We start from the raw sequence: 54700 nt of genomic DNA, 5'->3' as shown, positions 1-54700 counted from the left end.
GCCCGGCGACGGCGCGGATATGCTGTTCGAACTGGTCCACGGCGCAGCCCGCCTGCGTCCAATGGCCTGAATTATGAACGCGCGGGGCGATCTCGTTCACGACCAGCCCTGCGGGCGTCACGAACAGCTCGACCCCCATCACCCCCACATAGTCAAGCGCGCCGACGATCCGCCCGGCCAGCAGCACCGCATCCGTGACCAGCCTTGAGGGAAGCCCGCAGGGCACGGACGTCGTGCGCAGGATGCCGTTTTCGTGCCGGTTCAGCCCCGGATCATAGGCCGCGACCGCCCCGTCCGCGCCGCGCGCCACGATGACGCTGATTTCCGCCGAAAAATCGACGAAGCCTTCCAGCACCGCCGGGGCATTCACCTGCGCCCATGCGGCCGCGGCGTCATCGCCCGCCGACAGGCGCAGCTGTCCCTTGCCGTCATAGCCCAGCCGCCGCGTCTTGAGGATCGCGCGTTCATGGCCCGCCATGGCCGCCGCCAGCCCCGCCGCGTCATCGACGGCGGCATAGGGCGCGGTCGCAAGGCCAAGCCCGGACAGGAAATCCTTTTCCGTCAGTCGGTCCTGGCTGATCGCCAGCGCCTTGCGCCCCGGCCTGATGGGGACGATGCTTTCGATCAGGTCCAGCGAGGCGGCCGGGACATTCTCGAATTCATAGGTGACGACATCGACCGATGCGGCAAAGGCGCGGATCGCCGCCGCATCCTCGTAAGGGGCGGTCGTCAGGGCATGGGCCACATCCGCCGCAGGGGCTGCGCCCGGCTCGAAGATATGGGTGCGATAGCCCAGACGGCTGGCCGCCACCGACAGCATCCGGCCAAGCTGGCCGCCGCCCAGGATGCCGATGGTCGCGCCGGGCGGCAGCGGGGCGGTCATGGCGCCGCCCCCTCCTGCCCGGCCATATCCAGGGGCGTCTGGGGGATCGACGCCGACAGCGCCGCGCGCCAGTCCTCCAGCCGCCCGGCCAAGGCGGGGTCATCCAGCGCCAGGATGGCGGCGGCCATCAGCCCGGCATTGGCCGCACCCGCCGCCCCGATCGCCATGGTGGCGACAGGAAAGCCGCGCGGCATCTGCACGATGGAATAAAGCGAATCGACGCCCCCCAGCGCCCGCGTCTGCACCGGCACGCCGATCACCGGCACCCGCGTCTTGGACGCCATCATCCCCGGCAGATGCGCCGCCCCGCCCGCCCCGGCGATGATGACGCGCAGCCCGCGCGACACGGCCGCGCGCCCGTAATCCCACAGCCGGTCGGGGGTGCGATGGGCGCTGACGATCCGCGCCTCATAGGGGATGGCCAGCTCGTCCAGGATCTGCGCGGCCTCGCGCATCGTCGTCCAGTCGGACTGGCTGCCCATGATGATGCCGACCGGAACGTCCATGCGCTGTCCCCTGCTGATCGGCCCATCATAGACGGGACCGGGGCGGGTGCAACGCCCGCTCAGGCGATGATGTCGGGGGTGATCGCGTCCTCGATCCGCGCGATGCGGTCCTTGAGCGCGAGCTTTTCCCGCTTCATCCGGCCGAGGGTCAGGCTGCACACCACCCCGCCCGCGGTGATCGCGCCGATTTCCTGGTCAAGTTCGCGGTGAAGCCGCCGCAGCACGTCCAGCTGTGTGCGGCCGATTTCGGCCGGGGTCATCTCGGGGGGAAGGTTCATCGCAAGTCGGACCGGCTGGCTGATGAGAAGGGGGCGAGGGGCGGCGGAATCGGACTGGCATCATCATACAGCCGCAGGGTGCGGTTTGATAAGCGAAACTTCGCCTCTCTTGCGCAGGGGGACGGGCGCGCCCATATCGCTGGGGCACGGGCCGCCGCCAGCGGGGCCCTGCAACGCAGTCGCTTGTGGACCGAGGACGCCGATGACCAAGATCACGCTGGGGACCAATCCCTATCTGCTGGGCTTTGACCAGCTGGAACGGCTGGCCGAGCGCGCGGCCAAGGGCGCGGACGGCTATCCCCCCTACAACATCGAACAATGCGGCGCGGACGGGTTCCGCATCACCCTGGCCGTCGCCGGCTTTGCCGAGGGCGATCTGTCGCTGACCGTCGAGGATCGCCAGCTTGTCATCCGGGGCCGCCAGTCGGGCGAACAGGATGGGCGCGTGTTCCTGCACCGGGGGATCGGCGCGCGCGCCTTCCAGCGCAGCTTCGTTCTGGCCGAGGGGATCGAGGTCGAACGCGCCGGTCTGGAGAACGGGCTGCTGCATATCGACCTGCGCCGCATCGCGCCGCAGACCGTCGTCAAGACCATACCGATCAGCCGCAACTAAAAGGGGATCGCCATGAACATGAAACATGATTTCCAGAACATGGGCGAGGGAAACATCGTCTATGTCCGGCGCGTGCCTATGGACAGCCTGCCGGCCGAGGTGCGCGAGCAGGCGCCGGAACTGGACGCGCTTTATGCCGTCCATGGGATCGACGGGGCGCGCCTGGCGCTGGTCGCCGATCGCGGGCTGGCCTTTCGCCTGGCCCGGCAGAACGAACTGACGCCGGTCAGCGTCCACTGACGCCGGGGCCGCGCGCGTGATCGGCAGGGCCGCCCTGGCCCTGCCACCGCGCCAGATAGGCGTCGGCCATCCGTTCGGCGATGCGCGCCACGTCGCGCCGGACGCGGTATTTGCGCCGCCCCAGCATCAGCCCCATGGCCGTGCGCCGGGCGCGGTTCGCCCGCCGCAGCCGCGCCCTGAGCGTTGCGGGCGTCGCGGGGGGCAGCAGGTCGGCGATGCGGCCCGCATGAAACCACCACAAGCGGCCCAGCGGCATCGGCCCGTTCCAGGGCTTGTTGTTGACCACGTAATGCACCACCCGCATATCGCCCGGCGGCGTGCCGCTTGCCGCATAGGCGGCAGGGTCGGAATAGACATTCATCCCGGCGGGCAACAGCGTCACCCGCCCGCGCCCCAGCAGGTTCAGCGCCGCCTCATCCCCGCTCAGGACCGGCTGCTCCTCGCCGGCCAGGCGGGCGAGGCAGCGTTCGGCGGTGCCTTCCGCCCGCCATACCGGCAGGTTCATCAGCAGCAGCCCGGCATTGACATAATGCCCCGCCGCCACCCCCGTCGCGTCTAGCGCGCTCTGCGTCGGGCTGGGGCAGGGCACCGCCGCAAACAGATCGGTGCCCAGCGGCAGATCGGCCAGCCACGACAGATCGCCCAGCACCACCATGTCGCAATCCATGTACAGCACCCGGTCGGCATCCGGCATCAGCTGCGGGATCAGCAGGCGCAGGAACGTGCCCCGCGTCAGATGCGCCCGGCGCACCGGCACGTGATCGAAGGCATCCGCCGGCACCTCGATCCGCCGCACCGCGCAGCCGATCCGCGCCCCCAGCGCATCCAGCCGCGCCCGGTTGGCCGGCGATATGCCCAGATCCAGCACCGTGAACCGGGTGCCCGGATTGTGGAAGGCGGCCGAGGCGATCAGCACCAGAACGCCTGCCACATAGTTGTCGTCCGATCCGGTGACGATATGCAGCGTCATCCCCTGTTGCCCCCTTCGATGCCATCCCATGCCGCGCGCAGCCAGCCCACGTCGCCAATCCGGCGATACCAGCGCCCGCCCCGGCCCGCCATGACCTCGGCCATCTTGGGGCTGCCGGCGAACAGCACGATCCGGGCGCTGTCCGGAAAGGCCGGGTCAGACAGATAGCTCGACAACCCCCGGCCGACGCAGTGGTTCTTGAAGCTGACGCACCAGCCGCGCGGCCAATAGGTCAACCGGCCCTGCGTATTCAGGATGTCGCTGACCATCTGCTGTTCATGTTCATAGCGGGCCTGCGCGGCGGCCGGATCGGCGAGATAGGTTTCCACGACCTCGGGATGGGCGCCGATGCCATGGCGGAACACCGAGGTATTGCCGACCATGTGCAGGAAGCGGTCGCGGCCCGGCCTCAGCCGGCGCAGCGGCTTGGCGCGGAACAGATCGTCGTCGCGCAGGATGCAGAACCGGCCCGGCAGGTCGAAGAAGGCATCCAGCCCCCCCGTCACCACCAGGTCGAGATCCAGAAACAGCGCCGGTGTCCCCGCCGCAGCATCCAGCCGCTCCGGCAGGTCGCGGTTGAACAGCGCCAGCTTGCGCCAGCGCGTGTCGCCCGACCCCGGCGGCAGGTCGAGCCGGGGCAGCGGGCGCGATTCAATCCCTTCGTCCAGCCCGGCCGGGTCATCGGTCAGGCAGATAAAGCGGTGCGGCCGAAACAGGTGCCGGCGCACGCCGCGCGCCAGCGCATTGACATCGCGCGCGCCATACAGCGTGCCCCATTTCATGCACAGGATCAGGACGGGGTCGGTCATCGTCACGGGCGCCTCCGTTCGTATCCTTGCGGGAAAAGACAGCCAGCCCGCGCCGCCTCAGCCCCGCACAAAGCCGGCGGCCTTGCAGCCCCCCGCCGGTTCGACCTGCATCGAGGATGCGGCCAGCCCATCCGGCACCGCCGGCGACACATCGCCAGCACAGGCCGAGCGTTCCAGACGCGCCGCCCTGGCCTTGGCCTGCATCTCGGGCCTGGCCATGGCCAAGCCATGGTGCCGCATCCGGGCCGCGCCGCCGCGATGATCGACGACGCCCGGCGCCCTGCCCGCGCCTGCGTTGACGAAACGGCGGCAGCAGATGATGCCCGGCTCGCCCTCGCCCCGCAGGCGCCGGGCCAAGGCGGCGGCACGGAAGGCATCGGCGCCCGCGCATCTCGCATGGTGGTTCAGCATGGTGAAGGCTGGCATCTGCATGAGGGGCAGAGTGCCACGCCAGCCCCGGAATGGAAACGGCCCCCTGCGGGGGCCGACGCGCCCTAAGGATCAGGACAGGCCGATCAGGCCCATCTGCTCCAGCTTCAGCAGGACCTGCTGGGCGGCATAGTCCACGTCCACGCCCTCGGTCTGCACGCGCAGTTCGGGGCTCTGCGGCTCCTCATAGGGGTCCGAGATGCCCGTGAACTCCTTGATCTTGCCCTCGCGCGCCAGCTTGTAGAGGCCCTTGCGGTCGCGGCGCTCGCATTCCTCGATGCTGGTCGCGACATGGACCTCGACGAAGGCGCCGAACTGCTCGACCATCTCGCGCACGGCGCGGCGGGTCGCGGTATAGGGCGCGATGGGGGCGCAGATGGCGATGCCGCCATTCTTGGTGATCTCGGACGCGACATAGCCGATGCGCTTGATGTTGATGTCGCGGTGTTCCTTGCTGAACCCCAGTTCCGACGACAGATGCTTGCGCACCACGTCCCCGTCCAGCAGCGTGACGGGGCGCCCGCCCATCTCCATCAGCTTGACCATCAGCGCGTTGGCGATGGTGGACTTGCCCGACCCCGAAAGGCCCGTGAAGAACACCGTGAAGCCCTGCTTGTCACGGGGCGGCGAGGTGCGGCGCAGCTGCTTGACGACCTCGGGGAAGCTGAACCATTCGGGGATGTCCAGTCCCTCGCGCAGGCGGCGGCGCAGTTCGGTCCCCGAGATGTCGAGGATGGTCGCGCCCTCCTCGACCTCGTCGCGCGGCTCATACTGCGCGCGCTCCTGGACATAGACCATCTGCTTGAAATCGACCATTTCCACGCCGATGTCGGCCTGGTGCTGGCGGAACAGCTCTTGCGCGGCATAGGGATCATAGAAATCCTGGCCCTGGCTGTTCTTGCCCGGGCCGGCATGGTCACGGCCGACGATCATATGCGTCAGGCCGTGGTTGCGGCGGATGATGCCGTGCCACACCGCCTCGCGCGGGCCGGCCATGCGCATGGCGAGGTTCAGCAGCGACAGATGCGTCGTCGCCTGCGGATACTTGTCCAGCACCGCCTCATAGCAGCGGACGCGGGTGAAATGGTCCACGTCGCCCGGCTTGGTCATGCCCACGACCGGGTGGATCAGCAGGTTCGCCTGCGCCTCTTTCGCGGCGCGGAAGGTCAGTTCCTGATGCGCGCGGTGCAGCGGGTTGCGCGTCTGGAAGGCCACGATCCGGCGCCAGCCCATCTTGCGGAAAAAGGCGCGCAGCTCGTTCGGGGTGTCGCGGCGGGCGCGGAAATCGTAATGCGTCGGGGCCTGAATGCCCGTGATCGGGCCGCCCAGATAGACGGGGCCGGCGACATTGTGCAGATAGTTCACCGCCGGGTGCGCCACGTCATCGGCGCCAAAGACCTTTTCGGCCTCGCGCTTCTTGTCCGGGATCCACTTGTCGGTCACCGACATGATGGCGAGGATCACGCCCTCGGCATCGCGCAGGGCGATGTCCTGGCCCGGTTCGACCTTGTCGGCAAAATCCTGACCGACATCCAGCGTGACCGGAATGGGCCACAGATCGCCCGTGGACAGGCGCATGCTGTCCACCACGCCGTCATAATCGGCCTGCGACAGGAAGCCCTTGAGCGGATGGAACCCCCCGTTCATCAGCAGCTCCAGATCGCAGAGCTGCCGCGCAGTCAGATCCCAGGACGGCATGTTGCCGGCATCGGCCTTGAGCTTGTTGGCCGAATCGGCGTTCACATACAGTTCCGGGATGGGAACTAGGTTGGGCTGCTGACTCATCTGGACCCTCGGGTTCATGGCAAAAGGCACAACCTGCGGCCACGCCGGGCTGGCGCCGCCCCCTTATCGGGCCGGCCTGGCTTGCGCAACAGAATGCAGGGGAAAACCGGGGTTTCGGCCGCCGCATGGCAGATGCGCCCGTCACGCGCCCCGCCTCCCCCCTGTTCCGCCCCGGCCGGGCCGGGGCCGTCAGCCGGCCTGCGCCGCCCCTGCCGGGGTCGCGGCCCCCTCGGCCTGGCCCTGCGCGGCCAGCCAGTGTTCGGCGTCAAGCGCCGCCATGCAGCCCATGCCCGCGCTGGTGATCGCCTGGCGATAACGATCATCGGTCAGATCGCCCGCCGCAAAGACCCCGGGCACCGAGGTGCGGGTCGAGCCGGGCTCGACCTGGACATATCCCCCGGACTTGAGCGCGAGCTGATCGCCCACCAGCCCCGAGGCAGGCGAATGGCCGATCGCGATGAACACCCCGTCTGCCGCCAGTTTCCAGGTGCGGCCGTCCTCGGTCGAACGCAGCACCGCGCCGGTCACGCCCAGCGGGTTGTCCGTCCCGGTGATCTCGGCGATCTCGGCATGCCAGACCACCTCGATCTTGGGGTGGCGCAGCAGGCGATCCTGCATGATCCGTTCGGCGCGCAGGCTGCCGCGGCGATGGACCAGCGTGACCTTGCTGGCAAAGTTGGTCAGGAACAGCGCCTCCTCGACCGCGGTGTTGCCCCCGCCGACGACAATCACCTCGCGCCCGCGATAGAAAAAGCCGTCGCAGGTGGCGCAGGCGCTGACCCCGAAGCCCTTGAACCGCTCCTCGCTTTCAAGGCCCAGCCAGCGCGCCTGCGCGCCGGTGGCCAGGATCACCGCATCGGCCGTCAGCGCCAGGCCGCTGTCGCAGGTGATGGCAAAGGGGCGGCGCGACAGGTCAAGCCCCGTCACCGTGTCGCCGACGATCCGCGCGCCCATCTCGCGCGCATGGTTTTCCATCCGCGCCATCAGGTCCGGGCCCATCACCGAGGCGTCGCCCGGCCAGTTCTCGACATCGGTGGTGATGGTCAGCTGGCCGCCGGGCTGGATGCCCTGGATCAGCACCGGCGTCAGCATCGCCCGGGCGGCATAGATGGCGGCGGTATAGCCGGCCGGACCCGACCCGATGATGACCAGCCTCTGATGCGGCTGGATCGGGCCTGCGGCGTCAGGCGGGGCGGTATGGGTCATTGCAGGGTCTTTCCAGAAGCAGGGTCGGTGGACAGCTAAGCCCTGCCCCGCCGTCCTGCAACCAGACCGCCCATTTGCGGCGGGCGGGGAAACATTCTTGCCCATCGGAAGGCGCAAAGATAATGAACCTGCGATTTTCATCCCGCTGGAGGATACATGGCTGGCACCCGGCTGGACGACATCGACCGTCACATTCTCGCCGAGCTTCAGGCCGACGGGCGGATGACGAATGTCGAGCTGGCGCGGCGGGTCGGCATCTCGGCCCCGCCCTGCCTGAGGCGCGTGCGCACGCTTGAGGAGGCGGGCTATATCCGCGGCTATCATGCCGATGTCGATCCGCGCGAGCTGGGCTTCGAGGTGCAGGTGTTCGCGATGGTGCGCCTGCACAGCCAGTCCGAACGCGACCTGTCGGCCTTCGAGGATCGCGCCCGCGGCTGGTCCCTGGTGCGCGAATGTCACATGCTGAACGGCGAGATCGATTTCATCCTGAAATGCATCACCCCCGACCTGCCGACCTTTCAGCGTTTCCTGACGCAGGAACTGACGGCGGCCGACAATGTCGCCTCGGTCAAGACCAGCCTGGTGATCCGCTGCGCCAAGGACGAACCGGGCGTTCCCTTCGAACTGGTCGGCCCGGTCAGAGCCTGATGGCCGAGATCAGCCGCCCGTAATCGGCCGCGCCCTCATGCGTGGCCCGGCGATAGCTGAAGAAGCGGGCCGGGTCCGAATAGGTGCAGTGCCCCGTCCATTCCGCCTCGACCCCCATGTCGCGCAGGCGCGACAGCCCGAACCCCGGCAGGTCGAACATCGGCCGCCCGTTCGGCCCGCCCGAAAAGAATCGCTGGTTCTGCGGCTCGTCCAGAAAGCGGTCCATGAACTCTTCGCTGACCTCATAGGCGCGCTGGCTGATGCAGGGGCCGATGACCGCGCGGATGCGCGCTGCCCCGGCCGCGCGCATGGCCGCGACGGTGTTTTCCAGAACGCCGTCCAGCGCGCCCTTCCACCCCGCATGGGCCGCGCCGATCACCCCGGCATCGGGATCGGCCAGCAGCACCGGCTGACAGTCGGCGGTCAGCACGGCGATGGCGATGCCGGGTTCGGCCGTCACGATGGCGTCAGCGGCACAGGCCGCCAGCGCCGCCTGATCGTCCCCCGGCCCCAGCGTGACCACATCGGGCGAATGGATCTGGTTCACCGTCGCCAGCCGGTCTGGCGCGACCCCCATGGCGGCCGCGACACGGGCGCGGTTGACGGCGACGATCCCCTGCTGGTCGGACGAGCCGCGCCCGCAGTTCAGCCCGGCGAACAGGCCCGAGGAGGCGCCCCCCCGCCGGGTGAAAAAGCCGTGGCGCAAGGGCAGCAGCGCCGGGTGGGTCAGGATCTCAAGGCTCATCGGTCACAGGCCCACCGGGGATGCGTCAGGGAAGGGCCCGGTTTCTCGCGGCGAGAGCGGCACGAATCCGGGCGGCGGCACGGCATGGCGGGGAAAGATCGCCATCGCCTTGAACAACTGACCCATCGCGGCAGGCCCGGTCAAGCGTTCGAGCGCGTCCGGCGCGCCCCCATCCCCCGCATCGGCCAGCCGCCGCGCCCGCTGCGCGATGCCCAGCGACAGCAGCCATTCGCCCTGCGGCACGGGGGCCGAGACGGCAGCACCCGCCGCCAGCGCGGCTGCGGCAAGGGGGGCGAAATCGACATGCGCCGTCAGGTCCGCCTCTCCTGGGTGGTCGAGCACGCCCTCGAAGGCATGGGCGCGCAGCGCCTGCAGGCTGTCGCCGCGCCCGTCCCAGTTGCCATAGTCGATGATGAGGGCCGCCCCCCCATGCCGGGCGATGCGCCCGGCGATCTCTGCCATGACCGGGGGGCCTTCGGGGCAGGTTTCCCATATCTCGCCCTCGGCCCCCGCGCGGGGCAGCGGCGCGGGTTGCGCCAGCGCCAGCGCAAGGGCGCCATCGCGCAGGCTGACCACCCGCTCGGCCCAGCCGCCGGCCATGCGCTGGAACTGGCGGATCGGCAGCGCGTCGAAGAATTCGTTGGCGACCAGGAACAGCGGCATCTCGGGCAACTGTCCGGCGTGATCGAGATGCGCGACCTGCCCCAGCCGCTGGCGCTGAAGGGCGCGCAGATGGGGGGATGCCTCGACCAGCGCGACCTGCGCGGCGGCGCAAAAGCCGGGCACCTGCCGGGCGGCGCGCAGGATGTCGGCCATCAGCGTGCCGCGGCCGGGGCCAAGCTCGGCCAGAGCAAAGGGCGCGGGCGATCCCTGATCCAGCCAGGCCTGCGCCAGCGCCAGGCCGACCATCTCTCCGAACATCTGGCTGATTTCGGGGGCGGTGACGAAATCGCCCCCCGCCCCGAAGGGATCGCGGGTGGGATAATAGCCGTGCTGCGGGTGCATCAGGCAAAGCCGCATGTAGTCGTCCAGCCGCATCGGCCCATCCTGGGCGATGCGCCCGGCGATGATGCGCCCCAGCGGGGTCATCGCCGGGCCAGCGCCCAGCACGCAAAGCCCAGACCCGCCAGGATCATCGGCAGCGACAGAAGCTGCCCCATGGTGATGCCCCAGACCGGCCCGCCCAGCACATGCCCCCATGGGTTGTCGGGCGTGACGAACTGCGCATCGGCCTGCCGGAAGAACTCGACGACAAAGCGGGCAAGGCCATAGCCGCCCAGAAAGACGCCCAGGCACAGGCCGGGGCGACGCAGCCCGCCCGCCCGCACCAGCATCAGCATCACAAGCCCGAGAACCAGCCCTTCAAGCCCCGCCTCGTACAGCTGGCTGGGATGGCGCGCGCAGGGACCGGCGGCGCTCGCGCAGGCCTGCGCGGCATCGCCCGGAAAGATCACCCCCCAAGGGGCCGAGGTCGGCCGCCCCCACAGCTCGGCATTGATGAAATTGGCGATGCGCCCCAGCAGCAGCCCCGCCGGCGCGGCAACCGCCAGCGCATCGGCAAGCCGCAGCGCCTGCGTGCCGGTGCGGCGCGCATAAAGCCAGGCGGCGATCACGACCCCCAGAAAGCCGCCGTGAAAGGACATGCCGCCCTGCCAGACCTTCACGATCTCGGCCGGATGGGACAAATAATAGGCAGGCTCGTAGAACAGCACGAATCCCAGCCGCCCGCCCAGGATCACCCCCGCCACGATCCAGGTCAGCAGCTCTTCGACCTGCGCGGGCCGCAGGGGCGGCTCGCCCCCCCACAGGGCCGGGCGGCGCGCCAGCGCCACGATGATCCGCCAGCCCAGCAGCAGGCCGACCAGATAGGCCATCGCATACCAGCGCAGCGAAAAGTCGCGCCCGGCGATGGTGATCGTGACGATGTCGGGCGAGATGTCGGGAAACGGGATCATAGGCCTTGCCGTGGACACGGGGCGTGCGGGTTCGCCCCGCTGCTTGGCCGGGCAAGGGGGGGCTGTCAACCGCGGCGCATTGAACCGCCGCCCGGCAATGCCATATGAATCGCTGCAAAGCCCGCGATCTTGCGGGCGATTGCCGGCAAAGGGGCCGGCACGGGGGATTGTCAGGATGAACAGCACGAAACCGGGTTCGGGCCGCTTTTTCGACGATGTGTCGCGGCTGATGACCAACGCGATGGGCGTGGCCCAGGGCGCCAAGAACGAGGCCGAGACGGCGATGAAGGGCTGGGTGGACCGCTGGCTGGCCGATCGCAACCTCGTCACCCGTGACGAGTTCGAGGCGGTGCGCGAGATGGCGATCAAGGCGCGCAGCGAGAATGCCGAATTGCGGGCGCTGATCGCGGCCATGGGGGGACGAAGGCACAGACCGTCACCACGCCCCCGGGCGGGACGGCCGGGCCTGCGGGCTTCGCCCCCGCAGCGGCGCAGGCGCCTCATGTCTCGGCCGTGGATGCGCCCGCCTCAAGCAGCATGACGGCGCCGGCCGGAACCGGCGCGGCTGGTCAGCATGAGGCACCCCATGTCACCGAGGCGGACGCACCGGCCTCGGGAGCCATGCCCGATCACAGGGGATAAGCGCGGCTGCGCGCCGCCGCGGGGCCGGGCCTGCGCCGAAGGCTGCCCGGCCCCGCTTCCGATGCGGGCGGGCTTTTGGGGGCGCGACGGCCGCCGGGGCGGATTGCGGCCGTCCGGGCGAATGACCCTTCGGATGCGATGGTCCTTCGGTGGCCCCCAGGCGCGGATACCGACCGGGCCGATCGTTCCCCGCCTTGGCGCTTGTCCTCTTGTCGCCGAGGTTGGGGCCAAGGCCAGCGTCGTCAAAGGCTCTCGACGGTCAGCCGACCAAAACGCAGCTCATGGCAAGGGTTGCCTTTGCCCTGCAAGGCAGCCCTGCGCATCGACACGGCCGCCGACGGCCCTTGCCATGCCAACCTTCGGCTAAGCCTTGGTAGGGGTAGACGGCAGCCTCGCCGGCGCTGCCTTGCGCCTTACAGCCTTTATCTGAACGACAGCCAAGCGCCTGGCGGTTGCAAGCGCGCCGTCGCGGCACCGGATATGGTGTCAAGCGGCGGACAGATCAGACGGGGCGCAAGGATTTCTGCTTCAGTAAGCCGACGAGCCGACGAGCCGACGAGCCGACGAGCCGACGAGCCGACGAGCCGACGAGCCGACCTGGCCCCTCGACAGGGATCGGTCAACCGTCTTCGCCGATCTCGAGCCCGCGGGCGCCGGCCAGTGCGCGCATCCGGTTCTGCAGCTTTTCAAAGGCGCGCACCTCGATCTGGCGGATGCGCTCGCGGCTGACGCCATAGCGGGTGGACAGATCCTCCAGCGTCACCGGATCGTCCCGCAGCCGCCGCTCGGTCAGGATGTCACGCTCACGCTCGTTCAGCACATCCATGGCCGCGGCCAGCATCGTGCGGCGGGTGTCCAGCTCGTCCGCCTCGGCATAGGCCTCGGCCTGATTGGCGTCGGTATCCTCCAGCCAGTCCTGCCACTGGGCGGTGGAATCGCCGTCGCCGCTGCCAACGGTCGCGTTCAGCGAAGCATCGCCCCCGGACAGGCGGCGGTTCATGTCGATGACTTCCTGCTCGCTCACGCTCAGGTCATGGGCGATGCGGGCGACGTTCTCGGGGCGCAGATCGCCTTCTTCGAGCGCGCCCAGCTTGGACTTGGCCTTGCGCAGGTTGAAGAACAGCTTTTTCTGCGCGCTGGTGGTCCCCATTTTCACCAGGCTCCACGAGCGCAGGATGTATTCCTGGATCGAGGCGCGGATCCACCACATCGCATAGGTGGCCAAGCGGAAGCCCTTTTCGGGATCGAACCGCTTGACGGCCTGCATCAGGCCCACATTCGCCTCGGATATGACCTCGGCCTGCGGCAGGCCATAGCCGCGATAGCCCATGGCGATCTTGGCGGCCAGCCGAAGATGCGATGTCACCAGCTTATGGGCCGCCTCGGTATCCTGATGATCCACCCACGCCTTGGCCAGCATGTATTCCTCCTCTGGCTGAAGCAGGGGGAACTTGCGTATTTCCTGAAGATAACGGTTCAGCCCCTGTTCGGGGCTGGGGGCGGGAAGATTGGTATAGCTGGCCATCAGGGTCCAAAGATCGCGGCGGGCGCCGCGTCGTTTCCATGTCACGGATCAATGCGGGTTCAACGCGGGTCTGGTGCGGCGGTTCCCCGCAGCATCGCCAGCAGCCCGGCCATGTCGGCAGGCAGCGGGCTGTCAAAGGCCAGCCAGCGCCCGTCGCCGGGATGGGCAAAGCCCAGATGGGCGGCATGCAGCGCCTGGCGGGGAAAGGCCTGCACGGCTGCGGCCGCATGCCCCAATGCGCGCGCCGAGGCGCGCCGCGCCCCCCCATAGACCGGATCGCCGATCAGCCCCAGGCCGCAATGGGCCAGATGGACGCGGATCTGGTGGGTCCGGCCCGTTTCCAGCCGGCATTCGACCAGCATCGCGGCCGGGGGCGCGCCGAAGGATTCGCGCATCGTCGCGCGGGTGACCGCATGGCGGCCGCGCCCGAGGCTGACCGCCTGGCGCTGGCGGTCGGTCGGGTGGCGGCCCAGCAGCGTGGCCAGCTTCAGCACCCCGCCGGGTTCGAAGCTGACGCCCGGCACCCCGCGCAGGCGGGGATCGGCCGGGTCGATCACCCCATGCGCCAGCGCCAGATAGCGGCGCGCCGCGCTGTGATCGGCAAACTGGCGGGCCAGCGCCTGATGGGCGCGGTCCGTCTTGGCCACGACCAGCAGCCCCGAAGTGTCCTTGTCGATGCGGTGGACGATGCCGGGCCGCGCCGCGCCGCCGATCCCCGACAGGCTGCCCGCCGCATGGGCCAGCAGCGCGTTCACCAGCGTTCCGTCGGGCGTTCCGGGCGCCGGATGGACGACCATGCCCGCGGGCTTGTCCACGACGATCAGATCCTCGTCCTCATAGGGAATGGCCAGGGCGATCGCCTGCGGCCGGGCGTCGATCGGCTGGGGCGCGCCAAGGGTGATGCGGTATTCGCCGGGCACGGCCCGCGTATTCGCGTCCGTCAGCACCCCCGCCGGGCCGGCGACGAGGCCCTGCGCGATCAGCCGGCCAAGGCGCGAGCGGGACAGCGATGCCTCGGCTGGCGCGGCCGCGGCAAGTGCCTTATCGACGCGCTCAGGGCCGGCCTGATCGGCGGAGAGTGTGATGACGAGGTCGGGCATGGCGCGCGATGATAGCCCCTCGGGCGCCGAGGCGAAAGTGCCCGAACTGGCATGGCTGCGCCGGCTGGTGACGGGGCTGGCCCTGGCCATGGGGCTGGGGATCGCGGTGATTGCCGCGGTGCTGTGGATGCGCCTGTCGGCGCCCCCCCTGCCGCGGCTGCCCGCCGCCATCACCCTGCCCGCAGGGGCGGTGCCGGCCGCGGTCACCTTTGCGCGCGACTGGACGGTGGTCGTGACCGAAGGGGGGGCGGTGCTGGTCTATGACGCGGCGGGCGGCCTGCGCCAGCAGGTGACGCCGGGCGCCCCCGCACCAGGGCCGGCATCCCCGCCGGGCCTCGGACAGGCCCCGGATGCGCCGTCCTGATGCCAGATCAGGCCGCAGGGTGCATGGGCGGCCTGCAATCCCCCCGCCGTGCGCCGGCGGCCGCACCCGATGCACGGGGGCAGGATGGCGCAGCCCCTTCGGCCCGGATGCGACGCGATCCGGGCCGCTGCGCAGGGCCGATGCGGGGGCGGGTGGCGGCCGGATTTCGCCCGGCAGACGCGAGGACATGCGGAGGGTCAGGCGGCGGCAGGACCAAGGCCGCCCGCCTTGAAATCCAAGGGTGAGCGCGGCTGCACAGCGGCCGCAGACATGCCGATTCCCGCGCCCCTGACCGCTTCCATGCCCTGACCGCGCCTGCGCCGGCGGCCCTCGGCTTTGCGCATACAGGCAGGGCGGCGCGGCAGGGTTCCACCAGCGGCACTGCCCGGCGCGGGGCTTTGCTGCTGCGGCCCTTGGGGACTGCCGGGCACGGGCCCGCGGCAGAGCGGGCCGAGGCTCTGGACGCCAGCCTTGCCTTTGCGGCAATCTGAAGCGGCAACGACGGGGAAAGGCGCGGCGGATCGTGACGGCTCTGACGCAGTTCCAGCGGCTTGAGGCCGCCGGCGTCTGGCGCCCCGCGCCCGGCGAGCGGCTGCGCGATGTCATCGTCTCCTTCGGCGATGCATCGCTGATCCTGCGCGATCCCCGTTCGGAAGAGCCGCTGTCCCACTGGTCGTTGCCGGCCGTCACGCGGCTCAACCCCGGACAGATGCCCGCCATCTTCGCGCCGGGCGATGCCGACCAGGACGAGGTGCTGGAAATCGACGAGGCCCTGATGGTCGAGGCGGTCGAGCGCATCCATACCGCCATCGCGGCCAGCCGTCCCCGCCCGCGGCACCTGCGCGGGGTTCTGCTGTGGTCCTCGGTGGCTGCGGGGGCGCTGGCGGCGGCGGTCTGGCTGCCGGGCGCGATCATGGCCCATGCGGCGCGGATCGCGCCGCCGGCCCAGCGCACCAGCATCGGCATGGCCATCCTCGTTGACATGCAGCAGACCGCCGGGGCGCCCTGCGCCCGCGCCTCGGCCGCGGCGGTGCTGGACAGGCTGTCGGCGCGGCTGCTGGGCGCGCCGGGGCGCATCATGGTCTTGCCGGCGACGACGCGCGGGGCGCGCGCCCTGCCCGGCCGCATCGTGGTGATCGGCGATGACTTGATCGCGGGCGAGCCGGGGCCGGCCGTCGCCGCAGGCCATATCCTTGCCGCAGACGTGGCGGCGGCCGAACACGACCCTTTGGCAGAAGTCGTCAGGGCCGCGGGCATGACCGCGGCCCTGCACATGCTGGTGTCGGGCGCCATGCCGGCGCAGGCGCTGGCCGGACAGGGCACCGCGCGGCTGCTTGCCCCCGCCGAACGGCCGCCGGACGGTGCGCTTCTGGCGCGCATGCAGTCTGCCGGGGTATCAAGCCAGCCCTATGCCCGCTCGATCGACCCCAGCGGAAAGACGGTCCTGGCGCTGATCGAGGCTGATCCCTATCGCGCGGCGCCCCCGACCGCGCCGCTGATGCGCGATGAGGAATGGCTGCAGTTGCAGCAGATCTGTTCGGGCTGATCGCGGGCGCAGCCGCCCGCTAGCGCGCATGGGCATTCCGATAGCCGGCGCGGCGCAGGCGGTCGATCATGCGCACGATCGCCTCGCGCCCCGGCAGCGGGCCGATCATGAGGACATGGCTGCCGCCCTGCCGGGCGCGCAGGACGGGCAGACCCATCCCGGCCAGCCGTTGCGCCGTCCGTCCGGCATCGCCCGCATCCTTGAAGGCGCCGACCTGGACATAGCGCGCCCCCGGCGGGATCAGCGCCGCCGCATCCCCCGCCTTGCGAGCGGTGCCCTGCGTGCCGGCAGCGCCGCGGGGGGCCGCGGCGGCTGCGGCACGGCGGGGCGCCGCGCCTGTGCTGCGGCCCTGGGCCTGGGCCGCGGCGGCGCCTGCCCCCCCGCGTCTGGAACCGGAAGCCGCCGCAGCCTTGGCCGACTTGCGCGGCGCGCCGGGATGGGCCGCCGCCCCCATGCGCGCCGGCAGGCCGCCTGCCTCGGCGCTTGCCAGGCGGGGGCGCAGGTCAGGCCCCGCCGCGCCGCAAAAGCCCAGCGCGCTGCTGCCCCCTATGCCGGGGCGCGGCTGCGCCTGCGCGCCGATCAGCCGGCACAGGCGGCCGCTGCGGTCAACGGGGGGCTGTGCCGGAACAGGCGCCTGCGCCCGGACCGCCGCAAAGCCCAGCGGATCGCCCGCCGGTTGCGCAGGCCCCTGCAAGGGCGGGCGGGGCGGATCGACCGCATCCGACGCCATGAGGCGATCGCCCCCCCCATGGCCCATTGCCTGGCCCCCTGCCCGGCCCGCCGCATGCGCCCCATCCGCCAGTTCGCCGGTCTGCAGGCTGGGCATGATGGTTTCGCTCAGCACCCGTTCGATCATCCGGGCGCGCGGCTCCTGCCGGTCGGGGAACAGCGGCTGCACCCTGTCGGGCGCCGAGCGGCGCGCCGACAGGGTGGGGGGATAGCCGCAGATCGCCGATCCGTCCCGCGCAATACGCGCGAGCCATCCTTCGGGCGTGCGGACAAAGACGCAGCCGGCCGCATCAATGAATTGTGCGCCCGCGAAATCGGCGGGCGGCGGCTCGGCCGGCGGGCGGGCGGCAAGCTCCTCCGCCGGCACATCAAGCGTCCGTTCGGGCGCCGGGGGAACCAGCGCGGGGGGCGGCGGGGCGGCTTCCTCTGCCTTCGTCGCTGCCGCTGCCGCTGCCGCGCCCGAGGCATGGGCGGGCAGCACCAGCGCGGCCAGCAGGGCCGCGCCGACGACCCCCGGCAGGATCGCCGTCAATCCCGTGATCCTCATGACGCCCCTTTTGCCGCTGATTCGTTCCACGCGATCCCGGATACGCGCCGGCGGCTAAGGCGGGGTTAACGGCCTAGCGGGTGCCGAACATCCGATCCCCCGCATCGCCGAGGCCGGGGACGATATAGCCATGCGCGTCGAGCCGTTCGTCCAGCGCCGCCGTCACGATCGGCACGTCGGGATGGGCCTCGCGCATGCGCGCGACCCCCTCGGGCGCGGCCAGCAGGCACAGAAAGCGGATATTCCGCGCCCCCTTGTCCTTGAGGAGCTGCACCGCTGCCGCCGACGAATTGCCGGTGGCCAGCATCGGATCGACCACGATCACCATGCGGGCATCCAGCTCGCTGGGCACCTTGGCGTAATACTGCACCGGCTGAAGCGTTTCGGGATCGCGGTAAAGGCCCAGAAAGCCGACCCGCGCCGCCGGGATCAGCTCCAGTATCCCGTCAAGCAGGCCATTCCCCGCCCGCAGGATCGAGATCAGCGCCAGCTTCTTGCCCTCGAGCACCGGGGCCTGCATTTCGCAGATCGGGGTCTGGATGGTAATGCGCGTCAGCTCGAGCTCGCGCGTGACCTCATAGGCCAGAAGAACGCTGATCTCGCGCAGCAGCTGGCGGAACACGGCCGTCGAGGTGTCGCGCTCGCGCATCAGGGTCAGCTTGTGCTGGACCAGGGGGTGATCGACGATGGTCAGGTGCGGCGGCGTGAACGGGGCCGTCTGTTGGGGCGGGCTGGATGGGGCGGGGGTCATGGGGTCCTCAAGCTGCGGGGTCACGCCGGTTTAGCGTCAGTCCGCCCGGCCCGACAACGGCGGCAAGCCGGCGCGCAGGCGCGCGGCGCTGGCGCGGTCGCAGAAAGCGCCATCCAGCGCCCAGTGGCTCATGCGCGCGAATTCCGCCTCGCCCCAGCCGAAGGCATCGGCGAGGCGGTCATATTCCCCGTCCGGCGCGGTGCCCAGAAAGGCGGGCGCCTCGGCCGAAACGGTCACGCGGCATCCCCCATCCGCCAGCCGCGCGATGGGATGCGCGGCCCAGCCGGGACAAAGCCCCTGGGCGATGTCCGCTCCCGGACACAGCTCAAGCGTCACCCCCGCCTCGGCCAGCGCGCGCACCAGCGCGCCGTCCTCTGTGGCGCGAAGGCCGGGGCCGATGCGGCGGATGCCAAGCGCGAGCGCATCGCGGACGGCTTGCGCCCCGCTTTCCTCGGCGGCGCGGCATGTCAGGCCCAGCCCCGCCTCGCAGGCGCAGTCAAAGGCCCAGGCGAAATCGCGCGCCCCGCTTGTGATCCCGCGCCCTGCCCCGCCCCCTACCCCGGCAAGGCCGAAGCCCGCGATCCAGCCCGCGCCTCCGGCACCCGCGGTTTCGGCGGCGCAGCGCGCGGCGGCGCGGGCGCGGGCCTGCCCGTGATGGGCAAGGGCGGTGACGATGCCGCGGCTGTCGATGCCCTGCGCCCTCATCGCGGCGGCGGTTTCGGTCCAGGCGGCGACATGTTCGCGCCATGCGGCCAGATCGCCGGCCCCGCACAATTCGGGGCTGACCGACAGCTCGGCATACAGCACCCCCTGCTCGGCGCAGGTTTCCAGCACGATCCGCAGCAGCCGGGCATGATCCTCGGGGCCGCCCATGATCGCGGCGACAGCATCATGCAGGGCCGGAAGGCCGCCGGCGCCGGGGCGGCGGTAATGCCCCGTCTTGTCAAAAATGGCCGCGCCATCCGCGCGCCGGCGCGCGGCAAGATCGCGCAGGAAGGCTGGCGGGGCCGCGCCTTCGAGGCTCAGGCGCAGCTCGATCCGGGGGGCGGGGTCATGGCCGCGGGCCTGGGCCGCGCGGGCCGATCACGCCCCGCCCATATGGGCGGCGGCAAAGCGGCCGGGCAGCAGCGCGCCCACCGTCGTCTGCAGCCGCGCGCCCCCCACTGAGGCCAGCAGGACGGGCGTTTCGGGCGCGGCGAACTCGGCCAGTTTCTGCCGGCAGCCGCCGCAGGGCGGGGTCGGCGCGCCGTCGCCGGCGATCACGCAGACCTCGGTGATTTCGGTATCGCCCCCCGCGATCATCGCGGCGATGGCGCCTGCCTCGGCGCAGGTGCCTTCGGGGTAGGCGACATTCTCGACATTGCAGCCGGCATAGATGCGCCCCGAACGCCCGCGCAGCGCCGCCCCGACCTTGAAGCCCGAATAAGGCGCATGGGCGTTCTGCCGCACGGCGCGCGCGGCATCGATCAGGGACAATGCGTCCGGAGAGGCGGAGGATGGTTCGGATGGTGCGGGGGGCATGGCAGGCTCCTTCATCATGAGGGATCATTCCCCTGCGGCGGGCCATGTGCAAGCCATGCGCGCGGCGGGGGCGGCTTTCATCAGGCGATAACCCCGCCCCGCATGCTTGTGACACTGCGGAACGCCGGATAGGACAGGAGAAAGCGAGGGGGAGAGCAGCATGGAAGAGCGGCGGCAGGACACGACACGGCAGGACGCGACCCGGCATCCTGCCCTGAACTATCACGAATTTCCGCGCCCCGGTAAGCTGGAGATCCGCGCCACCAAGCCCCTGGCCAATGGCCGCGACCTGAGCCTTGCCTATTCGCCCGGCGTTGCCGAGGCCTGCCTGGAAATCAAGGCCGATCCGGTCAATGCCGCGCGCTATACCGCCCGCGGCAATCTTGTCGCGGTCGTCTCCAACGGCACCGCGGTGCTGGGCCTGGGCAATATCGGCGCCGCCGCATCCAAGCCGGTGATGGAAGGCAAGGCGGTCCTGTTCAAGAAATTCGCCAATATCGACTGCTTCGACATCGAGGTGAACGAACCCGATCCCGAGCGCCTGGCCGACATCGTCTGCGCGCTCGAGCCGACCTTCGGCGCCATCAACCTTGAAGACATCAAGGCGCCCGACTGCTTCGTCGTGGAAAAGCTGTGCCGCGAGCGCATGAACATCCCCGTCTTTCACGACGATCAGCACGGCACCGCGATCGTCGTGGGGGCGGCCGCGACCAACGCCCTGCGCGTCACCGGCCGGCGCTTCGAGGATATCCGGGTCGTCTCGACCGGCGGGGGCGCGGCGGGGATCGCCTGTCTCAACATGCTGCTGAAACTGGGCGTGCGGCGCGAGAATGTCTGGCTGTGCGATATCCACGGCCTTGTCTATCAAGGCCGGACCGAGGACATGACCCCGCAGAAGGCCGCCTATGCGCAGGCGAGCGATCTGCGCACTCTGGATGACGTGATCGACGGCGCCGACCTGTTTTTGGGCCTGTCGGGACCGGGCGTGCTGAAGGCGGCGATGGTGGCCCGCATGGCGCCGCGCCCGATCGTGTTCGCGCTGGCCAACCCGACGCCCGAGATCCTGCCCGAGGAGGTGCGCACCGTCGCGCCCGATGCCATCATCGCCACGGGCCGCAGCGATTACCCCAACCAGGTCAACAACGTCCTGTGCTTTCCCTTCATCTTTCGCGGCGCGCTGGACGTGGGCGCGACGGAGATCAACGACGCCATGCAGATCGCCTGCATCGAGGGGATCGCGGCGCTGGCCCGCGCCACCACCTCGGCCGAGGCGGCGGCGGCCTATCAGGGCGAGCGGCTGACCTTCGGCCCGGACTATCTGATCCCCAAGCCCTTCGATCCGCGCCTGATCGGCGTTGTGGCCAGCGCCGTCGCCCGCGCCGCGACGGAATCGGGGGTCGCGACGCGGCCGCTCGAGGATATCAACGCCTACAAGGCCCATCTGGACGGGTCGGTGTTCCGCTCGGCGCTCATCATGCGGCCGGTCTTCGAGGCGGCCGCCACCGTCAGCCGCCGCATCGTCTTTGCCGAGGGCGAGGACGAGCGGGTGCTGCGCGCGGCCAATGCCATACTCGAGGAAACGACGGATGTGCCGATCCTCATCGGCCGCCCCGACGTGATCGCCCGCCGGGCCGAACGCGCCGGCCTGCCCATCCGGCCCGAGGTCGATTTCGAGATCGTCAACCCGCAGCGCGACGAACGCTATCGCGATTACTGGGAAACCTATCACGGGCTGATGGCGCGCCGGGGCGTGACCCCCGACATCGCCCGCGCCATCATGCGCACCAACACCACCGCCATCGGCGGCATCATGGTTCACCGCGACGAGGCCGACAGCCTGATCTGCGGCACCTTCGGGCAGTATTCCTGGCACCTGAACTATGTGCGCGAGATCCTGGGCCGGGGCGGGCTGCATCCGGTCGGGGCGCTGTCGATGATGATCCAGGACGAGGGCGCGCTGTTCGTGGCCGATACCCAGGTCCACCATGACCCCAGCCCCGAACAGCTTTACGAAACCGTGGTGGGCTGCGCGCGCCATGTGCGCCGTTTCGGCCTTGCCCCGCGCATCGCCCTGTGCAGCCATTCGCAGTTCGGCAATCTCGACACGCCGTCGGGCCGCAAGATGCGCGAGGCGATGGACCTTCTGACCGAACGCGAAGTGGATTTCATCTTCGACGGCGAGATGCATGTCGACGCGGCGCTCGACCCCGACGTGCGGGCGCGGCTGCTGCCATCGTCGCGGCTGGGGGACGAGCCGGCGAACGTGCTGGTCTTTGCCAATACCGACGCGGCATCGGCGGTGCGGAACGTGCTCAAGACACGCGGGGGCGCGCTCGAGGTCGGGCCGATCCTGATGGGGATGGGCAACAAGGCCCATATCGTCACGCCCTCGATCACCGCGCGGGGGCTGCTGAACATCAGCGCGCTGGCGGGAACGCCGGTCGCGCAATATGGCTGAAGGAGGCGGGGGCCGCAGGAAGCCGGCCTGACGCGGCTGGGCGCCTCCCCGCCCTTGCCGTTCTGCCCGGCCCTTCCGCTCTGCCTTGCCTTGCACGGGCCGGCACCGATTTTCTTGATTGCCCCATCCCTGCGGCCTACGATTCGCCATCGGAAAGCCTTGGGAGGGGCCAATGACCTATCAGGATATCTATGCCGCGTGGAAAAGCGATCCCGAGGCTTTCTGGATGCAGGCCGCAGGCGAGATCGACTGGTTTCGCGCGCCCACCAAGGCGCTGTTCGACGACAGGGCGCCCTTTTACGAATGGTTTTCCGACGGGCTGGTGAATGCCTGCTGGAACGCGGTCGATCGCCATGTCGAGGCCGGCCGGGGCGAGCAGCTGGCGATCATCCATGACAGCCCCATCACCCATTCCTATCGCGGCATCACCTATCGCGAGTTGCAGGCACGGGTAGCCTCGCTGGCGGGGGCGCTGCGGGCGAGGGGCGTCGAAAAGGGCGACCGCGTCATCATCTACATGCCGATGGTGCCCGAGGCGCTTGAGGCGATGCTGGCCTGTTCGCGGCTGGGTGCCATCCACTCGGTCGTGTTCGGCGGCTTTGCCGCGCCCGAGCTTGCCGTGCGCATCGACGACTGCGCGCCCAGGGCGATCATCGCCGCCTCCTGCGGGCTCGAACCCGGGCGCGTGGTGCATTACAAGCCGCTGCTGGACGCGGCGATCGACGCCGCCGCCCACAAGCCCGATTTCTGCGTGATCTTCCAGCGCGAGCAGGAGGTCGCCAAGCTGATCGAGGGGCGCGACTTTGCCTGGCACACCTTCCAGTATGGGGTCGAGCCGGCCGAATGCGTCCCGGTCGAGGGCAACCACCCCCATTACGTCCTTTACACATCCGGCACGACCGGCCAGCCCAAGGGCGTGGTGCGCCACACCGGCGGCCATCTGGTGGCGCTGAACTGGTCGATGAAGAACATCTACGGCATCGACGCGGGCGAGGTGTTCTGGGCCGCATCCGACGTGGGCTGGGTCGTGGGGCACAGCTACATCTGCTATGGCCCGCTGCTGCGCGGCGCGACGACGATCGTGTTCGAGGGCAAGCCCGTGGGCACCCCCGACCCCGGCATCTTCGGCCGCATCATCCAGAACCACAGGGTCAAGACCTTCTTTACCGCCCCCACCGCCATCCGCGCCGTCAAGCGCGAGGACCCGGACTGCGAATACATCAGGGATTACAGCCTCAAATCGCTCAAGGCCGTGTTCCTGGCGGGCGAGCGGGCCGATCCAGACACGGTGCAATGGGTCGAAGGGCACCTGAAGGTGCCGGTGATCGACCACTGGTGGCAGACGGAAACCGGCTGGCCCATAGCCGCCAACCCCTTCGGGATCGAGACGCTGCCGGTCAAGCACGGCAGCCCCTCGGTGCCGATGCCGGGCTATGACGTGCAGGTGCTGGACGAGGCCGGCCACCCCCTGCCCCGCGGCACGCTGGGCGCGGTTGCGATCCGCCTGCCCCTGCCGCCCGGCACGCTGCCGACGCTGTGGAATGCGGATGAGCGGTTCCGCAGGGCCTATCTGACCACCTTCCCCGGCTATTACGAAACGGGCGATGCGGGGATGCTGGACGAGGACGGCTATCTCTACATCATGGCGCGCACCGATGACGTGATCAATGTCGCGGGCCACCGCCTGTCCACCGGCGCGATGGAGGAGGTTCTGTCCGCCCATCCGGCGGTGGCTGAATGCGCGGTGATCGGCGTTGCCGACAGCCTCAAGGGCCAGACGCCGCTGGGGCTGCTGGTTCTCAAGAAGGGGATGGAGGATCAGGCCGGGCAGGTCCGCAAGGACGTGGTGCGCCTGGTGCGCGAGCGGATCGGCCCGGTCGCTGCCTTCAAGGAGGCCATCGTGGTGGACCGCCTGCCCAAGACGCGCTCGGGCAAGATCCTGCGCGCGACGATGGTCAGGATCGCGGGGGGCGAGGATTTCAAGATGCCGGCCACCATCGAGGATCCGGCCGTCCTTGACGAGATCCGCCAGGCGCTGCAGGCCGTGGGCCATCCGCAACCCTGAGGGGGGGCAAGGCCGCCCTGCCCGTCGATCCACGGCGCATGCTGTGCCCAGCGCGCAGCATGCGCCCCTGCCCTGGGCCCTGCGGTTTGCACTTTGTCCCCTGTCTGCAACCAGCATCCTGCATTGCACCATGCGCCGCACCATGCCCCGCGCAGCAATGTGCCCTTGGGCCTGACGGGTTGCAGCCTGCGCCCGTCAGACCTCGGAAAGTGGCATGGCCTCTGCCGCCTCAGGCTGACGTGCCCCCGCGTCCCGTGCCCCCGCGTCCGGTGCCCCCGTGTCCCGTGTCTTGTGCCCCCTGTCCGGTGCCGCCGCGCCCCTGCCCGGCGCCACTGTCGCGGTGCCCATCCGGCGCGCCGATGTCCAAGGCGCACTTGTCCAGCGCACCCGGTCCAGCGCACCCGTCTCAAGCTGTTTCACCCGAGCCGGCACCATCCCGCCGCCGGTTCGGGCAAGGTGATCGGGCGGTCGGTCGGCTGCGCGTTCCGGTCAGGCGCGGGCGCTGTGGCGCCTGACTTCGGCTTGCACCCGGCTTGAAGCCATCGGCTTGCGCGCGGCTGGAAGGCAAGGGAAGCCCCCCTTCCCTGTCGCTGACCCTTGCGGGCGCGGCCGCGGCCTGCCGGTGCGCTAGCTGATCGCCGCCCCCAGCCCGCGCATCAGCGGCAGGAAATCGGGAAACGAGGTCGCGATCGGCCCCGCGTCATCGACGCTGATCGGCGCCTCTGCTACCAGACCCAGCACCAGAAAGCTCATCGCGATGCGGTGGTCGAGATGCGTTTGCACCCGCGCGCCGCCCGGCACGGGCCCGCCGCACACGGTCATGCTGTCGGGGGTATCGCTGACCTCGACACCGTTGGCGCGCAGCCCCGCCACCATCGCGGCGATCCGGTCGCTTTCCTTGACGCGCAGTTCGGCGATGCCGTTCATCACCGTCTCGCCCTGCGCCAGGGCAGCGGCGACCGACAGGATCGGGAACTCGTCGATCATGCTGGCGGCGCGTTCGGCCGGCACGCTGACGCCCCGCAAGGTGGAATGGCGCACGGTCAGGTCGGCAACCGGCTCGCCGCCCTCGATGCGCGCATTGCTCCAGGCCAGATCGGCGCCCATCTCGGCCAGGGTGACATACAGCCCGTCCCGCGTCGGGTTGCGGCTGACGCCCGGCACGGTGATCTGCGATCCGGGAACGATCAGGGCCGCGACCACCGGAAAGGCCGCCGAGGACGGATCGCGCGGCACCGCGACGGCCTGCGCCCGCAGCTCGGGACGGCCCTTGAGGGTGATGACGCTGCCCTCGGGGGTGTCGGCGGTCGTGATCTCGGCCCCGAACCCGGCCAGCATCCGTTCGGTGTGATCGCGGGTGGGCCGCGGCTCGATCACCACGGTTTCGCCCGGCGCGTTCAGCCCGGCCAGGAGCACGGCGGACTTGACCTGGGCACTGGCGACAGGCGTGCGATAGTGCAGCGGGACCGCATCCTCGGCCCCTTCGATGGTGACGGGCAGCAGCCCGCCCGCCCGGCTGGTGATCCGCGCGCCGAATTCCGCCAGCGGGTCCGTCACCCGGCCCATGGGGCGGCGCGAGAGGCTGGCATCCCCGGTGAAGGTGGCGGTGATCGGCGTCGTGGCCATCGCCCCCATGATGAGCCGCACGCCGGTGCCCGAATTGCCGCAGTCGATCACCCCCTGGGGTTCGGCAAAGCCGCCGACGCCCACGCCATGCACGGCCCATTCCCCCGCGCCCAGGCGCCGGACCTCGGCCCCGAAGGCCTGCATGGCCTTGGCCGTGTCCAGCACATCCTGGCCTTCCAGAAGGCCCGTGATCCGAGTCTCGCCCACCGCCAGCGCGCCAAGGATCAGCGCGCGGTGGCTGACAGACTTGTCGCCCGGCACCTGCGCCTCGCCGGTCAGGGGGCCGCAGCGGCGGGCGGTCAGCGGGCTGGGATCGGCGGGGTGGGACATCGGCAGGCTCCTGTTTGCGGCAAGGCTTAGCGCGGGCGGGGGCGCAAGGCCACGCCCCATCTTGGGCATCCCGGCGCCCTTGCCCAGGGCACGGGGGCGCGCCGGCAAGGCCCCGCCCCCGCTCAGGCGCCTGCGGGCAGGGGCGCTATCGGCGAAAGGTCGCGTAATGGGGCACCCTGCCCGCCCGCAGCGCCTTTTGTTCATAGCGGGTGGAATGCCAGTCGTCCCAAGGCTCCGGCCCCTCGGCCAGCAGGGCAAAGCCGGCGCGCGGCACCTCCTCGAGCGTTTGGCGCATGTAATCGGGGATGTCGGTGGCAACGCGGAACTCGGCCCCCGGCGCCATGACGCGGTGCAGCGGTAGCAGGTGTTCGGGCGTGACAAAGCGGCGGCGATGGTGGCGCGCCTTGGGCCAGGGATCGGGATAGTTCAGGAAGGCCCGCGCGATCGCGCCGTCCGGCAGCACGTCCATCAGGTCGCGCGCATCGCCCGGATGGACGCTGACATTGGTGACACCCGCCGCCCTGATCTTTCCCAGCAGCATGGCGACGCCGTTGATGAACGGCTCGCAACCGATGATGCCGGCCTGGGGATAACGGGCGGCCATCGCCACCATGTGCTCGCCCCCGCCGAAACCGATTTCCAGCCACAAGGGCCGGTCGTCGCCAAAGATCGCGGCCGGGTCGATCGGGCTGCGGCCGGGATTGTCCTGAACGGTGATGCCGCGCGGGCGCAGGGTGCCCAGATCCTCGGCCAGATAACCCTTCTGGCTTTGACGCAGGGTCTTGCCATGGCGGCGGCCGTAGAAGTTGCGGTGCGCGGGGGTGGGGTCGAAATCGCTCATGCCGGGCGGATGCCGCGCGCAGTCGGCAAGGTCAAGCGCCCGGAGGGCGTGGGCGCGCCCGGCTGCCCTGCCGGACCGGGGGTTTTCCACCCCCGGACCCCCGGAGGATATTTGCGTGCAGAAGAAGATCAGCCCGCGTGACGGCTGTGCCCGGCGTGGTCGTGGTCGTGATCGTGCTCGTCATGGCCATGATCCTCGCCGTCATGGCTGCCGCGGGGGTCGGCGCAGCCCTCGGCCATGGTTTCCGTCTCGATGGTGGAATGGGTGATGCCGTGCCGGGCCAGCACCGCGCGCACCGCGAGGCGGACGGCGCGGGGGCTTGCGCCATCTGCCAGGACGACATGCATTTCGGCAGAAATGCGGCGCTCGTCGATCTGCCACAGATGCAGGTGGTGAATGCCGGCGACGCCGCTGGCGCCGGCCAGGGCGGCGCGCAGGCCCGGTATGTCAAAGCCGGGCGGCGCGCCCAGCATCATCGTGCGCCAGACAGGGCCGATGTCGCGGATCACGTGCCAGACGATCACCGCCGAGATCAGCAGCGTCAGCGCAGGGTCGATCCAGCGCCAGCCCAGCCACAGGATCAGCAGCCCGCCGATGACCACAGCCACCGACACCAGCGCATCGGTCGCGGCATGCAGGAAGGCCGCGCGGACATTGGCGCTGCCTTGCGCCATGCGCCAGGTCAGCAGCGTGGTGACGCCGTTGACGACGATCGCCAGCGCCGCCAGCGCCACAACGGTGCGCCCCGCGACCGGGGGCGGGTCGATCAGGCGCAGCACCGCCTCGACCGCCAGCCACAGGGAAATGCCGATCAGCGCCAGGTAGTTCAGGAAGGCGGCGATGATCTCGGCCCGGCCCCAGCCGAAGGTCATGCGTTCGTCCGCAGGCCGCCGCGCCATGCGCCGCGCGACATAGGCCAGCACCAGCGCCAGCGCATCCGACAGGTTATGCACCCCGTCCGCGACCAGCGCGACCGAGCCTGCCGCCAGCCCGCCGACGATCTGCGCAGCCGTCAGCGCCAGGTTGACCAGGACCGCCCACAGCAGCGAACGATCGCCCAGCCCTGCCCCTTGGTCATGCCCATGCGCATGGCCGCGGCCATGCGCATGGGCGGCGGGGCCATGATCATGGGGCATCAGGGCCTCCTCAATGGGCCTCGGCCCAGGTGGCGCCGGCACCCGCATCCACGACCAGCGGCACGGAGAGGTGAACGGCGGGCGCGGCGGCATGTTCCATCACGGCGCGGGCGGCCGCAATCAGCCCATCCACCGCGTCCTCCTCCACCTCGAACACCAGCTCGTCATGGACCTGCAGCAGCATCCGGGTCGGCAGATGGGCGATGGCCGCGTCCATGCGGATCATCGCCCGGCGGATGATGTCGGCCGCCGTCCCCTGGATCGGCGCGTTGATCGCCGCGCGCCGCGCGCCCCCCGCGGCCGGGCCGGAGGAGGCTATGCCGGGCGTATGGATGCGCCGGCCGAACAGGGTGCGCACAAAGCCCTGCGCCCTCGCCTCTTGCACGGTGCGGTCCATATAGGCGCGGATTTCCGGGAAGCGTTCGAAGTAGGTGTCGATGAAGGCCTGCGCCTCGGCGCGGGGGATGCGCAGGTTGCGGGCAAGGCCGAAGCCAGAGATGCCGTAGATCACGCCGAAATTGATCGCCTTGGCCTGGCGGCGGATCATCGGGTCCATCCCCTCGACAGGAACGCCGAACATCTGGCTGGCGGTCATGGCGTGGATGTCGATGCCCTCGGCAAAGGCCTGTTTCAGCGCCGGGATATCGGCGACATGGGCGAGGATGCGCAGCTCGATCTGGCTGTAGTCGAGCGAGACGAGCCGCTTGCCCGGCGGGGCGACGAAGGCCTCGCGGATGCGGCGGCCTTCCTCGGTCCGCACGGGGATGTTCTGCAGGTTCGGATCGGTCGAGGCCAGCCGCCCGGTCGAGGCGCCAGCGATGGAATAGCTGGTGTGGACCCGCCCCGTGTCGGGGTTCACATAGGTCGGCAGCGCGTCGGTATAAGTCGATTTCAGCTTGGAAATCGCCCGCCAGTCCAAGATGCGGGCGGGCAGCTCATGCCCTTCGGCGGCCATGTCCTCGAGCACGTCGGCGCTGGTGGACAGCGCACCCGACTTGCCCGCCTTGGTCCCCGCAAGGCCCATCTGGCCGAACAGGATCTCGCCCAGCTGCTTGGGCGAGCCGAGATTGAACTTGCCCCCTGCCAGCCGATAGGCCTCATCCTCAAGCCCCGCCATCTTCTGCGCGAAGGCGCCCGACATGCGGCGCAGGTGGTCGGCGTCGATCTGCACGCCCGCCATCTCCATGCCGGCCAGCACCTCGATCATCGGGCGTTCCAGCGTTTCATAGACGGTCGTGACCTGCGCGGCGGGCAGTTGCGGGCGGAAATGCTGCCACAGGCGCCAGGTGATCTCGGCATCCTCGGCGGCATAGCGGGTGGCGGCGTCGATGGGCACCTGCGCAAAGGTGATCTGGTTCTTTCCCGAGCCGATCAGCTCCTTGATCGGCTGGCAGCGGTGGCCGATGTATCGGTCGGCCAGTTCGTCCATGCCGTGATTGTGCAGCGCGGCGTTCAGCGCATAGCTCATCAGCATGGTGTCATCGACCGGGGCCATGCGGATGCCGTGCCGGGCCAGTATCTTCCAGTCATACTTGGCATTGTGCAGGATCTTGAGGATCGCCGGATCCTCGAGCATCGGCTTGAGCATCGCCAGCGCCCGGTCCATCGGGATCTGGCCAGGGGCAAGGCTGCCGCCGCCGAACAGGTCCGATGCGCCCTCGGCATGGCCAAGGGGGATATAGGCGGCCAGGCCCGCATCCGGGCACAGGGAAAGGCCCACCAGTTCGGCGCGCATCTCGTCAAGGCTGGTGGTTTCGGTGTCGACGGCGACCGCCCCTTTTTCCGTGATCGCGGCGATCCACTGCGCCAGCGTCGCCTCGTCGCGGATGGTGACGTAATCGGCGCAATTGACCGGCGGAAACACGGGCGCGGCGGGGGCCGCCGTTTCGGGCGGCGGCGGGGCGGGCTGGGGGGGCGCGGCCTTGAAGCGTTCGGCGACGCGGTTCGTCAGGCTGCGGAACTCCATCCGGTTGAGGAATTCCATCAGCACCGAGGGGTCGGGGTCGCGCACCTCTAGCGTGGCCATCGCAAAGTCGATCGGCGTCTTGCAATCAAGCTGCACCAGCCGCTTGGACACCCGGATCTGGTCGGCGTAATTGATCAGCGTCTCGCGCCGCTTGGGCTGCTTGATCTCTTGCGCGCGGTCCAGCAGGGTTTCCAGATCGCCATATTCGCCGATCAGCTGGGCGGCGGTCTTGATGCCGATGCCGGGCGCGCCGGGCACGTTGTCGATGGAATCGCCCGCCAGCGCCTGCACGTCCACCACCCGTTCGGGCCAGACGCCGAACTTGGCGAAGACCTCGTCGCGGCCGATGCGCTGGTTCTTGATCGGGTCCAGCATCTCGACCCCGTCGCCGACCAGCTGCATCAGATCCTTGTCGGAGCTGATGATCGTCACGCGCCCGCCCAGTTCGCGCGCCTGGCAGGCGAGCGTGGCGATGATGTCGTCGGCCTCGAAATCCCTGATCTCGATGCAGGCGACGTTGAAGGCGCGCGTCGCCTCGCGCGTCAGGGGGAATTGCGGCTTCAGCTCTTCGGGCGGCTCGGGGCGATTGGCCTTGTAATCGCTGTAGATCTCGTTGCGGAACGTCTTGGATGAATGGTCAAAGATCACTGCCGCATGGGTCGGGGCATCATGGCCGCGCGCTTCTTCGATATAGCGCCACAGCATGTTGGAAAACCCCGCGACCGCGCCGATCGGCACGCCGTCCGACTTGCGCGTCAGCGGCGGCAGCGCGTGGAAGGCGCGGAAGATGAAGGCCGATCCGTCGATCAGATGCAGGTGACTGCCCTTGCCGAAGCCTTCGTCGTTCATGGTGGGGATTCCTTGCCGGTTCGCGGGGCGTTCTGCCACGCAGCGCAGCCGGGCGCAAATCCGCGGCCGTTCAGGCCAGCGCCTCGGCCAGCCAGGCCTGCACCATGGCATGGGCATCCTCGGGCGTGGGGCCGCGCCGATCGAGGACCGCGCGCAGGTAAACCCCGTCGATCAGCGCGCCCAGCGTTGCGGCCAGGGCCGGGGCGCGGTCCTGGGCCAGCGGCCGCAAGGCGTGCACGAGATTGGAACGCAGGCGCCGGTGATAGATCGACAGCAGCCGCGCGGCATCCGCATCGGTCAGCGCCAGCGCATAGAAATTGACCCAGGCCGCCATCGTGGCCGCATCGAAATGCGCCCCGTCCAGGCTGGCCGTGACAATGGCGCGGGCGCGGGCATCGGGCGGCGCCTCGGCCAGCGCGGCCCTGACCCCTGCCCCATAGCCCGACAGGATATGCCGCATGGCCGCCGTCAGCATCTGCGACTTTGACCCGAAATAGTGATGGGCCAGCGCCGGCGACATCCCGGCGGCGCGCGCAATCTTGGCGACGGTGACATCCTGCGTGCCGGCGCGGCCCACCGCCGCAATGGCTGCATCAACAAGCGCCGCCTTTCGGCTGGCCTCGGCCCCGGTTTTGGGCATAACTGGCCCCTCGGCAGAATCACTCTGCGCCACGCCAAATAGCCTGCCTTGATTGATCCGTCAATCAACATCACCGGGCAGGCCCATCTGGAAAGGACGACGGCCATGATCCTTCGCAGCATCCTTATCGCGCTGGCGGCCCTGGGCGCGCCCGCCGCCGCCATCGCGGCCGAGCCTGCGGCCTGCCGGACGGTGCGCCTGTCCGATGTCGGCTGGACCGACATCACCGCCACCACGGCGCTGACCGCGACGGTGCTCAAGGCACTGGGCTATCAGCCGAACATCACGGTGCTGTCGCTGCCGGTGACGTTCTCGGCCCTGTCCACGGATGATCTGGACGTGTTCCTGGGCCTGTGGATGCCGACCATGACCGCCGACATCAAGCCCTATGCCGACAGCGGGGCCGTTGCGGTGCTGGGGGCTAACCTGACGGGGGCGAAATACACCCTGGCCACCAACAAGGCCGGCGCCGATCTGGGCATCCGGGATTTCGCCGGCATCGCCGCGCACAAGAAGGAACTGGACGGCAAGATCTATGGGATCGAACCGGGCAATGACGGCAACCGCCTGCTGCTGGACATGGTGGCCCGTGACAAGTTCGGGCTGGGCACCTTCGAGATCGTCGAATCCTCGGAACAGGGCATGCTGGCGCAGGTCGCGCGCGCCGACGCGGCCGGCAAGCCCGTGGTCTTCCTGGGGTGGGAGCCGCACCCGATGAACAGCCGCTTTCAGATGACCTACCTGCCCGGCGGGGATGAGGTGTTCGGCCCCAATCTGGGCGGGGCCGAGGTCCATACCGTCACGCGCGCGGGCTATTCGGCCGAATGCCCCAACATGGGCAGGCTGCTGTCCAATCTCGTCTTCACCCTGCCGATGGAAAACGAGGTGATGGGCGCGATCCTGAACGACGGGCAGGACCCGGCCAAGGCGGCGCAGGCATGGCTGAAGGCCCATCCCGAGGCTGCGGCCCCGTGGCTGGCGGGCGTGACCACCTTTGACGGCCAGGATGCCGGGGCCGCGCTGGCGGGCGCGCTGGGCGACTGAGGATGGACCGGCTGACCGCCCTGCTGACCGATCACAAGCTGCCTGTCGGGCAGACGGCGCGGCTTGGCTTTGACTGGCTCAAGGCGCATGCAGGCCCGCTGTTCGACGCGGCCGCGGCCATGCTGGACAGGCTGATCGCGGCCATCCAGACGGCGCTTGAGCTTCCCCATCCGCTGCTGTTCACCGCGCTGGCGGTCGGGCTGGCCTGGGTTCTGCGGCGCAGCTGGCGCACCTGCCTGTGGGTTGCGGTCGGGTTCCTGTTCATCCTCAACCAGGGCTATTGGGACGAGACGATGCAGTCGCTGACCCTTGTGCTCTCGGCCTGCATCATGTGCATGGCGCTGGGGGTGCCGGCAGGCATCGCGCTGGCCCACCGGCCGCGGCTTTACCGCTATGTCCAGCCGCTGCTGGACCTGATGCAGACGCTGCCCACCTTCGTCTATCTGATCCCGGCGATCGTCTTTTTCGGGATCGGAACGGTGCCGGGCCTGATCGCCACGGTGATCTTCGTGCTGCCCGCGCCGATCCGGCTGACATGGCTGGGCATATCCTCGACCCCCGCGCCCCTGACCGAAGCGGCCCGCGCCTTTGGCGCGACCCCCCGGCAGCTTCTGTGGAAGGTGGAGCTGCCCAGCGCCCTGCCGCAGATCATGGCGGGGCTGAACCAGACGATCATGCTGTCGCTGTCGATGGTCGTGATCGCGGCGCTGGTCGGGGCTGCGGGGCTGGGCGTGCCGGTGGTGCGCGCGCTCAACAGCGTCAACACGGCGCTTGGGTTTGAATCGGGCTTTGTCATCGTGGTCGTCGCCATCATCCTGGACCGGATGTTCGCCATGCGCAGGAAACGTTCATGAGCGGCGATCCCCGGCGGCCCAGCGCCCCCCTGGCGCCCGAGGCGGGCGCCCGCACGGCGGTCGCCTTCGACAATGTCTCGATCGTCTTCGGCGACCGCCCTGCCCGCGCGCTCGCGCTGGCCGATCAGGGGCTGGACCGCGGCCCGATCCGCGAGGCGACGGGCCAGACGATGGGCGTTCACAACTGCTCGCTGACCGTGGCCGAGGGCGAGATCCTGGTGCTGATGGGCCTGTCGGGGTCGGGCAAATCGACCCTGCTGCGGGCGGTCAACGGGCTGAACCCGGTGGCGCGGGGCGAGGCGCGCGTGCGCATGGGCGAGGAGATGGTCAGCGTCACCCATGCCGATCCCCAGACGCTGCGCCAGCTGCGCCTGCGCCATGTGGCGATGGTGTTCCAGCAGTTCGGCCTGCTGCCCTGGCGGACGGTGCGGGAAAATGTCGGGCTTGGGCTGGAACTGGCCGGCCAGACGCGCAGCCAGCGCCGGGCCAAGGTGGATGCCGAACTGGAAACCGTCGGCCTGTCGGACTGGGCCGACCGGCGGGTGGGCGATCTGTCGGGGGGAATGCAGCAGCGCGTGGGCCTTGCCCGCGCCTTTGCCACTGACGCCCCGATCCTGCTGATGGACGAGCCGTTCAGCGCCCTCGACCCCCTGATCCGCAGCCGGTTGCAGGACGATCTGCTGGAGCTGCAGGCGCGGGCGCGCCGCACGATCCTGTTCGTCAGCCACGATCTGGACGAGGCGTTCAAGCTGGGCAACCGCATCGCCCTGATGGAAGGCGGGCGCATCGTCCAGACCGGCGCCGCGCGCGAGATCATCCGCGCCCCCGCCAGCGCCTATGTCGCCGATTTCGTCGCCCACATGGACCCGCTGGTGGTGCTGACCGCCGCCGATCTGGCCGAGCCGGGCAGCGCGCCGGGCGAGCCGCTGCCTGCGGGGATGCCGGTGCGCGCGGTGATGGCCGCGCTGACCCGTGCCGAGGCGCTGCCCGTCGAAGGGGGCGGGCGCGTCACCCGCGCGGGCGTTCTGGCGCGCCTGTCGGGTGCGGGGGGCTGAAGGCGATCAGCCCCGCAGGATCAGGCTGCCTGCGATCGACCACATGACCAGGGCCACCAGCCCGTCCAGCACCCGCCAGGCCAGCGGCCTTGCAAAGACCGGCGCCAGCAGCCGCGCGCCGTATCCCAGCGCAAAGAAGAACAGGAACGAGCCGGTCATCGCGCCAAGGGCAAAGGACAGCGGGTGGGGATAGCCGGCACTGACCGCGCCCAGCAGAACCACGGTATCAAGCCATACATGCGGGTTGAGCCAGGTCAGCGCCGTGATGGTCGCCAGCGTCGCCCCCAGCGATGGCGCAGCCGCGCCCGCCGCCTGCAGGCTTTCCCCGCCGCGCAGCGCCGCGCGGGCCGAACGCAGGCCATACCACAGCAGGAACGCCGCCCCGCCCCAGCGCATCGCCGCCAGAAACCAGGGCGCGCCCTGCGCCAACGCCCCTGCCCCGGCCACGCCCGCCGCGATCAGCGCCGCATCCGACAAGGCGCAGACAAGGCAGACCCAAAAGACATGCCGGCGCAGCAGGCCCTGTTTCAGAACAAAGGCGTTCTGCGCCCCGATCGCCACGATCAGCGACAGGCCGGTGCCGAGGCCCCCGGCATAGGAGGCGCCATCAAGGCCCTGAGCGATCATTCATTTCCCCCCCGCGCCTTTGGGGCGATCTCTCACGCAAGGGGCGGGCTGTCCATCCCGCAGGCGGCCATGCAAAAGGGCGCCCCTGTGGGGCGCCCTGCCGCCGGCCTTTGGCCCTGCGTCAGCCCAGCTGGGCCGCCACATCCTCGGACAGGTCGAAATTGGCGGTGACGGTCTGCACGTCGTCATCCTCCTCCAGCGTGTCGATCAGCTTCATCAGCTTTTGCGCGTGATCAAGGTCGGCGACCTCGGTCGGGGCCTGCGGCTTCCAGATCAGCTTGGCGGTTTCCGATTCGCCCAGGCTCGCCTCGAGCGCGGTGGAGACTTCGGCCAGGTCGGTATCGGCGGTATAGATCCAGTGGCCCTCGTCGTCCGATTCGACATCCGTCGCCCCGGCCTCAAGGGCGGCCATCATCACCGTGTCTGCATCGCCCGCGGCCGCAGGATACATGATTTCCCCCACCCGGTCGAACATGAACCCGACCGATCCGGTCTGCCCCAGATCACCCCCGTGCTTGGTGAAATAGGACCGCACATTCGACGCCGTGCGGTTGCGGTTGTCGGTCATCGCCTCGACGATGATGGCGATGCCGTTCGGGCCATAGCCTTCGTAGCGGATTTCCTCATAGGTATCCGCATCCCCGCCCTGCGATTTCTTGATCGCGCGGTCGATCACGTCCTTAGGCATGGAATTGGCGCGCGCTTCCTTGACGGCAAGGCGCAGGCGCGGGTTCTTGTCGGGATCGGGGTCGCCCATCTTGGCGGCGACGGTGATTTCCTTGGCCAGCTTGGAAAAGAGCTTCGAGCGCAGCTTGTCCTGCTTGCCCTTGCGGTGCTGGATGTTGGCCCATTTGGAATGGCCTGCCATGGGTTCATGTCCTTGATGGTCAGGGCGAAAGGATGGAGCGCGTTCTAGCTGTCCGCCGGCCCGCCTTCAAGCCGGGGCGCACAGGCAGGCCGGGGCGGGGCGAGGCGATCCAGAACGAACAGGCGGATCGCCGTCGCCAGCCCCACCCCCGGCGGGCGCCCCGCGTCGATGCGCGCGATCAGCGCCGCCCGCGTCAGCCCCAGCGCCTCGGCCTGGGCCCCCAGCCCCTGCCAGAAGGCATCTTCAAGCGTCACGCTGGTCAGATGCCCCCGGATCGATACCGAACGCTTGGCCGGCGCGCTCATCGGCGGCAGGCGCAGCGGCTCGGCCGCCGGGGGGGCGAGGACGGCGGATCAGTCTTCATCGGCCTTGCGATGCTGCTCCAGCGTTCGCTCGGCACGGGCGCGTTCGGCGTCCTCGGCCTCTTTCTGCGCGCGGCTGCGGCCGAAGCGGGCGGCGTTCGCATCGCCCTGGCGGCGACGCTCGGCGCGGGCCTTGTCCTTGCGGAAACGGTTGAGGTTGGTGATCTCGGCCATGCCGCAGCCTAGCGCAGGCCATAGCCGGCGCATAGGGGCTGGCAGGCTCCCGATCATGGCGGGGGCGGAGCCGATGCCGGCCCCGCCCCCGCCCTCAGCCAGCGCCTGTCAGGGCGCTATTTGCGCACCGCTTCGGCCTCGATCTCGACCAGAAAGGCGGGGTTGGCCAGCCCGGCCACCTCGAAGACGGACCGGGTCGGCAGGTTGGTCTGCTTTCCCGGGCCGAAGAACTGCGTGTAGCCCTTCATGAAGCCGGCAAAGTCCATCGCCTGCGCCCCTTCGGGCGCCACCAGATAGACCTGCAGCTTGACCACGTCGCCAAGGCCAAGGCCCATGTCCTTCAGTTTGGCTTCGATCCCCTTCATCACGTTCACGGTCTGCGCCTCGGTATCAGCGCCATAGGCGGCCGCGGTCTTGGGGTCGGCGTTCTGGTCCATGACCGAGGGCACGGTGCCGCTGACCAGAACCCGCGTCATCCCGGCCGGGATCTCGATGGCCTGGGCGATCGGAAAGTCCGAATTCGGGATCGGGTGGCGAACCACATCTTGCGCCATCGCCGTTCCGGCAGAGGCCGCCAGCAGCGCGGCGCAGAGCATGAAGCGTTTCAAGACATTCTCCTTTTCAGCATTCTTGCGGATCATTCCTGCGGTGCGGGCGGCGCGGATTCGCGCGCGGCCTGCACGCTTTCCCGGGTGGCCGGGAACACCTGGTCCTTGGGGAAATCCTTCTGCAGATAGGATACCACCGCGACGATCTGGTCATCGTCCAGGATATCGCCAAAGGGCGGCATGGCCTTTTGCCCGTGAACGATGACAGTGACGGGATAATCGCCGTTCATGACGTTCTCGTTCCCCGCCAGCGCCGGATACCTGCCGGCGCCGACGGCGCCTTCGCGGGCAGGCATGTGGCAGCCGGCGCACAGCGCCTTGTAGACGCCCTCGCCATCGGTCTGGCTGATCTTGTCGGGGTTGAGGAACAGCCGCTGCTCGAAAGCGTCGGGCTTGAACGTGACAAAGGCTTCGGGCTGCGGCTCGCGGGTCTTGTTCGTGGTCACGGCCGACAGCTCGGAATTGGTTTCCGCCAGCGACAGCGATGGCAGCAGGGCAAGGACAAGCGCGATATGACGTTTCATCGGTGTCATTCCTTTGTTCAGCCGTTGATGACGCGGTCATGCAGGCGGCTGATCGCATCCAGCGCCGAGGTGATTGCCCCTTCCTGCCAGGCAGGGACATAGGACACATGTTCGCCCGCCATCATGATGCGACCGTCGATCTTGGTCGCGGTGTCATAGTTCTTGTCCTTCTCGCGCCACAGCCCATAGCATCCCAGCACCCAAGGAACGCGGTGCCAGACGACCGAAACCCCGGTCTTGAACTCGTCGCGATACTGCGGATGGATGCGCGCGCCGTATTCCAGCGCCCATTTCACCCGGTCCTCGGGCGACATGGCGGTGAATTCCTGCGCCGTGGCACCCCAGGAATAGCCCCCCAGCAGCACGGCCGGGCCGGGCTTGTGATAACCCGTCGAGGGGTAGGAGATCAGCGTGATCGGCAGGTCGGTATAGCTGATCCCGCCATAGATCGCCTCGTCCTCCTCCCAGAAGCGGCGCTTGAACTCCAGCCCGAACTTGACGGCCCCGGCATAGGGCATCGAATCGACAACGCTCTGCATCTCGGGCGACAGGTCCGTCTCGATCTGGCTGAGAACCGAGAAGGGGATGGTGCAGATGCACCAGTCGGCCTGCCGCGTCTGCGGCTGCCCCTCGCCGGTCGAGGGGATATAGGTCACGGTGACGCCGGAATCGTCCTGCTTGATCTGCGTGACCTTGGCGTTGAAGGTGATCAGGTCGCCCACCTCGCGCTGGAAGGCCGCCGCGATGCGGTCCATGCCGCCCTTGGGCTGGAACATGGTCGTCTGGAACTCGGTCAGATTGCCGGTGTTCAGGTTGTTCCACAGCTTCGACTGCAGGATCTGGCCGAAATCCAGCAGATCGGACGGCTCGGGCCGCGCGGTGACGCCGCCCGCGGGCCATTTGGCATAGCCGCGGTATTCCGAGGTGTGCAGCGACTTTTCGTAATTGAACTCGTCATCCAGCGCGCCATAGGACTTGAGCGAGGCCATCAGCGCCTCCTTGTCGGCCGCCGACAGCTGCTGGTCCAGCGCGCCGGACTGCGCCGCCTTGGCCAGCAGTTCCGAGATGTTGCCGCGATAGTCGGTGTCCACCTCGCGGAACCGCTGCGGCTTGCCGCCGAAGGCATCCGAGGCGTGCAGCAGGGCGTTGTGGTTGACCTGGTTGAACGGCTCCAGCTCGACCCCCAGGGTCTTGCAGTAATCCAGCACGGCCCGGTGGTTGTAGGGGATGCGCCACGGGCCGGGGTTGATGTAGTTGCCTTCGGCGAAATCGACCTTCTGCGTCGCGCCGCCCAGTTCGGTGAAGCTGTCGCCGGCATGCAGGGTCCAGCAGCGCCCGCCGGCCTTTTCCCGGTATTCGAGGATCTCGACCTGGTATCCGGCCTTGCGCAGCTCGAGCGCCGCGGTCATGCCGGCCAGGCCGGCGCCCAGGATCAGCACCCTGGCCCCCTTGGGGTCCCCCTCAAGCCTGATGGGACCCTCATAGTAACTTTCCGCAGCGTGACCCAGCGAGGTCATCGCGGCATACATGGCACTCGCGCCTGCCGTCGCGCCGATCATCGACAGGATCGCGCGTCTGGTTGGATAAGCGGGATTCATCGGTGGTCCTTTTTTGCAATCAGCCGCGTCACGGGAACGAACCGGCCCGCAGGCCGTTGCGCCCGTTCAATTGCGCCCCTGCGCCCTGGGCGGGCAACCGGAACGTCGGAAACCAAGTTGCCGTGCCGTTGAACGTGTCAGCGGCCTGAGCTGTTCCAGACGTTTTCAGGGCAGCCTGGCGATTTCTGCGCCAGTGCCGGAAACAGGGCTGTCCGGGATCGCCGCAGCCCGCAGCCCGTGGCGGTCGCGCGCAACCGCTCGCAAAAGCCGCAGGGCCGCTGTATCGGGGACCGGAACGGCCGGCGGAGGGATGCCATGATCGACATCGAGCATCTGCGCACATGGATCGGGCGGACCGAGCAGCAGTCCGAGACCGTCACCGATGCGATCGTTCAGCGGTTCGCGGCCACCTTCGATGCGCCGGCCGCCGCGCGGGACGGCGAGGCCGCCCCGACCATGATCCACCTGTGCCTTGCCCCGCCGGCGGCGCCCACTGCCGCGCTGGGGCCGGACGGGCATCCCGAACGGGGCGGCTTTCTGCCGCCCGTCCCGCTGGCGCGGCGGATGTGGGCGGGCGGCAGCTTCGTCTTTCACGGCGAGATCCGCGTCGGAGAGCGCGTCACCCGCCATTCGACCATCCGCGACGTGCGGCTGAGGCAGGGGCGCACCGGGATGCTGTGCTTTGTCACCGTCGATCACCGGATCGACAGCGCCGGCCGCCTGGCGGTCGAGGAACGGCAGGACATCGTCTATCGCGACGCGGGCGCGCCCCCTGCCCCCACCGCCGGCCCCGCCCCGCAGGGCACGCATCGGATGGCGATGCACCCTTCGGCGGCGCTGCTGTTCCGTTATTCGGCGCTGACCTTCAACGGGCACCGCATCCACTATGATGCGCCCTATGCCCGCCAGGTCGAAGGCTATCCCGGCCTGATCGTCCACGGGCCGCTGCAAGCCTCGCTGCTGGTGCGCATGGCCGAGGGGCTGCGCGGGGCGCGGCCTGCGCGCTTCAGCTTCCGCTCGCTCTCGCCCCTGTTCGATGACCGTGATTTCATGCTGAACGCGGCCGATGCGCCTGATGGATCGATGCGCCTGTGGACAGCCTATCCTGACGGACCCATAGCGATGGAGGCATCGGCCGTCTGGTGACGGCCGCCCGGCGGGGGGGATCGCAGGCGGCGCGGTCGGGCGCGCCCCCGGGCTGCGCGGGGCACAGGTGGGGGACAGGCGCTGCGGGCGCGCGAATCGCGCTTTGCGCCGGGCGCCGGCCAGACGGCAAGGCGGCCAGACGGCAAGGCAGCAAGGCAGCAAGGCAGCAAAGCGGATGCGCGGCGGGAACGCATGTGGCTGCAAGCGGCGCTGCGCCAGGGCGCGGATGGATGCCGGGCAGCTCAGCCCTGCGGGGCTGACGAAGGCCCCGCCGGGTCCAGATCGTCAAAGAGCAGGCGCGCCTCGGCCGGAGAGCCGCGGCGTTCGCCGGGCGACAGCATCCGCAGGCTGCGCACGCCCCCCGGAACGGCGGCCGTCACCACGTCGCCCACGCGCAGCGCATGCGCCGGCTTGCGGCAGGGAACGCCGTTCACGCGCACGCCGCCGCTGGCGATCCGATCCGCCGCCAGCGTCCGCGTCTTGAACAGGCGCGCATGGCAGAGCCAGCGGTCCAGCCGGATCGTCTGCGCGTCGGGCCGGACAGGGCCGTCCCCGCCCCGGCCCTCGCCCTTTGCCGGGCCACGCGCCATCGGATCAGGCGCCCCCGGTCATGACCTGTTCTTGAGCGCCGCGAGCACGGCAAAGGGGCTGTCGGGGTCGATCGGCTTTTCGGCGCGCGGGGGGCGCGCCTCATAGCTGCGCCCGCCCTCGGGCTTGCCGCCGCGCGGCGGCTTGCCGGTCCGCTCGGGCCGGTCGCCACCGCGTTCCCCGCCGCGTTCATGGCGATCGCCGCCCTTGCCGTGGCGGGGGGGCTTGCCCTCGCCCCTTGGGCCATTGCCGGATGCATCCCGATCCGGCCGCCCGCCCATGCGCCGGTCCCGGTTCCGATCGCCCTGGCCGGAGCCTTCGCCCTGCGCGGGCTGATGGCCGGGCGCATGGTCACCCTGCGCGCGCTGGCGCTGGTCGGGGCTGCGCTCGTCTGCCCGCGCGGTCGCGGCGGGGGCACCCTGGCGGGGGCGGCGGGGGCCGCGCGCCTCGCCCTCGGGGCGCGCACGGGGCCCACGGGAACGCGGCGCCCAGGTAAAGCGGTAATAGCTTTCCATTTCGGGGCCAGGCATGTCGGCGGGCTGCTCGATGCCATCGCCGCCGCCCGCGCTCGCCCCTGCGCCGTCGCGGCCGGCATCACCGCCAGCGGCATCGCCAATCCCTTCGACAGGGCTGGCGGCCACGCCGTCACCCGCATCAGGGCCGGCGACATCCGCGTCTGCGGCAGGCGTGCCATCCGCGCCCGGCGCCGCCGCGGCGGCGGCAGCCATGTCCTCCAGCCGCGCCTTTTCGGCCTGCTCGGCATCCCAGCGGGCGCGGATCTGCGCGGCCAGGATGCTTTCCTCCTCGGTCATGGGGGCGGCGGGCTCGCCCGGCTGCTGGTCGGGCGCAGGGGCGGGCAGCGGCGCAGCGGCAGCGCGGCTCTTGGGCCGCTCGGCCTTTTCGCCGCGATAGCCCAGCCCTTCCATCAGGCCGGCGAACTGGTCGAGCGTCATGCCGGTGATCGACAGCATGTCGGCCGTCGCCTCAAAGCCGCCGCGGCTGTCCTGCGCGCGCAGCATGTCGGCCAGACGTTCCAGCATGTCGATGCGGATCGCCCGCTCGCCTGCCGGGTGATAGCCGGCCAGCGTGTAATGGGTGCGCGGCACCTGCGGCAGGTTGGGGATGGTCACCAGGCCGGGCGGGGGGCTTTCGGGAAACTCGTCCAGACCCTGCCACAGCGCCGACAGCAGCAGCCGCAGCCGCGTGGGCGCAGGCTTGAGCACGGCCGGCAGGAAGATGGTATACTGGCCGAAGCGGACGCCGTGCTTGCGCAACGCGCCGCGCGCCTCCTGATCCAGTTCCTTGATCTCGGCGGCGACGCCCTCGCGCGGCAGAACGCCCATCGCCTCGACCAGGCGGAAGGCCACGCCGCGGGCAAGGCCCGTCAGCGCCTCGTCGGCCTGCATGGCCAGCAGCGGCTCGAACCCGGCGGCGATCTTGCGGTCGATGAAGTGCTGCAGGCGGCGGCGGACCTTTTCGGCCACATCGCCGCCGGCCTCCTCATCCACGAAGACCTCGATCCCGGGCCGGAGCGGGTCCGCGCCCTTGACGAGCTTGCCCACCGCCGAGGCGCCCCACATCAGCCCGCCCTGCTCGGTGAAGTCCAGCTCGGTATCGGGCGCGTTGTAGAAGCGGTCCGCCCGCAGGTGGAACTCGGGGCGCAGCGCCTCATAGGCGGCACGGGCCAGCATCCGCGCCTCATCCCCCTGGGCACTTGGATCCGCGCGGAAACGGAACCCGTCCAGACGGCCGGCGAATTCGCCCTCGACCGTCACCTCGCCCTTGTCGTTCACCTCGGCCACCAGGCTCTCCTTCTGCTTGAGCCGGCGCAGCAGCACCGAGGTGCGCCGGTCAACGAATCGCTGCGTCAGTGCCGCGTGCAGCGCGTCCGACAGCCGGTCTTCTACCGCGCGAGTCTCGCCCCGCCAATGGGCTTCGTCCCTGACCCAGCCGGTGCGTTGCGCCACATAGGTCCAGGTGCGGATATAGGCGAGCCGCTTGGACAGCGCGTCGATGTCGCCGGCCGTCCGGTCGATGCGCGCCACGGCGCGGGCCAGCCAGTCATCGGGGATGCCGCCCGATTGCAGAAAGCCATAGATCCGCGTCAGCAGCGTGGTGTGCTCGGCCGGCGCGATGCCGCGGAAATCGGGGATGCGGCAGACATCCCACAGCAGCCGCACATCGCGCGGATGCGTCACCCTGTCGCGGATCTCGGGCAGCGCCCACAGCACCTTGAGCGCGGCAAGGTCGTCCGCCTCGCGCCCGCGGCCCAGCCATTCGCTGCCCGAGGGCTGTTCGAGCGACCCGATCAGCCGGTCCACGGTCCCGAATTCCAGCGCCGCATTGCGCCACACCAGCCGGCTGATCGGCTGAAAGCGGTGATTCTCGATGGCCTCGATCAGCCCCTCGTCCAAAGGCTGCGCCTCGCCGGTCACGCCGAAGGTGCCCGGTTCGGTATGCCGTCCCGCGCGGCCGGCGATCTGGCCCAGCTCGTGCGGGAACAGCGGGCGCATGCGGCGGCCGTCGAACTTGTGCGTGGATTCAAAGGCGACGTGGCGGATGTCGAGGTTCAGCCCCATGCCGATGGCATCGGTCGCCACCAGATAATCGACCTCGCCGGCCTGATACATCGCCACCTGGGCATTGCGCGTGCGCGGGGACAGCGCCCCCATCACGACCGCGCAGCCGCCCTTCTGCCGGCGCAGCAGCTCGGCGGTGGCATAGACATCATCGACGCTGAAGCCGACGATGGCCGACCGCGCCGGCATCCGGGACAGCTTTTTCGAGCCTGCCCAGGACAGGGTCGAGAAGCGCTCTCGCCGCATGAACTGCGCCTCGGGGACCAGAGCGGCGATGGCCGGGCGCATGGTGCCGGACCCCAGGAACAGCGTCTCGTGCAGCCCGCGCATGTTCAGCAGGCGGTCGGTGAAGACATGCCCGCGTTCGGGATCGGCGCAAAGCTGGATCTCGTCGATGGCGACGAAATCGGCCAGCACCTCGGGCATCGCCTCGGTCGTGGCGACCCAGTAGGCGGCGCGTTCGGGGACGATGCGTTCCTCGCCGGTGATCAGGGCGACGACGGACGGCCCCCGCGCCTTGACGATGCGATCATAGACCTCTCGCGCCAGCAGGCGCAGCGGCAGGCCGATGACGCCGGTGCGGTGGGCCAGCATCCGTTCGATGGCATAGTGGGTCTTGCCGGTGTTGGTCGGCCCCAGCACGGCCGTGATGCGTCCCGCCACCTCAGGCGTCCTGCCCCTGGTCCTGCGCCGCCAGCCTTGCCATGCCGTCCCTCGCCTCCTGCTGATGGGGGTTGATCGCCAGGCTGGCGCGATAGGCCGCCAGGGCGGCCGCATCGCGGCCCATCTCCTCGAGCATCGTGGCCAGCAGCGTCAGCGACGGCCAGTGCCGCGGTTCGAGCCGCAGCGCCTGCGCCAGATCGGCGGCTGCCGGGCCGGACTGGCCGGCGTAATAGAAGGCCGCGCCCCGCGCCGCCCAGCCGCCGGCGAAATCGGGCGCGTTCTCGACCAGCGCGGTCAGGTGCCCGATGGCCGCCTGCGCATCGCCCGCGTCCAGTGCCGCCTCGCCTCGCATCAGCAGATAGTCCATCGCGGCCGAGCCGCTTTGCGACCATGCGCGCGTGATGTCAGCCTCGGCCCCCATCCATGCCTCGCCCTCGGGCTGGGCCAGTTCGGCGAACAGTTCGTCCATCTCCGCCGGCGACTGCGCCGCAGCCGTCTGCGCGATCGGGACAATCATCAGCATTGCGGCGGCGAATGCCGCTGCGGCAGGCTGGAAACGGGGGGCGGCCGGGCGCATATCTTGTCATGTAGTCAATCCCGCGCCGCGGCGCCAGATTAGGGAACAAGATGATGAGTGCAGTGATCGAAGGCGCCGTGAAGGCACTGAGCGGCAGGATTTCATCCTTCGACGGCTCAGCCAAATTCGTGGTCGAGGGCGAGGGCGCCATCATGATCGACGAATCGGGCGTGCGCGCCGGCGACGAAGCGGCCGAGGTCACCCTGACCGCCAGCCGCGACACCTTCGAGGGCATCCTGAATGGCGGGACCAACCCGACGATGGCCTACATGACCGGCAAGCTCAAGGTCGATGGCTCGCTGCCGACCGCGATGAAGCTGGGCGCGGCGCTGAGCTGACCCAGCGCCAGGGGGGCGTTCCGGTGAAGGATGACGCTCCGGGGGCGCCCGGCCCGGCGCCCCCTTGTCCGGCCCGCGCCGACGCGCCCGCCCCTGCGGAGGCGGGCGATGGCGCAGCCTTTTATCAGCTGCCCGGCGATCCCCGACCGCCGGCGCGCGCCTTTTTCGTGACGGCGCAGGACGGGGTGCGCCTGCGGCTGGCCCTGTGGGCCGGCAGTGCGGCATCGTCAACAGTGCTGCTGTTTCCGGGGCGAACGGAATATGTCGAGAAATACGCCCCCATCGCCGCCCGCCTGAGCGCCGAGGGCCATGCGGTGCTGGCGGTCGACTGGCGCGGCCAGGGCATGTCGGATCGGCTGCTTTCCGATCCCCGCACAGGCCATATCGCCGATTTCGCGGGCTATCAGGCCGATGTGGGGGCGATGAGGGACGCGGCGGCGGCGCTGGACCTGCCGCGGCCCTGGCACCTGCTGGCCCATTCGATGGGCGGCTGTATCGGCCTTGCGGCGCTGAACCTCGGCCTGCCGGTCCGAAGCGCGGTCTTTTCCGCCCCGATGTGGGGCATCCATCACCCTCCCCTGCCCCGTCACGTGGTGGTGGGGCTGGCCGGCGCCGCCCGCCGCGCCGGGCAGGGCCCGCGCCCGGCCGTCGGCACCGGGGGCGGCGGCACCTTCGTGCTGAATGCCCCGTTCCGCGGCAATGCCCTGACCGGCGATGCCGCCCAATGGGCGCGGCTGGTGGCCGAGGCGGGAGCCTGGCCGCACCTGACGCTGGGCGGGGCCAGCTATGCCTGGATCGGGGCGGCGATGGCGGAATGCCGGCGCCTTGCGGCGCTGCCCTCGCCCGCCGTGCCGGCGCTGATCGGCCTAGGCGCGCTGGAGCGGGTCGTCTCGCCTGCCGCGATCCGCAGCCGGGCCGCCCGCTGGCCAGGGGCGCGCCTTGTGGAGCTGCCCGGCGCGCGGCACGAGCTGATGTTCGAAAGCCCGCCCGTCCCCGACAATTTTCTGGATGCGGCATTGGCGCTGATGCGGCAGGCGGGCCGGATATCCGCCCGCTGAGCCCTGCCCCGCCGACGCGGCCGGCGGTTGCCGCCATCGGCAGGGCATCCCGCTGCGGCGGCGCCGCCCCTGCCGCGCCCTTGCCAGCCAAAGGGCAGGCCCTGCCTGCGAGCGGTCAGATGCCGCCAATAGGTCCGGTTGCGCCAGCCTGCGGGACAGGCGGCCCGCCCCCCATTGGATGAGCGATCACAGCTGAACCAGCGCCCTTGCCGCGCCAACTGGTCGCGCCCCTTCCCGCATCAGGGCGGCGCCAGGGAGCGGCAAAGGCAACGGCATGCGGGCTGGTCCGGGTTGCCGATCCGTCATCAGCCCATGCCAGCCACCGGGAATGATGCAGAGGCGCTTTCGCCCCCTTGCGGCGGCGGGGCATGGCACCAGAGGGGGCACCCCGCACCCGCGAAGCAGCACCGCCATTGTGCCGGGCGGGCGGGCAGCGACGCTGCGCCCGCCCTGCCCCGGCGGGTGCCGGTGCCCGCTGGCGAAAGCGCCTAGCGCGCCGGCCCTTGACCGCGCAGGGCGCGGATCGTCTCGACCAGCGCCACGGTCGATCCGTCCTGCCCGTCCAGATCAGCGCCTTCCAGCAGCGGTCCCAGCTGCAGCGCCAGTTCCTTGCCCAGCTCGACCCCCCACTGGTCAAAGCTGTTGATGCCCATGATGACGCCCTCGACGAACACCCGGTGTTCATACAGCGCGACGATCTGGCCCAGCGTGAAGGGCGTCAGGCGCCCTGCGACCAGCGTGGTCGAGGGGCGGTTGCCCGGAAAGACCCGGTGGCGGGCCTGCCGTTCCAGATCATCGCCCGCCAGCCCCCTGCCCGCCATCAGCGCCCGCGCCTCGTCCAGCGAACGGCCCAGCATCAGCGCCTTGCTCTGCGCCAGACAGTTGGCGATCAGCAGGCGCTGGTGGTGATCCAGCTCCGGCTCCTCGCCGCGGGCGATGGCGATGAATTCGCACGGGACGACCTGCGCGCCCTGATGGATCAGCTGGTAGAAGGCGTGCTGGCCGTTGGTCCCCGGCTCGCCCCAGACCACGGGACCGGCGGGGCGTTCGACCGGGGCGCCGTCCATCGTCACGCATTTGCCGTTCGATTCCATTTCGAGCTGCTGCAGATAGGCAGGCAGGCGGATCAGCCGGTTGGCATAGGGCAGCACGGCCCGCGTCGGATAGCCGCAGACCTGATGGTGCCATATCCCCACCAGCGCCAGCATCACCGGCAGGCTGGCATCCGGCGGGGCGGTGCGGAAATGATCGTCCATCGCCCGGCCGCCGGCCAGAAACTCGTCAAAGCGGGCCGGGCCGATGCCCAGCATCAGCGACAGCCCGATCGGCCCCCAGACTGAATAGCGTCCCCCCACCCAGTCGGCAAAGCCGAACACGCGGTCAGCGTCGATGCCGAACTGCGCCGTCCGGCCCATGGCGGTGGACACGGCCGCGAACTGGTCGGCCGGGTGGCGCACGCGCGCGCCCATCCAGCGGCGCACGGTTTCGGCATTGGTCATCGTCTCGATGGTGGTGAAGGTCTTGGAAGCCACCACCACCAGCGTCGTTTCGGGGTCCAGCCCCTTCAGCGTATCGGCGGCGTCGGCCCCGTCCACGTTGGAAATGAAATGCAGCCGCGGCCCGTCCATCCAGGGCGCCAGCGCATGCGCGGCCATCACCGGACCCAGGTCCGATCCGCCGATGCCGATGTTCACGACATCCGTGTAAGGCCCGCCCTGCCCCCGGATGCGCCCCGATCGCACCTGCTCGGCAAAGCGGCGCATCCGGTCCAGGGTTTCCAGGACATCGGGCATCACGTCGCGCCCGTCAACGAGGACCGGCCCGGCGGCGGCGCGCAGGGCGGTGTGCAGGACGGCGCGATCCTCGGTCCGGTTGATGCGCTGGCCCTCGAACATCGCGTCGCGCCGGGCCGGCACCTCTGCGGCCAGATCAAGCAGCAGACGGCGGGCCTCGGCGTCGATGGCCGTCTTGGAATAATCCAGCGTCAGCCCGTCTGCCGTGACGGAAAAATCGCGCGCCCTGTCCGCATCCTCATCGAACAGGTCGGCGATGCGGCGCCCGGCGGTGCGGGCGCGGTGGGCGTCAAGGGCGTTCCATCGGTCGGTCATGGCGAACACCTTTCGCGGGTTGCATGCCGTCAGTCGGCATAATGGACGATCAGCCCCTTCCAGAAGGCGCGGATCGGCGCCTCCTCGGGCGTGAGCGTTGCGGCGCGGTCGAGCGCGGCGCGCTTGTCCGGGCCGGTGATCATCAGGAACGCCTCGGGCGCGGTCAGCAACGCCGCGGCGCTGAGCGTGACGCGCGGCTCGCCGTCGGGGGCGGTGATCGGCACCACGGCCGGGGCGGCGGAATCCATCGCCGCCGCAAGCCCGGCCGCGCCGGGGAACAGGCTGGCGGTATGCATGTCCTCGCCCATCCCCAGCAGCAGCACCGACAGCGGCAGCAGCGCGCCCACACGGGCCGCCGCGGCGGCCGCCCCCTCCACGGGGTCGAGCATGTCGTGATGCAGCCCGACCAGCTCGGCCGCGGATGCGCCCTCGTCGATCAGGTTGCGCCGGATCAGCCGGGCATTGGAGCGGGGATGGTCCGCCGGAACCCAGCGTTCGTCCCCCGGCACCACGCTGACCCGCGCCCAATCCAGCCGGGCCGCCGCCAGCGCCTTGAAGGCCGGCACCGGGGTCGAGCCGCCCGGCAGGCACAGCACGGCCCGGTCACGGGTGTTCAGCGCCATGCCCAGCGCATCGGCGATGTCCTGCGCCAGCGCCAGGGTCAGCGCCTCGCGGTCGGGATGTTCGATCAGCTTCATCGTGTCATGCCTTGATCTCGCGCCAGCGCCGCCCGTCCCGGTGCATCAGCCCCAACGCCTGATCGGGCCCGCTGGTGCCCGGATCATAGGATTCGGGCGCGGCGCTGGCATTTTCCCAGGCGGCGATGATCGGATCGGCCCAGGCCCAGGCCGCCTCGACCTCGTCCCCGCGCATGAACAGCGTCTGGTTGCCGCGGATCACGTCGGTGATCAGCCGCTCATAGGCGTCGGGCATGTCGCGCCCTTCCTTGCCCAGCGCCTCGGCAAAGCTCATGTCCAGGGGCACCTGCACCAGGCGCATGCCCCCCGGTCCGGGTTCCTTGATGTTGACCCTGAGGTTCATGCCCTCATTGGGTTGCAGGCGGATGACCAGCTGGTTGGCCTGCTGTTCGGCATGATCGTCAAAGATCAGGTGCGGCGGCTCGCGGAAGACGACCGCGATCTCGGACGTGCGGTCGCGCAGCCGCTTGCCGGTGCGCAGGTAGAAGGGCACCCCCTGCCAGCGCCAGTTGGCGATCCTGAGCTTGAGCGCGACAAAGCTTTCCGTGCGGCTGTCGGGGTTTTCCACATCATCGCGATAGCCCGGATCGCCGTCCTCGGCGGCATACTGGCCGCGCACGATGTCGCCGGGGGGAACGGGTTCCAGCGCCCGGATGACCTTGAGCTTTTCATCGCGCACTGCATCGGGGTCGAAATGCCACGGCGGTTCCATCGCGATCAGGCAGACCAGCTGCATCAGGTGGTTCTGCACCATGTCGCGCATCGCGCCCGACTGGTCGTAATAGGCCCCCCGCCCGGCCACGCCCACCGTCTCGGCAACCGTGATCTGGACATGGTCGATATAGTGGACGTTCCACAACGGCTCGAACAGCATGTTGGCGAACCGCACTGCCATCAGGTTCTGGACCGTTTCCTTGCCCAGATAATGGTCGATGCGATAGATCTGGCGTTCCTCGAAATGGCGGGCCAGCGTCGCGTTCAGCGCCCTGGCCGAGGCGAGATCGCGCCCGAATGGCTTTTCGACGACGATGCGCGCATCGGGGCCGGCGATGGCGTGCCGTGCCAGCCGTTCGGCGATGTCCCCGAACAGCGCGGGCGCGACCGAGAAATAGAAGGCCTGCACCACGTCCGGGCGCATCAGCGCGCCAAGCTCGGACCAGCCGCGCTCGCCCGTCACGTCGATGGCGACATAGGCCAGGCAGTCGAGGAACGAGGCGATCTGCGCCTCATCGGCGTCCCTGGGGCCGAATTCGGCGATGGCGTCGCGGGCTTCGCGGCGATAGCCCTCGGTATCCATGTCGCTGCGCGCCGCGCCGATGATGCGCGAGGCGGCGGGGAACTGTCCGGCCGCATGGCGGCGGAACAGTCCCGGCAGGATCTTGCGGCGCGCCAGATCGCCGGTCGCGCCAAAGATGACCAGGTCGAAATCCCCGACCTCGATGAGCCGCGATACCATGGTGTGCCCCTTGTGCGTTCGTCCTGTGGCTAGTGCGTGCCAAGCCCATCGGCAAGCCCCGCGCCGCCCCCATCGGGGCGCGCGCCCAGCGCCTTGGACAGGCGCGGCAGGCGCGCCCGCGCCAGCAGCGCCCTGAGCGGCACCGGGCCGCCCAGCCTTTCGGCGCGCTCATGCGCTGCCCCCACCGCCGCGGCCACGGGCGCCGGATCGCTGCGGTAAAGCGAGAGCAGGAACGCATCGGGATGGACGGCGGCAAGGCCCAGATCGGCCAGGACGCGGCGGGGGAAATCGGCAAGATTGGCGGTGACGATCAGGGCCGCGTCCCCCGCCAGCGCCGCCTCGGCCACGTGGCGGTCGGCCGGATCGGGCCAGTCATGGCCCGCGGCGCGGCTGCCCTCGCCCGAAGCCTCGGCCTGCGGCCAGGCAGCGGAAAGCAGCGCGATTTCCGCCCCCGCCACATCGGCCTGCGCGGGGCCGAGCCGGGCGGCGGCGCGGCGCCATTCGGCCAGGATGCGCGCCGACCAGACAGGCTGGAACAGCCCCGCGCCCGCCGTGCCGATCACGATCTCGCGCAGCACCGTGGGATAGAGCACGCAGGCGTCGAGGACCGCCTTCATCCGTCCAGCCGGAAGAACAGCGCCTTGAGATAGCCGCTTTCCGCCAGTTGCGGCAGCGTCGGATGGTCAGGCCCGGCAAAGCCGGTATGGATCAGCTGCATCCGCCGCCCGCCGCGCCCGATGCCGTGGGCGCTTGCGTTGCGGAACAGATCCAGCGTGGCGGCATGGGAACAGGAACACAGCCCCAGGAACCCGCCCGGCCCGACCAGCGGCGCGGCCAGCCGGGCCACCCGCTCATAGGCGCGCAGCCCCGCATCGAGCGCCTGCTTGGAGGGCGCGAAGGCGGGCGGATCGCAGATCACCATGTCAAAGCGCCGGCCCTCTGCGGCAAGCTGCTCCATCGCTGCAAAGGCGTCGCCCTGCCGCGTTTCCAGCCGGTCCGCCATGCCCATTGCGCGCGCCCCGCCCGCCGCCAGCGCCAGCGCCGGTGCCGATCCGTCTACGCAGCTCGCCCCCGCCGCCCCGGCTGCCAGCGCGGCCAGCGCAAAGCCGCCGACATGGGAAAACACGTCCAGAACCCGGCCCCCGCGCGCCAGCCGCTGGGCAAAGGCGTGGTTCGGGCGCTGGTCATAAAAGAGGCCCGTTTTCTGCCCGCCGGTCAGGTCGGCCAGATAGATCGCCCCGTTCATCGGCACCTCGACAGGGGCGGCGATCTCGCCCGCGATGACTTCGGTGCGCTCGTCCAGCCCCTCCAGCCCGCGGGCGCGGCCCGATCCGTTCATCACGATGCGCGTGACGCCCGTCACATCGGCCAGCGCCGCGGCCAGATCGGGCAGCAGGCGGTCGGCCCAGGCCGCATTGGGCTGGATGACGGCGGCATCGCCAAAGCGGTCGATGACCACGCCGGGCAGGCCGTCCGCCTCGGCATGGACCAGCCGGTAGAAGGGCGCATCGAACAGCGTCTGGCGCAGCGCCAGCGCCCGCGCCAGACGCGCCGCCAGCCAGCCGCGGCCGATGACGGCGGCGGGATCGGCGTCCAGCATCCGCGCGACGATGCGAGAGGCGGGGTTGACGGTAACGACGCCCAGCGCGGCCCGTTCGGCATCTTCAAGGACAGCCAGCGCCCCGGCCTGCATCGCCTTGGTGCGGCGATCGCTCACCAGCTCGTCGGCATAGATCCAGGGAAAGCCGTGGCGGATCGCCCGCGCATTCGCCTTGGGCCGCAGCCGCACGACCGGCAGGGCGCGGCCATCCGCGCCCTCTGCGGCCGCTGCCGCAGGGGCATGGCCGTCCGGGACATCATCCGGGGCAGGCTGATCGTGCATGGGATGCTCCGCTGGGTTGTCCGGTCGGGGCCAGCCTGTCGCACTTCGCGCGCGTCCGGGCAAGCAGGCCCTCCGCCTTCGGTGGTGCTTGACTATGGCCCGGCGCCGCTTCACCTGTCGCGCACACGTGATCGAAAGGCACCAGATGTCCATTCCCCAGCAGGGCGGCGGCCCGATCGAACGGCGCGAACAGCTGGCCGAATACATCGCCTCGGGCGAAAAGCCCCGCGCCGGCTGGCGCATCGGGACCGAGCATGAGAAGTTCGGCTTTGACTGGGCAAGGCTGGAGCCCCTGCCCTATGACGGCCCCTGTTCGATCCGCGCGATGCTGGAGGGGCTGCGCGACCGTTTCGGCTGGACCGAGCTGCGCGAGGGGGGCCGGCTGATCGGCCTGTCGCGGGACGGCGCCAATGTCAGCCTCGAACCGGGCGGACAGCTCGAACTGTCGGGCGCGCCGCTGGAAACGCTGCACCAGACGCATGCCGAAACGGTGCAGCACCTGGCCGAGGTGGCCGAGATCGCCGGCCCGATGGGCGCGGGCTTCATGGGGCTGGGCGCCGCGCCGGTCTGGCGGCAGGACCAGATGCCCATGATGCCCAAGGGCCGCTATGCGCTGATGACCCCCTATATGGAAAAGGTCGGCACGCTGGGCACGCAGATGATGTATCGCACCTGCACCGTGCAGGTGAACCTCGACTATGGGTCCGAGGCGGACATGGTGCAGAAGCTGCGCGTGGCGCTGTCGCTGCAGCCGGTGGCGACGGCGCTGATGGCCTCCTCGCCCTTCCTGGACGGGCGGCCCAACGGGATGAAATCCTGGCGCGCCCATATCTGGCAAAATCTTGATGCGGCGCGCACGGGCATGCTGCCCTTCGTGTTCGAGGACGGCTTCGGATACGAGGCATGGGTTGACTATGTTATTGATGTCCCGATGTATTTTGTCTATCGGGACGGACGGTACATCGACGCGCTGGGGCAATCCTTCCGCGATTTCATGAATGGTCGCCTGCCCGCGCTGCCGGGGGAACTGCCGACCCTGTCGGACTGGGCCGACCACATGACCACCGTGTTCCCCGAGGCGCGGGTCAAGAAATACATCGAGATGCGCGGCGCCGATTGCGGCCCCCTGTCCCATCTGACGGCGCTGCCGGCGCTGTGGGTGGGGCTGTGCTATGACCAGGGCGCGCTGGACGCCGCAAGCGAGCTGACCCGCGGCTGGACGCATGAGACGCGCGAGGGGCTGCGCCGTGCCGCCGCCCGCGACGGGCTGGCCGGGGAACATGACGGGCTGCGGCTGATCGACCTTGCGCGCGAGACGCTGACCCTGGCCGAGGCCGGGCTGGCGGCGCGCGGCCATCATGCCCCCGGGCAGGGCGCGGGCGACGAGACGGCCTATCTGGCCGTCCTGCGCGAACGGGTCGAACGCGGCGAAACGCTGGCCGACGAGCTGCTGGCCAAGTTCGGGGGCGAATGGCAGGGCAATCTGGGCCGCATCTATGCGGACTGCGCCTATTGACCCGGCGCGGCTAGCTGCCCTCGCCGAAATAATCGGCCAGCAGCGCGTCGAGCGCATCCATCAACTGCCCGGCCTGCGGGCCGGAGGTGGTCACGGTGATCGTGCTGCCGCGCGGCGCGACCAGCATCAGCAGACCCATGATGGAATTGCCCGCCACCGTCTCGCCGTCCTTTTCGACCAGCGCCTGGGCATCGAACCGTTCCACGGTTTCAACGAACCGCGCAGAGGCGCGGGCATGCAGCCCCTTTTCATTGATGATCCGCAGCGTGCGGGTGCATCTGTCCGTCACGAAGCGGCCCTGCGCAGGGCACCCTTGGGCGCGGCTTCCCGCGAGGATGCCTCGCGCATGGCTGCGTCCCGCGGCGGCGTGTCGCGGGCCGGGGCGTCGCGGGATGCAGCGTCCTGGGGCGCGGTCCCGGCCGGGGCATAACAGTCGATATACTTGCGCCCCGCCTCGGCCGCCAGTTCGGCGGCGGTGCCGACATCCAGGTGACGCAGCTTGGCCAGCTTGACCAGCATGGGCAGGTTGGCGCCATAGAGGATGCGGCGTTCCTGCCGCAGGCAGGCGGGCATCGACAGGTTCGAGGGCGATCCGCCGAAGATGTCGGTCACGATCACCACGCCGTCGCCCGTGTCCACCTCGCTGACGGCGCGGCAGATCTCCTCGCTTTTGG

The 54700-nt window shown here is 69.9% G+C and carries 53 protein-coding genes and 2 pseudogenes (2 of these 55 cut by a window edge); 15 read left to right on the top strand and 40 right to left on the bottom strand.

What is annotated here, in order from left to right; translation table 11 throughout:
* The 3 genes in view from B0A89_RS10040 to B0A89_RS10030 are tightly spaced (at most 59 nt apart) and all read right to left on the bottom strand, a layout consistent with a single transcriptional unit that may run on beyond the window.
* Positions 1-883 carry the 5' portion of a 5-(carboxyamino)imidazole ribonucleotide synthase gene (locus B0A89_RS10040; protein ID WP_085378034.1) on the bottom strand. Its footprint begins 188 nt before the window's first position, so only the first 883 of its 1071 coding nucleotides appear in the window; its start codon is at positions 881-883; its stop codon lies off the left edge, out of view.
* The gene (gene purE / locus B0A89_RS10035) at positions 880-1389 is read right to left on the bottom strand and encodes a 5-(carboxyamino)imidazole ribonucleotide mutase (protein ID WP_085378033.1); all 510 of its coding nucleotides are present in this window, start codon (positions 1387-1389) and stop codon (positions 880-882) included. The genes B0A89_RS10040 and purE overlap by 4 nt, the downstream gene beginning before the upstream one ends.
* Positions 1390-1448: 59 nt before the next feature.
* Positions 1449-1667, bottom strand: coding sequence for a YdcH family protein (locus tag B0A89_RS10030; RefSeq protein WP_085378032.1), 219 nt, complete (start codon positions 1665-1667; stop codon positions 1449-1451).
* 202 nt (positions 1668-1869) lie between these two features.
* On the opposite strand from B0A89_RS10030, the gene B0A89_RS10025 reads away from it, so the two are divergent.
* Positions 1870-2280 carry an Hsp20 family protein gene (locus tag B0A89_RS10025; RefSeq protein WP_085378031.1) on the top strand — a complete coding sequence of 137 codons (411 nt, stop codon included), beginning with the start codon at positions 1870-1872 and terminating at the stop codon, positions 2278-2280.
* Positions 2281-2292: 12 nt separating this feature from the next.
* Positions 2293-2520 (top strand): DUF1150 family protein, encoded by a 228-nt coding sequence (locus tag B0A89_RS10020; protein ID WP_085378030.1) that lies wholly within the window; start codon positions 2293-2295, stop codon positions 2518-2520.
* On the opposite strand, the gene B0A89_RS10015 is transcribed toward B0A89_RS10020, so the two are convergent.
* The 5 genes from B0A89_RS10015 to trxB form a co-directional block, all read right to left on the bottom strand.
* Entirely contained in the window at positions 2507-3490 is a 984-nt protein-coding gene (locus B0A89_RS10015) for a glycosyltransferase family 8 protein (protein ID WP_169712157.1), read from the bottom strand. The genes B0A89_RS10020 and B0A89_RS10015 overlap by 14 nt on opposite strands.
* Positions 3487-4299: a hypothetical protein gene (locus B0A89_RS10010; RefSeq protein WP_085378028.1), complete on the bottom strand. Its 813-nt coding sequence runs from the start codon at positions 4297-4299 to the stop codon at positions 3487-3489. Before B0A89_RS10010 ends, B0A89_RS10015 begins: the two co-directional genes overlap by 4 nt.
* Positions 4300-4356: 57 nt before the next feature.
* Positions 4357-4731, bottom strand: coding sequence for a hypothetical protein (locus B0A89_RS10005; RefSeq protein WP_085378027.1), 375 nt, complete (start codon positions 4729-4731; stop codon positions 4357-4359).
* A gap of 69 nt (positions 4732-4800) precedes the next feature.
* Positions 4801-6513, bottom strand: a complete 1713-nt coding sequence (locus tag B0A89_RS10000; RefSeq protein ID WP_085378026.1) for a bifunctional sulfate adenylyltransferase/adenylylsulfate kinase — start codon at positions 6511-6513, stop codon at positions 4801-4803.
* A gap of 189 nt (positions 6514-6702) precedes the next feature.
* Positions 6703-7719 carry a thioredoxin-disulfide reductase gene (gene trxB, locus B0A89_RS09995; protein ID WP_085378025.1) on the bottom strand — a complete coding sequence of 339 codons (1017 nt, stop codon included), beginning with the start codon at positions 7717-7719 and terminating at the stop codon, positions 6703-6705.
* Between the two features lie 156 nt (positions 7720-7875).
* Between trxB and B0A89_RS09990 the strand changes: the two genes are divergently transcribed.
* Positions 7876-8367: an Lrp/AsnC family transcriptional regulator gene (locus B0A89_RS09990; RefSeq protein ID WP_085378024.1), complete on the top strand. Its 492-nt coding sequence runs from the start codon at positions 7876-7878 to the stop codon at positions 8365-8367.
* On the opposite strand, the gene pgeF is transcribed toward B0A89_RS09990, so the two are convergent.
* From pgeF to lgt, 3 genes are read right to left on the bottom strand one after another with little or no spacing between them, the layout of a single operon-like run.
* Positions 8357-9112, bottom strand: coding sequence for a peptidoglycan editing factor PgeF (pgeF, locus tag B0A89_RS09985; RefSeq protein ID WP_085378023.1), 756 nt, complete (start codon positions 9110-9112; stop codon positions 8357-8359). The genes B0A89_RS09990 and pgeF overlap by 11 nt on opposite strands.
* Positions 9113-9115: 3 nt before the next feature.
* Positions 9116-10201: a class I SAM-dependent methyltransferase gene (locus B0A89_RS09980; RefSeq protein ID WP_085378881.1), complete on the bottom strand. Its 1086-nt coding sequence runs from the start codon at positions 10199-10201 to the stop codon at positions 9116-9118.
* On the bottom strand, positions 10198-11067 hold the full coding sequence (gene lgt, locus B0A89_RS09975; RefSeq protein WP_085378022.1) for a prolipoprotein diacylglyceryl transferase: 870 nt from the start codon (positions 11065-11067) through the stop codon (positions 10198-10200). Before lgt ends, B0A89_RS09980 begins: the two co-directional genes overlap by 4 nt.
* Positions 11068-11242: 175 nt before the next feature.
* On the opposite strand from lgt, the pseudogene B0A89_RS09970 reads away from it, so the two are divergent.
* Positions 11243-11482, top strand: a pseudogene (locus B0A89_RS09970) (accessory factor UbiK family protein); the annotation flags it as partial.
* Positions 11483-12328: 846 nt separating this feature from the next.
* Here the strand turns inward: B0A89_RS09970 and rpoH are convergent.
* A complete protein-coding gene (rpoH, locus tag B0A89_RS09960; RefSeq protein WP_085378019.1) occupies positions 12329-13234 on the bottom strand; it encodes an RNA polymerase sigma factor RpoH in 906 nt (301 codons plus the stop codon).
* 59 nt (positions 13235-13293) lie between these two features.
* The gene (locus B0A89_RS09955; RefSeq protein ID WP_085378018.1) at positions 13294-14334 is read right to left on the bottom strand and encodes an RluA family pseudouridine synthase; all 1041 of its coding nucleotides are present in this window, start codon (positions 14332-14334) and stop codon (positions 13294-13296) included.
* Between B0A89_RS09955 and B0A89_RS09950 the strand changes: the two genes are divergently transcribed.
* Positions 14333-14698, top strand: coding sequence for a DUF6476 family protein (locus tag B0A89_RS09950; RefSeq protein WP_240558508.1), 366 nt, complete (start codon positions 14333-14335; stop codon positions 14696-14698). The genes B0A89_RS09955 and B0A89_RS09950 overlap by 2 nt on opposite strands.
* 523 nt (positions 14699-15221) lie before the next feature.
* Positions 15222-16244 (top strand): hypothetical protein, encoded by a 1023-nt coding sequence (locus B0A89_RS09945; RefSeq protein WP_085378017.1) that lies wholly within the window; start codon positions 15222-15224, stop codon positions 16242-16244.
* Positions 16245-16263: 19 nt separating this feature from the next.
* On the opposite strand, the gene B0A89_RS09940 is transcribed toward B0A89_RS09945, so the two are convergent.
* From B0A89_RS09940 to B0A89_RS09925, 4 genes are all read right to left on the bottom strand, one after another.
* Complete coding sequence (locus B0A89_RS09940) at positions 16264-17520, bottom strand: SPOR domain-containing protein (protein WP_085378016.1); 1257 nt, start codon at positions 17518-17520, stop codon at positions 16264-16266.
* A 73-nt stretch (positions 17521-17593) separates the two neighbouring features.
* Complete coding sequence (gene upp, locus B0A89_RS09935) at positions 17594-18271, bottom strand: uracil phosphoribosyltransferase (RefSeq protein WP_085378015.1); 678 nt, start codon at positions 18269-18271, stop codon at positions 17594-17596.
* A 36-nt stretch (positions 18272-18307) separates the two neighbouring features.
* Complete coding sequence (locus B0A89_RS09930; protein ID WP_240558696.1) at positions 18308-19297, bottom strand: adenosine deaminase family protein; 990 nt, start codon at positions 19295-19297, stop codon at positions 18308-18310.
* Between the two features lie 57 nt (positions 19298-19354).
* On the bottom strand, positions 19355-19747 hold the full coding sequence (locus B0A89_RS09925) for a cytidine deaminase (RefSeq protein ID WP_085378013.1): 393 nt from the start codon (positions 19745-19747) through the stop codon (positions 19355-19357).
* A gap of 205 nt (positions 19748-19952) precedes the next feature.
* On the opposite strand from B0A89_RS09925, the gene B0A89_RS09920 reads away from it, so the two are divergent.
* Positions 19953-22250, top strand: a complete 2298-nt coding sequence (locus B0A89_RS09920) for an NADP-dependent malic enzyme (RefSeq protein WP_085378012.1) — start codon at positions 19953-19955, stop codon at positions 22248-22250.
* A 172-nt stretch (positions 22251-22422) separates the two neighbouring features.
* Positions 22423-24315: a propionyl-CoA synthetase gene (locus tag B0A89_RS09915; RefSeq protein ID WP_085378011.1), complete on the top strand. Its 1893-nt coding sequence runs from the start codon at positions 22423-22425 to the stop codon at positions 24313-24315.
* Positions 24316-24510: 195 nt separating this feature from the next.
* Here the strand turns inward: B0A89_RS09915 and B0A89_RS14675 are convergent, their stop codons facing one another.
* The 6 genes from B0A89_RS14675 to betI all read right to left on the bottom strand — a co-directional run bounded on the left by B0A89_RS14675 (position 24511) and on the right by betI (position 31703).
* Complete coding sequence (locus B0A89_RS14675; protein ID WP_157115312.1) at positions 24511-24735, bottom strand: hypothetical protein; 225 nt, start codon at positions 24733-24735, stop codon at positions 24511-24513.
* 207 nt (positions 24736-24942) lie between these two features.
* Positions 24943-26271 (bottom strand): 3-phosphoshikimate 1-carboxyvinyltransferase, encoded by a 1329-nt coding sequence (gene aroA, locus B0A89_RS09910; protein WP_085378010.1) that lies wholly within the window; start codon positions 26269-26271, stop codon positions 24943-24945.
* 145 nt (positions 26272-26416) lie between these two features.
* Positions 26417-27112, bottom strand: a complete 696-nt coding sequence (gene trmB, locus B0A89_RS09905) for a tRNA (guanine(46)-N(7))-methyltransferase TrmB (RefSeq protein WP_085378009.1) — start codon at positions 27110-27112, stop codon at positions 26417-26419.
* Positions 27113-27240: 128 nt separating this feature from the next.
* The gene (locus B0A89_RS09900) at positions 27241-28248 is read right to left on the bottom strand and encodes a cation diffusion facilitator family transporter (RefSeq protein ID WP_085378008.1); all 1008 of its coding nucleotides are present in this window, start codon (positions 28246-28248) and stop codon (positions 27241-27243) included.
* 10 nt (positions 28249-28258) lie between these two features.
* Positions 28259-31063, bottom strand: a complete 2805-nt coding sequence (gene polA / locus B0A89_RS09895; protein ID WP_085378007.1) for a DNA polymerase I — start codon at positions 31061-31063, stop codon at positions 28259-28261.
* Positions 31064-31133: 70 nt separating this feature from the next.
* Complete coding sequence (gene betI / locus B0A89_RS09890; protein WP_085378006.1) at positions 31134-31703, bottom strand: transcriptional regulator BetI; 570 nt, start codon at positions 31701-31703, stop codon at positions 31134-31136.
* Between the two features lie 105 nt (positions 31704-31808).
* Here betI and choX point away from each other — a divergent pair, with 105 nt between their 5' ends.
* The 3 genes from choX to choV are packed head-to-tail and all read left to right on the top strand — an operon-like array spanning position 31809 to position 34656.
* The gene (choX, locus tag B0A89_RS09885; protein ID WP_085378005.1) at positions 31809-32747 is read left to right on the top strand and encodes a choline ABC transporter substrate-binding protein; all 939 of its coding nucleotides are present in this window, start codon (positions 31809-31811) and stop codon (positions 32745-32747) included.
* Between the two features lie 2 nt (positions 32748-32749).
* Positions 32750-33601, top strand: a complete 852-nt coding sequence (choW, locus tag B0A89_RS09880) for a choline ABC transporter permease subunit (protein WP_085378004.1) — start codon at positions 32750-32752, stop codon at positions 33599-33601.
* Positions 33598-34656, top strand: a complete 1059-nt coding sequence (gene choV, locus B0A89_RS09875) for a choline ABC transporter ATP-binding protein (protein ID WP_085378003.1) — start codon at positions 33598-33600, stop codon at positions 34654-34656. Before choW ends, choV begins: the two co-directional genes overlap by 4 nt.
* 6 nt (positions 34657-34662) lie before the next feature.
* Here choV and B0A89_RS09870 read toward each other — a convergent pair whose 3' ends face one another.
* The 7 genes from B0A89_RS09870 to B0A89_RS09840 all read right to left on the bottom strand — a co-directional run bounded on the left by B0A89_RS09870 (position 34663) and on the right by B0A89_RS09840 (position 39417).
* The gene (locus B0A89_RS09870; protein WP_085378002.1) at positions 34663-35283 is read right to left on the bottom strand and encodes a LysE/ArgO family amino acid transporter; all 621 of its coding nucleotides are present in this window, start codon (positions 35281-35283) and stop codon (positions 34663-34665) included.
* A 121-nt stretch (positions 35284-35404) separates the two neighbouring features.
* Positions 35405-36151: a YebC/PmpR family DNA-binding transcriptional regulator gene (locus tag B0A89_RS09865; RefSeq protein WP_085378001.1), complete on the bottom strand. Its 747-nt coding sequence runs from the start codon at positions 36149-36151 to the stop codon at positions 35405-35407.
* A gap of 44 nt (positions 36152-36195) precedes the next feature.
* Positions 36196-36456, bottom strand: a complete 261-nt coding sequence (locus tag B0A89_RS09860; protein ID WP_085378000.1) for a ribbon-helix-helix domain-containing protein — start codon at positions 36454-36456, stop codon at positions 36196-36198.
* Positions 36457-36504: 48 nt separating this feature from the next.
* Positions 36505-36687 (bottom strand): DUF4169 family protein, encoded by a 183-nt coding sequence (locus B0A89_RS09855; protein WP_085377999.1) that lies wholly within the window; start codon positions 36685-36687, stop codon positions 36505-36507.
* 116 nt (positions 36688-36803) lie between these two features.
* Entirely contained in the window at positions 36804-37295 is a 492-nt protein-coding gene (locus tag B0A89_RS09850) for a RidA family protein (protein ID WP_240558506.1), read from the bottom strand.
* Between the two features lie 29 nt (positions 37296-37324).
* A complete protein-coding gene (locus B0A89_RS09845) occupies positions 37325-37819 on the bottom strand; it encodes a c-type cytochrome (protein WP_169712156.1) in 495 nt (164 codons plus the stop codon).
* Positions 37820-37836: 17 nt separating this feature from the next.
* On the bottom strand, positions 37837-39417 hold the full coding sequence (locus B0A89_RS09840; protein WP_085377997.1) for a flavin monoamine oxidase family protein: 1581 nt from the start codon (positions 39415-39417) through the stop codon (positions 37837-37839).
* A gap of 315 nt (positions 39418-39732) precedes the next feature.
* Between B0A89_RS09840 and B0A89_RS09835 the strand changes: the two genes are divergently transcribed.
* Positions 39733-40563 carry an HTD2 family dehydratase gene (locus B0A89_RS09835; RefSeq protein ID WP_085378879.1) on the top strand — a complete coding sequence of 277 codons (831 nt, stop codon included), beginning with the start codon at positions 39733-39735 and terminating at the stop codon, positions 40561-40563.
* 242 nt (positions 40564-40805) lie between these two features.
* Here the strand turns inward: B0A89_RS09835 and B0A89_RS09830 are convergent, their stop codons facing one another.
* Genes B0A89_RS09830 through B0A89_RS09820 form a run of 3 tightly spaced genes read right to left on the bottom strand, consistent with a single transcriptional unit; the run spans position 40806 to position 44916 of the window.
* A complete protein-coding gene (locus B0A89_RS09830) occupies positions 40806-41153 on the bottom strand; it encodes an RNA-binding S4 domain-containing protein (RefSeq protein ID WP_085377996.1) in 348 nt (115 codons plus the stop codon).
* Positions 41154-41171: 18 nt separating this feature from the next.
* The gene (locus B0A89_RS09825) at positions 41172-44393 is read right to left on the bottom strand and encodes a helicase-related protein (protein WP_420814386.1); all 3222 of its coding nucleotides are present in this window, start codon (positions 44391-44393) and stop codon (positions 41172-41174) included.
* A gap of 1 nt (position 44394) precedes the next feature.
* Positions 44395-44916 carry a tetratricopeptide repeat protein gene (locus tag B0A89_RS09820; RefSeq protein WP_240558504.1) on the bottom strand — a complete coding sequence of 174 codons (522 nt, stop codon included), beginning with the start codon at positions 44914-44916 and terminating at the stop codon, positions 44395-44397.
* 107 nt (positions 44917-45023) lie between these two features.
* Here B0A89_RS09820 and B0A89_RS09815 point away from each other — a divergent pair, with 107 nt between their 5' ends.
* On the top strand, positions 45024-45308 hold the full coding sequence (locus tag B0A89_RS09815; protein ID WP_085377994.1) for an SCP2 sterol-binding domain-containing protein: 285 nt from the start codon (positions 45024-45026) through the stop codon (positions 45306-45308).
* 23 nt (positions 45309-45331) lie between these two features.
* Positions 45332-46366, top strand: coding sequence for an alpha/beta fold hydrolase (locus B0A89_RS09810; RefSeq protein ID WP_085377993.1), 1035 nt, complete (start codon positions 45332-45334; stop codon positions 46364-46366).
* Between the two features lie 488 nt (positions 46367-46854).
* Here B0A89_RS09810 and pgi read toward each other — a convergent pair whose 3' ends face one another.
* The 5 genes from pgi to B0A89_RS09785 are packed head-to-tail and all read right to left on the bottom strand — an operon-like array spanning position 46855 to position 52510.
* Entirely contained in the window at positions 46855-48474 is a 1620-nt protein-coding gene (gene pgi / locus B0A89_RS09805) for a glucose-6-phosphate isomerase (RefSeq protein WP_085377992.1), read from the bottom strand.
* A 29-nt stretch (positions 48475-48503) separates the two neighbouring features.
* Positions 48504-49172 carry a 6-phosphogluconolactonase gene (pgl, locus tag B0A89_RS09800; RefSeq protein WP_085377991.1) on the bottom strand — a complete coding sequence of 223 codons (669 nt, stop codon included), beginning with the start codon at positions 49170-49172 and terminating at the stop codon, positions 48504-48506.
* Positions 49173-49176: 4 nt separating this feature from the next.
* Positions 49177-50628 carry a glucose-6-phosphate dehydrogenase gene (zwf, locus tag B0A89_RS09795; RefSeq protein WP_085377990.1) on the bottom strand — a complete coding sequence of 484 codons (1452 nt, stop codon included), beginning with the start codon at positions 50626-50628 and terminating at the stop codon, positions 49177-49179.
* A 29-nt stretch (positions 50629-50657) separates the two neighbouring features.
* Positions 50658-51245: an RSP_2648 family PIN domain-containing protein gene (locus tag B0A89_RS09790; RefSeq protein ID WP_085377989.1), complete on the bottom strand. Its 588-nt coding sequence runs from the start codon at positions 51243-51245 to the stop codon at positions 50658-50660.
* Entirely contained in the window at positions 51242-52510 is a 1269-nt protein-coding gene (locus B0A89_RS09785; RefSeq protein ID WP_085377988.1) for an RSP_2647 family RNA methyltransferase, read from the bottom strand. Before B0A89_RS09785 ends, B0A89_RS09790 begins: the two co-directional genes overlap by 4 nt.
* A 145-nt stretch (positions 52511-52655) precedes the next feature.
* Between B0A89_RS09785 and B0A89_RS09780 the strand changes: the two genes are divergently transcribed.
* Positions 52656-54026: a glutamate--cysteine ligase gene (locus B0A89_RS09780; RefSeq protein ID WP_085378877.1), complete on the top strand. Its 1371-nt coding sequence runs from the start codon at positions 52656-52658 to the stop codon at positions 54024-54026.
* A 10-nt stretch (positions 54027-54036) separates the two neighbouring features.
* Here B0A89_RS09780 and B0A89_RS09775 read toward each other — a convergent pair whose 3' ends face one another.
* A complete protein-coding gene (locus tag B0A89_RS09775) occupies positions 54037-54315 on the bottom strand; it encodes an HPr family phosphocarrier protein (RefSeq protein WP_085377987.1) in 279 nt (92 codons plus the stop codon).
* Positions 54316-54458: 143 nt separating this feature from the next.
* Positions 54459-54700, bottom strand: a pseudogene (locus B0A89_RS09770) (PTS sugar transporter subunit IIA) (its annotated part continues 127 nt past the right edge of the window); the annotation flags it as partial.

Origin of the sequence: Paracoccus contaminans (assembly GCF_002105555.1) — a bacterium.
GTDB classification, from domain to species: domain Bacteria; phylum Pseudomonadota; class Alphaproteobacteria; order Rhodobacterales; family Rhodobacteraceae; genus Paracoccus; species Paracoccus contaminans.
This window is presented reverse-complemented; position numbering and strand designations above follow the sequence as displayed.

What these genes read in the sequence shown, in the direction of transcription:
- purE (WP_085378033.1), bottom strand. Translation starts at nt 1,389, where the DNA reads ATGGACGTTCCGGTCGGCATCATCATGGGCAGCCAGTCCGACTGGACG.
- B0A89_RS10030 (WP_085378032.1), bottom strand. Translation starts at nt 1,667, where the DNA reads ATGAACCTTCCCCCCGAGATGACCCCGGCCGAAATCGGCCGCACACAG.
- B0A89_RS10025 (WP_085378031.1), top strand. Translation starts at nt 1,870, where the DNA reads ATGACCAAGATCACGCTGGGGACCAATCCCTATCTGCTGGGCTTTGAC.
- B0A89_RS10020 (WP_085378030.1), top strand. Translation starts at nt 2,293, where the DNA reads ATGAACATGAAACATGATTTCCAGAACATGGGCGAGGGAAACATCGTC.
- B0A89_RS10015 (WP_169712157.1), bottom strand. Translation starts at nt 3,490, where the DNA reads ATGACGCTGCATATCGTCACCGGATCGGACGACAACTATGTGGCAGGC.
- B0A89_RS10010 (WP_085378028.1), bottom strand. Translation starts at nt 4,299, where the DNA reads ATGACCGACCCCGTCCTGATCCTGTGCATGAAATGGGGCACGCTGTAT.
- B0A89_RS10005 (WP_085378027.1), bottom strand. Translation starts at nt 4,731, where the DNA reads ATGCAGATGCCAGCCTTCACCATGCTGAACCACCATGCGAGATGCGCG.
- B0A89_RS10000 (WP_085378026.1), bottom strand. Translation starts at nt 6,513, where the DNA reads ATGAGTCAGCAGCCCAACCTAGTTCCCATCCCGGAACTGTATGTGAAC.
- trxB (WP_085378025.1), bottom strand. Translation starts at nt 7,719, where the DNA reads ATGACCCATACCGCCCCGCCTGACGCCGCAGGCCCGATCCAGCCGCAT.
- B0A89_RS09990 (WP_085378024.1), top strand. Translation starts at nt 7,876, where the DNA reads ATGGCTGGCACCCGGCTGGACGACATCGACCGTCACATTCTCGCCGAG.
- pgeF (WP_085378023.1), bottom strand. Translation starts at nt 9,112, where the DNA reads ATGAGCCTTGAGATCCTGACCCACCCGGCGCTGCTGCCCTTGCGCCAC.
- B0A89_RS09980 (WP_085378881.1), bottom strand. Translation starts at nt 10,201, where the DNA reads ATGACCCCGCTGGGGCGCATCATCGCCGGGCGCATCGCCCAGGATGGG.
- lgt (WP_085378022.1), bottom strand. Translation starts at nt 11,067, where the DNA reads ATGATCCCGTTTCCCGACATCTCGCCCGACATCGTCACGATCACCATC.
- rpoH (WP_085378019.1), bottom strand. Translation starts at nt 13,234, where the DNA reads ATGGCCAGCTATACCAATCTTCCCGCCCCCAGCCCCGAACAGGGGCTG.
- B0A89_RS09950 (WP_240558508.1), top strand. Translation starts at nt 14,333, where the DNA reads ATGGCGCGCGATGATAGCCCCTCGGGCGCCGAGGCGAAAGTGCCCGAA.
- B0A89_RS09955 (WP_085378018.1), bottom strand. Translation starts at nt 14,334, where the DNA reads ATGCCCGACCTCGTCATCACACTCTCCGCCGATCAGGCCGGCCCTGAG.
- B0A89_RS09940 (WP_085378016.1), bottom strand. Translation starts at nt 17,520, where the DNA reads ATGAGGATCACGGGATTGACGGCGATCCTGCCGGGGGTCGTCGGCGCG.
- upp (WP_085378015.1), bottom strand. Translation starts at nt 18,271, where the DNA reads ATGACCCCCGCCCCATCCAGCCCGCCCCAACAGACGGCCCCGTTCACG.
- B0A89_RS09920 (WP_085378012.1), top strand. Translation starts at nt 19,953, where the DNA reads ATGGAAGAGCGGCGGCAGGACACGACACGGCAGGACGCGACCCGGCAT.
- B0A89_RS09915 (WP_085378011.1), top strand. Translation starts at nt 22,423, where the DNA reads ATGACCTATCAGGATATCTATGCCGCGTGGAAAAGCGATCCCGAGGCT.
- aroA (WP_085378010.1), bottom strand. Translation starts at nt 26,271, where the DNA reads ATGTCCCACCCCGCCGATCCCAGCCCGCTGACCGCCCGCCGCTGCGGC.
- trmB (WP_085378009.1), bottom strand. Translation starts at nt 27,112, where the DNA reads ATGAGCGATTTCGACCCCACCCCCGCGCACCGCAACTTCTACGGCCGC.
- B0A89_RS09900 (WP_085378008.1), bottom strand. Translation starts at nt 28,248, where the DNA reads ATGCCCCATGATCATGGCCCCGCCGCCCATGCGCATGGCCGCGGCCAT.
- polA (WP_085378007.1), bottom strand. Translation starts at nt 31,063, where the DNA reads ATGAACGACGAAGGCTTCGGCAAGGGCAGTCACCTGCATCTGATCGAC.
- betI (WP_085378006.1), bottom strand. Translation starts at nt 31,703, where the DNA reads ATGCCCAAAACCGGGGCCGAGGCCAGCCGAAAGGCGGCGCTTGTTGAT.
- choX (WP_085378005.1), top strand. Translation starts at nt 31,809, where the DNA reads ATGATCCTTCGCAGCATCCTTATCGCGCTGGCGGCCCTGGGCGCGCCC.
- choW (WP_085378004.1), top strand. Translation starts at nt 32,750, where the DNA reads ATGGACCGGCTGACCGCCCTGCTGACCGATCACAAGCTGCCTGTCGGG.
- choV (WP_085378003.1), top strand. Translation starts at nt 33,598, where the DNA reads ATGAGCGGCGATCCCCGGCGGCCCAGCGCCCCCCTGGCGCCCGAGGCG.
- B0A89_RS09870 (WP_085378002.1), bottom strand. Translation starts at nt 35,283, where the DNA reads ATGATCGCTCAGGGCCTTGATGGCGCCTCCTATGCCGGGGGCCTCGGC.
- B0A89_RS09865 (WP_085378001.1), bottom strand. Translation starts at nt 36,151, where the DNA reads ATGGCAGGCCATTCCAAATGGGCCAACATCCAGCACCGCAAGGGCAAG.
- B0A89_RS09860 (WP_085378000.1), bottom strand. Translation starts at nt 36,456, where the DNA reads ATGAGCGCGCCGGCCAAGCGTTCGGTATCGATCCGGGGGCATCTGACC.
- B0A89_RS09855 (WP_085377999.1), bottom strand. Translation starts at nt 36,687, where the DNA reads ATGGCCGAGATCACCAACCTCAACCGTTTCCGCAAGGACAAGGCCCGC.
- B0A89_RS09845 (WP_169712156.1), bottom strand. Translation starts at nt 37,819, where the DNA reads ATGAAACGTCATATCGCGCTTGTCCTTGCCCTGCTGCCATCGCTGTCG.
- B0A89_RS09840 (WP_085377997.1), bottom strand. Translation starts at nt 39,417, where the DNA reads ATGAATCCCGCTTATCCAACCAGACGCGCGATCCTGTCGATGATCGGC.
- B0A89_RS09835 (WP_085378879.1), top strand. Translation starts at nt 39,733, where the DNA reads ATGATCGACATCGAGCATCTGCGCACATGGATCGGGCGGACCGAGCAG.
- B0A89_RS09830 (WP_085377996.1), bottom strand. Translation starts at nt 41,153, where the DNA reads ATGGCGCGTGGCCCGGCAAAGGGCGAGGGCCGGGGCGGGGACGGCCCT.
- B0A89_RS09820 (WP_240558504.1), bottom strand. Translation starts at nt 44,916, where the DNA reads ATGCTGATGATTGTCCCGATCGCGCAGACGGCTGCGGCGCAGTCGCCG.
- B0A89_RS09815 (WP_085377994.1), top strand. Translation starts at nt 45,024, where the DNA reads ATGAGTGCAGTGATCGAAGGCGCCGTGAAGGCACTGAGCGGCAGGATT.
- pgi (WP_085377992.1), bottom strand. Translation starts at nt 48,474, where the DNA reads ATGACCGACCGATGGAACGCCCTTGACGCCCACCGCGCCCGCACCGCC.
- pgl (WP_085377991.1), bottom strand. Translation starts at nt 49,172, where the DNA reads ATGAAGCTGATCGAACATCCCGACCGCGAGGCGCTGACCCTGGCGCTG.
- zwf (WP_085377990.1), bottom strand. Translation starts at nt 50,628, where the DNA reads ATGGTATCGCGGCTCATCGAGGTCGGGGATTTCGACCTGGTCATCTTT.
- B0A89_RS09790 (WP_085377989.1), bottom strand. Translation starts at nt 51,245, where the DNA reads ATGAAGGCGGTCCTCGACGCCTGCGTGCTCTATCCCACGGTGCTGCGC.
- B0A89_RS09785 (WP_085377988.1), bottom strand. Translation starts at nt 52,510, where the DNA reads ATGCACGATCAGCCTGCCCCGGATGATGTCCCGGACGGCCATGCCCCT.
- B0A89_RS09780 (WP_085378877.1), top strand. Translation starts at nt 52,656, where the DNA reads ATGTCCATTCCCCAGCAGGGCGGCGGCCCGATCGAACGGCGCGAACAG.